Genomic DNA, 57,671 nt, shown 5'->3' with positions numbered 1-57,671 from the left:
TTTCCTTAAAGACATTCAGGTGAAATCGGACAACACCTGGGAGGCCAGCGTGACATTGGTGGCGGGTGGACCCGTAACCCTGGAGGCAAGGACGCGGTACAAAACCTTCGCCAGTGACCCGCTCGATCGCGTCGTCATGGTGGTGCCGGCGGTACCGGTGATCGATACGCCGCGCAATGGCGAAGCGCTGGGTCGTCTGTTGAACATTTCCGGGTTCGGTTATCCGGGAGACACCGTGCATGTTCAAAGAACGGGCAATGCTTACAACTTCGAACCCGTCACGGTGAAGCTGGATGGCACCTGGTCTGCCAGCCTCGGGCACAACATGATCGCTACCAACGGCATCAAGGCATTTGCGCGCGCGGGTGCTGGGCTGGACTCCCTCGCCTCTCCTACATTGACCTTTTCCCTGTTGGGTCTCGCCCCGCACATCACCGAACCCCTGCAGGGCGACTGGGTCGGCGTCCGCCCTCTATTCAGCGGCGTGGCCACGCCCGGGGCGGCCATCACTGTGGCCTCATGGTTCAACACCGCCGACGTGCTAGCACCGGTGACGGTGGCGGATACCTTCGGCCGATGGGCGGTTTCGGGCAACAAGGATCTGCCGGTCGGCGCGGCGCGGGTAGTGGTGCGCCAGACCGTGGAGGGCAAGGCTTCGGAATGGGCCGAGAGCGGGCGCTTCATGGTGGAGCGCAAGGCAAACCAGTTTGACGCGCCCACGGTGCAGTACCCGTTTGTTGGGCAAGAGGTCGGGCGGCGACCGATGTTCTCCGGTACGGGAGAGCCCTATGCCGAGATCTTGATTATCAAAGCCAACAATATCGCTACCGTGTTGGGCAGGACATTGGTGGATCGCAACGGACGGTGGGCGCTGCAGTCGCAGATCGATTTGCCGGTGGCGACCACCCCTTATACCTATTCGGTGCGCCAGTCCCGCGATGGTGCTAACTCGAACTGGTTGTTGCCCAACCGCAGTTTTGTGGTGATCCAGGTACCTTCCGTCCTGGAAACACCGGTCATCGAGAGTCCGGTGGATGATGCGGCGCAGACACTCGAACCCCTGCCTCTGTTTTCCGGTAGGGGCCTGCCAGGAGCAGAGGTCAAGGTGCATCCATTTGACGACTCGACACAGGTTTACGCCAAAACGGTAGTGGATGCCCAAGGCAACTGGTCTGCTCGCTGCACATTCAATCTGCTCGTGTCTGCGACGGCGTATAAAATCACGGCCCGGCAGAACATGGATGGTCAATTCTCGGCTTGGCCGGGCATGGCTGCCAACTTCAAGGTTACCGACAAACTGGACAAACCTGTCGTCACCAGTCCGCCCAATGGCTCCAGCGTATCACCTCATACGGTCATTCGCGGTACGGCGTTGCCAGGTGCCGAGGTGCGGCTTTACCGAAAAGATAACAGCTCTTTCGTGTGGGGCAGAGGAGTGGCCGATACGGAAGGACAGTGGGTCATTGTGCTCACTGGGCTGCCGGTTGGAGCATTTATCGTTGCGGGGAGAGCTTACAAGGGTGAACTGATATCACTATGGATGGTTGACCATGTTCTGAACGTGATCGATGCCCGCTGAGGTCTGCATGGCGACTCCAAATGGCCCTCTGTCGAGGGCCATTTTTTTTCATTCAACACACTCTCCGACCGGCGGTAATGAAACCTGTCAGATCTGACAGTAGACCCTCACCCTTCAGCAAGCGCTAAATCGGCAAGACGTCAGCAACTGCCATGCCTCTGACAGGTTTGGCAATGGTTTTTGCCTGAAGGGAAAATATCGCAATGAATGCATCTGATGATCGTCCGATTCACCAATTGGTCAAGGCTGTGCTCGGAGAGCGTGTTGGCAGGGGTTCGACATTCGATGAGTTCATCGAGCAAAACCCCAGTGTATTCACACTCATAAAGCAGGGCACTGCCGGATTGCAGAAGCTCGGCTTGAGCCGCGAAGAATCCCGCACCCTGATGGCACGGGGAAACGCGCTGGCCTTGTACATGGCCCGGGCGTTCCGCGAGCAGAGTCTGTGTGCGGCGCCAGACGAAAATCAAGCGTCGGTGCCGTTGCCCACCTACCAGGATCAGTTCAACCCGGACAACGATGGCGCAGCCCCGCCGGGCAGCCCCGAACACAGTGCATCGACCACCGCATACATGGTGGCCCTGCGCGAATGGGTACGGGACAACATCGTGCCGGAGGATGAATCGCAGACCATCCCGCTGAAAGTGCGCCGGCCCGATGTAGATGAATTGCTGATAGACGAAATGGCGATCAACCGCGAGCAGTCACGGCTGGAAATCGTCAACTCGGTACTTGAAACGCAGATCCTGACCCGTCCTGAACCCAAAATTTCGAGTGTCAAAGCTTACCTGCGCACGATTCGTTTTCATAACGGCCTGCCCTACGACCACGATTGGCAAAGCATCTCCCATGTTGTCGGTTCGGCCCTGAAAAACGGGGTGGTGGGGGACATCGTCCGACGGGTCGACCTGGATTATCCGTATTTCAAACAACCGGGCGCTCGGGGAGGACCACGCGCGGATGCGGCGTTGCAACTGAGTATGGGCATAGGCCCACTAAAAATGTCGCTATTGCTCGAAGATCCGTACTTCCCCTTGAATGCCGAAATGGGCAAGGCACGCCTGCACAGGGTGGATCCTCGTACCCGGCTGGTCGACCCGACCCCGGAAAAGTCGGTGGAGTCTTTCTATGTCGACAACTTTGGCAGCCTGGCACATAGCCTCTCATCTTTGCGCCGTCTGTGGATTTTTAAAGATGCAACGCGCCTTGAACAGGTTCAGGTCGATTGTCTGTTAGGGCTTGGGGCGTTTACGCCCAAGTTGTCCGCCAACGCTCCGGCGTTGGGTGATCCTGACCTGCCAGCCACGGGGGTTATGGCCGGTGCCAGGTACATCCATGGTGGGCAAGCTCCTGCAATTCAGCTAGTGCAAGATGGTGCCGCGAGTCAGTTCCTTTTGCACCATGTGGGTGAGATTGAATCCAGTACCCTGCAACACCGTATTGACCGCATCAATCGCAAGTGTCGGCTGGATCGCATGCTGCAGTTGCCCAGCCATCAGGTCGATCAACTGCTCATGGCGGCGATGCATGCCGAGCGTCGCGGCACCTCAGAGCCGTCGATATGGATCAGGACCAACACCCTGCGCTGCCTGGGACTGTTCAAGGAACTGAATACCGCTTACGGCTGCAAGGCCGAAGAGTTCGCGGCGCTCATCGATGTGCTGTCTGTGTTCGGCCAGGATGGGCAGCTGTCTCATTTCGATCGTGTGTACAACCAGGAGAAGGGGAATCAGGATCCGTTGCTCATCGATGATGTCGAGTTTGCGATCATGCCGCGCGCACAAGCCGAGCAGAAAACGGTGCATCAGATCTGCAGTGCGCTGGAAATCAACTTCGAAACGTACCGCTATCTGGCCACGGTGATCGCCGAAGCCTATGGCCTCAAGACCCACTTGAAGCGCAGCCTGGAAATTTTTTCCAGCTTCTGGCGCCTGGTGTGGCTGGGCCGGCTGCTTGGGATGACCCCCATCGAATCGACGGCGTTGCTGCAAACCCTCAGCGATGGAGAGGGGCTGGTGGCGCAGTTGGCGGGTGAACCGGTGGTGTCCAGTTTCGGTACGACGGACGGCGCGGATGCACTCAGTGCCATACGCGGGTTGATGACGTGCACCCAGTGGTCCCGGGAATACGACTTGCCTCCACTCTGGTTGGTGCAAAACGTCAAACCCGTCTATGTGCCCACCGTCTGGACCGAGACCCAGGAACAGTTTCTGCGGCAGTTGCGCAGCCAGGTGCATTCAGTACGGGTAGAGGAAGCCACGTTACTGGAGGAGGGCGCACCGATACGTGGCAGTAACCAGCAACTCATCGAGTGGCTGCTTGAGCTGGTACCGCTGGTGGACGAAGAGGGCCTGGTGAGGGGGAGTGCCGAAGAAACCGAGGAACAGTATCTGGTGCGAGCCAGTACTGTGATCGAGGATTTGGTGAAAGGGCTCTTTGCCAAAGAACAGAATGAAGACGAGGACGAGTACGCTGCCAGGCTCAACCCTCTGGTGACCCTCATCACCCGGATTGTGTTGCGCTGCCGAGACGAACAGCGGGTGGTTGTGCAAGAAGGCATTGCGGTTTATCTGAAGCTGGATTCATTACTGGCAACGCAGGTGTTGTCTTGGGCCCAAGGGCATCCCTATGACTTTTTGAAAGAGGCCATGTCACTGCCAGCCGCTGATACTCCACGGGTGAATCGGGTGCTGGAGGCACCGGATTCGTTCCTGCAAATGCTCACGGAACTGGAGCGGCGCGGCCGGATTGCCGACAAGCTTGAGTTGAGCCCGCAAATGCTCGCCACGCTCCTGAAGGGCGAACAGTATCAATGGTTCAGTCTCGAGAACCCCTACGAGATTTCGATCCGGACGGTGTACTACCTGGCGCTTTTCCGTCGACTGATTACCCGGGCTCGGCAGCCCGAGGAAAAAATCCTCGATTACCTGAGTCAGGTCAACCAGTTGCCCGACGACATGAGTGAGGACGGCCTGCGCCTGGTTCGTGACGCCGCGGCCGACAAGCTGGCCACTTATTTCTCCTGTGGTATCAGGCATGTGCTCGAATGCGCCGAACACATCAATCGCGAAATCGAAGGCAGTGACAGTCCGTCCTGGCCCATTCTGCGCAATCTGGCACACCTTGATTTGCTTGATCGCACATTGGAGCTGGCCCGCAACGGTATGGATGCTACCGCAGCGTTTAGTCTGGGTAAGTTGCACCCGCTGGATCCGGAGCCGCTTTACGCGAACGCTGCGCAAAATGCCTTGGAAAGCCTGGCCCGATTCAATGCCAAAACAACCACGCAAGATTCGGCTGAAGTCGGCCAGAGCTTCACCTCCCGATGCGTGGTGGACAACCCGACCCTGATTGCGAACTTGCCACAGGACGTCGCTGAGTTCGAAATCACGCTCCTCGATTTTTACGGTGAACCGCTCAAGTGGGTGGATCTTCACGTCGCAACAGACTTGGGGGTAGTGCTCACACCTGTGATCCGAACGGATGACAAGGGGCGCGCCTGGGCGCAATTGCAGGCCGGGGCAAGGATGGGAACCGCCCATGTGCACTACAGTGTGCCGCTTTATGAACCGATTTACGCCCCGCCCCCCCCCCCCCCCCCCCCCCCCCTCGGTGGTGATCGATTGCGATGAGGCGACACTGAAATTCAACTCCGAGTTGAGCGGATTGCCCCCCAGGGATCCGGTGCTGGCAGGGCGTCTGTGGGAACAGGACATGTACGCCGTGTTGATCGACGATTACGGCAACAAAGGCGCTCACCGTCAGGTGGCCTGGTCCACGACCCTGGGTGAAATTCGCCCCCGCGAAACGTTCACCGACAAGGATGGCTTGACCCGCGTGTGGGTTTCCAGCTTGAGCCCGGGCGAAGCCAACATTTCAGTCGGCAATGTGGAGGGTAACCACAGCTTCACTTTCAGTCGCCCCATCGTGTTTGCCGACAAGCCACGGATACTCGCCACCCCCTCTGTCACCAAGGTGGCTATGGTCGGTCATGCCATGCCGGTGCGCTGCCAGGTCGTCGGGCTCGATGGCACGCCCAAAGAGGGTGAGAAGGTGATGTGGTGGACGAGCGCCACACCTGGGAAAGTCGAGCAAAACAGCGACTCTGACGGGTTCTCCGAGTTTTCGGTGGCCGCTCCGCAGCCTGGCGATTTGACGGTGTACGCACAGCTGGGCACCGACCCCTTTGTCGAGGTCAAGGTGTGGGTGGCCAGTGACGCCGTGATCCAGAACTATTCAGAGGTCATTCGTTTTCCGGTGGCCGGCGCTTCGCGGCCGACGTTGCTGTGGGTGGATGTGAAGGAGTCGAACGCCCCGGATGCGAAGCCGGTGAGCAATTATCCGGTGCTATGGAGGATCGGCTCGACGCCGATCGAGGAGATTTCCATTGCGACCGATGCACAAGGTCGCTCGGTGTATCCGTTCAGGTCGGCGGTTGCTGGCACATTTTCGGTGAGCGCTGGTTTGGAACTCCATCCATCACGCACCCAACAGTTCGAGCTGAAGGTCGTAGCGGCCTTTGTTTGGAAAGTTGAGCTGATAACCATTGAATCCGGCAGCGAATCGCGCATTCCAATCATCCCCGGTACCGATGAGCTCACTCTGTTCAGAGACGGCCATTACCGTCTGGAAATCTCACCGGTTGATACCGCACAACTCAAGGACAGTCACGGTGCGCTCGGGTGGAGCTCCGACTATTCCACCCAGGCTCTGGGGATGGTGTTCACGCCGCCGTTGGCCACGCGGTTTGAGTTCGATGTCGCTCCCTATGAGGTGGAGATCCGCACCGCAAACAAGCGAAACGGCCGGTTCCAGTTGAGCCTGTTCTGTGATCGTTTGAATGAGGCGCTGGTGCTTGAAGGCACCCTGGTAAAACGGCCCGTCACCCGGCGGTCATCGTCGACTTCATGAATTGATTGGTTGCCCGGCGACCTTGTCTGGCCACGCCACGTAGCGGCTGGCAGGGTCATTACCCAGCGATAGGGAGAAAAACAATGGAACAAATCAATGAACTGACCGAACGTTATACGGCGGCGATGGTGGAAGCGGTGCTGGGGCAGAAACTGTGGTCAGGTTCAGTCACCCTGAAAACGCCCGGTGAGTTAAGCGAGTATCTGATGCTCGATACCCAGGACAGCGCGCAACTGAAAGCCACCCGGATTTCCTCGACCGTGCGGTGTTTGCAGCAACATATCGAGTCGGTCTACAGCGGCATGGAAAAGGGCTATGAAAACAGCCATTTTGACGAAGATGACTTGCACTACTGGTACCAGTTTCTGAGTCACTACAGCACGTGGTCGGCCAATGTGATTCTTAAACATCATGCGCAAAACTACATTGTCCCGTCACTTCGCCTGAACAAGACAAAACTGTTTCAGGCTCTGGAAAACAGCCTTAACCAGATGCGTCTGAGTACCGAATCGGTGCAAATGGGCTTGATGGAATACACCCAGGCGTTCCAGCGCATCTGCGATCTTGATGTACTCAGCGGGTACATTGACGGAGCGAACGTTCAGGACGCGCGCTATTACCTGATCGGGCAGGAGCGGACAGCGCCGTTTGCCTACTACTTGCGCAGTGTCAACGTCGAACTGGACAAGGACAGCAAAAAAATCAACCCCGCCGCCTGGCGTGAATGGCAGAAGATCGAAATCGCCACGACTGGCAAAGTGGTGGATATCCGTTGTGTGAACTGGCTGGGGTTGCCGGTCATGGTCTGGTGTGAATGGCGCGAGCGCCAGATCGATAGCAACGGTGTGGTGCAGACACCGTGGTCGCTGGAAATCAAAGTGGCCTTCAGCACCCTGAACGGGCAGTGGTCGGCTCCTCTGTTGTTGCACCAGCGTGATTGCGAGCACGACGTTTCCAATGGCCGCTTGACGGCTGTGTCTATGGGGGACGGTGATCCCCGGGACGACCGGTTGGCGGTTTGTTACACCAACCGTCACGGCCTGGATGGGCAAGTCGCGTTCCATGAGATAGAAGTTCATGAAACCCGGGATGCATTGTTTCGCAAGGTGGCGGATGACACCGCGACCTTGCTGCAGATGACGTTTGGCCGTTTCAGGGACGCCGCCAGCTTGCAGCAAAAGGTGGTTCCGCAGGACTACTCGACAGTCGCCATTACCAGTGCCGTGGAAACAGCGGGCTCAATCAATGCGAATCTGTTTCTGGACGCCATCTGTACCCGCGAGTTGGGGGGCGACAACAACTTCTATGAAGTGCTCAGGGTCCGGGGACGCTGCGATGCGGTGAAAGAACAGGGACGAGTGCTCGAACGGCTGTCGATCAGTTGGCGAGCGGTGACGTTGATGGACATCAGAATGGTGGACGCCGGCGAGCAGCAACTCAGGATCACACTGACTACGCGGCACAAGCCGACGCAGGTTCATGTGGTGGAGCTGCCAAAAGACAATGCCAAGGAAGCTGTCCATTCATTCGCCATCAATGACTTCAAGGAAACTTCGGTAGGGGACGGTATCTGGGTCGCAGAAGCGGTGGCGACGTTGTCCGCGACCGCGCTCACGTATTTGCTTGATAGAAACCGAGATGAAATTGTGGCGGGGGCGGGGTTTTCCATCACCGGCCTGGGCGTCGCTGTTGCTAACGAACAGAATCAACTGGTGCCCCGAATCCTGCATGTCTCCGTGGCTTTGCAGCTCAAGTTTCCAGCGCGGACCCAGATTGATCCGGTTGACTGGTCTTCGACTGGTTTTCTGGATGGTCACTATGCAACCCCTTGGCTGACCTATCGCCGACAAACCCAATCGGTGGATATCACCAACTTTCCCATCGGACCGAATATCGACTTTCATTTTGGTGAGGCAGATGAGGACAGAAAAGGATACGGGCGCAACAAGTTTTCCGTCGTCCTGAAAGAGAGTGCGCGCCGGTACACGACCCCGTCGATCGACAAGCGTAGCGCCGAGGGCGCGCAATTTCTGAGTTTCAACAACGACCAACAGGCGCTCAAGTACGCACGGGTGAACTCGACGTTCGGCCCCGTGCTGACCAGCCGTGCGGCGGTCTCGGTCGATGCGCTACTGGCCTGGGAGACTCAGCACGTCGACGAGCCGCTGATGCCCGATGGAAAGATTGAGGAAAATGGTCCATTCGAGGGGTGTAACGGCTTGTATTTCTGGGAGCTGTTTTTCCATACCCCGGATCTGGTGGGTTCACGTTTGTCGGCGGAAGGTCGTCACCACGAAGCGCAAGGTTGGTTCGAGTACGTCTTCAACCCCTTGGCGCGCGAGCTCGAGCCCCCGAAGAATCCACTTCCCGATGATCCGGTGGTGATCCCCGCACCGGCGTACTGGCGCTGCCGTGCGCTGCAAAACGAGGGCATCGAATGCTCATATGAAAGCGCGGCACCGTCTGACCCAGACGCAATCGGTTATTGCGCGCCGATTCACTTCAAGATCGCGATCTTTCTGCGTTATGTGGAAAACCTGATCGAGTGGGGCGACGCCCTGTATCGCCATCTGGACTACGACAGCATGGTTCACGCGGCGCTGAATTACAGCAGGGCACTGACGCTGATTGGCGAAGAACCTGTCACGCGATCGGCCAGCACATGGCAGCCTTTGAAGCTGAAAGAGGTGTTGACGAGGATTGAACCGCGCGATCCGCTCAAAGCGTTTGAGGCCGACTTTAAACTCAGCCTGGCCGAGGTGCCTACCGCAATGCAGGCCACACCGCGTTTCGATCTACTGGGTTCCGGAATGTTTCGCTCCGGGATCAATGAACGACCCAAAGCGCTATGGGACCTGCTTAACGCACGCCTGAACAACCTGCGTAACAATCGCTCGATAGAAGGTCAGCCCTTGTCGATTCCATTGTTCAGCCAGACGATGGATCCGCGGGAACTGTTGCGTGCACAGGCCAATGCCAATTCGGGAACCGCGCGCAATCCGGGTGGCCAGGTGCAGGTGGTGCCCTACAAATGGCAGACCGTTTACAACCTGGCCTTGCAGGGCGTGGAGTTTCTGATTCAGCAGGAGGATCAGCTCAGAACCTGGCTGGAACTGAGTGACCGGGGAGAACTGGAGGAGCTGCAATACAGACACATGATTGAACTGGGCGACTATTCCCGCTCGATCCACGAAGCGAACATCGCCCAGCTCGAAGCGACGTCCGCTTCGTTGAGACAAAGTGAAAGCATGGTCAAGGCCCGGGCGCAGCACTACAGACTATTGGTTGAGGAGGGGGTTTCCAAAGTCGAATACCGCGTTCTGCAACAGAACAGATTGGCCCGGGATGTCGCCTTGGTCTCTGGTGTGCTGCGGACAACAGGATCGGCGCTGGATTTGCTTCCAAATGTTTTCGGGACGTCTTTTGGCGGTGTCCGTCTGGCGGCAATCCCGTACGCATTTGCCGACGTTGCTCAGCTGACAGCAGATTACATAATGCGTGAAACCGAGGAGCTCAGCATCATTGAGCAGCAACGGCGGCGCAAACAAGAGTGGGAGCTTTTGCGCGATCAATCCGATGCCGAGGTGCGGGTATTACGCGAGCAACTGTTGGCCCAGGAACACGCGATCGGCGCTGCCCGAGCCAGTTTGCAACAGACCGAGATGGCCAATACCCAAGCGAAGGCGGTGTACGCGTTCTACAAGAATCGCAGCACTGGCCGGGAATTGAGCAACTGGGTCGTGGGGCAAGTGAAAACCCTGATCTACCAGGTTTACGACGTGGTCGCCGGCTTGTGCCTGTGCGCCGAAACCTGTTGGCAGTATGAAATGGCCGACTACAAGACCCGGTTTATCCGCCCGGATGTCTGGATGGATACCTACCATGGGTTTACCACCGGCCAATCGTTGAAGCTGGATCTGCTGAGGATGGCGGCTGCGCGCATCAAGCGTGACGAGCGTCGATTGCAGTTGGTCAAGACGATTTCCCTCAAGACCCTGGACCCGGTCACGTGGGCCAACTTCAAAAGTTCAGGAAAACTGGAATTCGAGCTGAACGAAAGACTCTTCAATGAGGACTATCCCGGGCACTTCTGCCGTCAGGTCAAGGCGCTGTCCCTGACCTTTCCCGGCCTGTTGGGACCGTACCAGAACATTTGCGCCACGTTGGTGCAAATCAGCAGTGCCACCGTTCTTGAGCCACAAATCGAAGCGGTCAAACACTTGCACGATTCGGGGGCGACCACAGCGCCTCCTGGTTCGCTGGTGCAGAACCTGCGCCCTTATCAGCAGATAGGGTTGTCTCTGGGGCTGGACGACAACGGTATGGCCAACCGGGTGGACGATGATCGCTACCTGCCCTTCGAAGGCACAGGCGCCCATGCCAAATATGTACTGACACTCCCGAGGCATGAACAGGCTTCTCAGGGGCGTCTTCTGGAGTCGTTGACGGACGTCATTTTGACGCTGGTTTATCAAGCCCGGGACGGCGGCCACCTCTTCGCCAATGAGGTTGAAGCGTTGCTCAAGCCCGCTCCCGTAAACAGCCCACCCGACAAGGCCACGCGCACCTAACGCGCAAGGAAGACGCAGCCATGAACGAACAAAATGTATATGCCAACTACAACTTTATCGTCAACGGCGAGTTTGCCAATGATCTGAAGGACTGGATCATCAATGACGAAAGAAAGGTCGCCAAGCTGAGCGGGGCATGGGAGGGAAAACAGGTCGGCTTCATGAACGCCGTCAATGAGGGAACGGGCAGCCAGACGATTACACTGGCATCGCTGCCGAGACCCAGTCCCCAAAAGGCGGATTACCAATTGATTTTCCACTACGAGGCCGTTCAACGTGCCGTCGGAACGCTGCGGATCAATCCTGGTCGAGGCGGGGAAGTGGATCTTAGACTTGTACCTTCTCGCGAGGCCGAGCCGGAGTTGGCGCTGAATCCCGACGAACTTTTGCTGGAGCTCAACCTTGTCGAATACCGTCACCCGCTCACCCTCGAGCCTACGGAAACGACCGTTAAATTTACCCTCATCAGTCCGGATAACGGTGGGCCGGGTCGACCTGGTGCCGTGCGACTCGCCTTTGTGCGTGTGGAGCTGTTGCTGGAGCCTTTGCGACTGACGCAAGTGACGATCGATGGCGAGCCACAGTCCCCTGGTGAAAAACTGCACCTGTGCTTTGGTAACGAGCATGAGGTTGCGTTGCAACTGGTGAGTGACAGTGCCTGGGTCGAAACGCTAGCGGGATTGCTGGTGAACGACGGCGTGAATGATCCCGAGGGCATTCTCGATGCCAGCCCGCCGTGGGGGACGGAACATCCCGTCAGCGATCCGTGGACAATCAGTTGTGCCGGGATAGTGGAGGATAAGGAGATCGAGCACACCCTGGGTGTGCGCAGTCAATACACCGCCGATGTTTATCCTCTGGACACGGTCTCCGGGCATTTTCAGCTCGATGTCATCCCTTTGCTGGAGGCTACCTACTATCCGGTGATCGACCTCAATCAAACCGTGGAGTTGCGTGCGCGGGTGGCGTCTCACTTCACAAAAACGCCCCTGGCCAACCGTGAGGTGACCTGGACGCTGATTGGCCAGAGTCCAGAGGACGATATCGTTCTGTTCAGGCAATTCTCGGACGTAAACGGTGATGCCGGTTTTACCTGGACGCCGGAAACAGAAGGCGATTGGGTCATCGAGGCCTCTGTTGACAGTCACTACAAAAAAGAAGACGCCCGGTTCGCGTTCAAGGGGCGAGCGCTCAAGGAAGATCCATGGCTGAGCGCGACATTTGCGCTGGATGGGTCGTCGCGTGAATGGGGTTGGGGAACTGAAACAGGTTATCCATGCCGAGGTGCGACCCATCAAGTGGCGTTGGCGTTTGCAGCGGGTCACTTGTTGGCCGATACCGAGCTGGCATTGCATTGGGTGGGGGACGATACACCCGAAGGTTTGGAGATGGGGTTCACGCCAGCGCTTGAGAGCTTCAACCCTGTCGCAGGGCCGGGCAAGCAGTGGACGATGGTGTGCAGTAACAAAAGAGACAGCCAGTTTGGGTTCAAGGTCAGCTGTTCGAAGTTGTTGCGGGCGTCACCCATTCAGTCGTTGAAACTGGCCCATAACAGGTTGGCCGTCGGCGAGGTAAAGCTGCCGACGAGATTTCCTACAGTGGGTGGTGCCGATCTGCAGTTGGAAATTCAAATCCTCTCGCTGTTTCTCAATGAGGGGGAGAGGGGCGTCTCAGGAATTGATGTCAAGTGGCGTGTTGATGGGGGCCCTGAGCAGGTATTGCGAACGGGTGAATATGGTTGGTGTGTATACCCCTTCAGCCCTGTCACGGAAGGTCCTGTCACCATCACTGCCCGAGTAGACAGTCCTTATGATGGCCAGATTCTCAAGCGTGAGTTCAAGGTCACGGTTTTGGCCGAAGATCCATGGAGCAAGTTGGTAACCGTGACTTTGAATGGGCGTGCAGAGGAAAACATCGGACTCCTTTGTTTTCGCAACGACGATCCGGTTGAGTTACGGATCATGCCGCGTGATGGCCCTTTTTTGGACGAATTTATCTACCTGGATCTGGTCAGCGATGAGGGTGCGGGTCTGGATTTTCATTTCGAACCTGCCAAGGAGACTCCACGAAAGTTGACGGGGCAAGGGCTGAGCTGGATGGTCAGCTCAACCTCCGATATCAGTGCACCCTTCCAATTGTTTGTATGCCATGAAGAGTTGGCGCCTTATGAGTTGCAGGGGCGACTCCTGTCAAAAACGCTGGACGGAGAGGGGACGTTCAAACTTGACGAAAAGGAACTGGACCTGACGGGCACCGCGTATCCCTGCCTGGGCGGTCAGCACATTTTAAGTTTTACGCCCAGTTCCGGCAGCCTGCTGAACGGGCTTGAGGTTGCGGCAAAGTGGGCTGACGGGGCGAACCCCGCACTCAATGTAGGGTTGACTCCCGACGATGCACGAGACCTGAACAGTGAGGGCCTTGAGTGGACGCTGGATGCTAGCACCAGCATTGAAAGTGGTGCGTTGGGGGTCGCGCTGGAACTCCCTCAGGCCCTGTTCACTTTTGCGCCGCTGAATATGTCGTTAGCGCACAACCGATTAGTGATTAGTGAAGTGCGTGGGCCTACGTTTGATCCATTTGTAGGTGAAACCGTCTTGCTGGAGATCAAGGCCCAATCGTATTACACCCAGCGGTCAGTGCCAGGTGTCGACGTGAGCTTCTCGCATGGGGGCACTTCTGTACTGGTGCCGACGCGAGACGATGGCTGGGCACGCTTTCCTTTTAAAGCGACGCAACCGGGCGTCGTGACAGTGGTTGCCACGGTGCCAAGCCCCTACGACGGCACTGATGATTTCCCCTCATGTTCTTTTGACTTCACGGTTCTGGCCGCTGTCGTCAGTGAAGCGGGTTCATCCACGGTGTCGCCTTCCACAACTTTCGCGAACGAGGCAGTGCTTATGTCTGAAAAACAAGAGTCAGGGCCCATTAATATCGAGATTGGCGAGGTGCGCGAGGCCAAGATTGATCCTGTTGTGGGTGAGTATGCGCAGTTGGGGCTCAAGGTCCGCCACGCGGGCACTCGACGGGCAGCCACCGGTGTGGAGGTGACGTTCACTGTTGAGGAGAAACATACGCGGGTGGTGACGAATGGTGAGGGTTGGGCGAGTTTTGCCTATAGAGGTGAAAAAGCCGGGGATGTCGTGGTAATCGCTACGCTGGAAAGCGTCAGTGATCGCGCAGAAGCGGATTTGTCCCATACATTCAATATCAAGGTATTGACCGCGGGTGTCTGGGACGATGCCCTGATTCAGCTCAACAACGAAGCCATAAAAACGATCTGGGGGGCGCAGACTCTTTTTCCGCGAATCACGAGTCCGCATACCATCAAGTTGTCGGTCGACAATTCAAACAGCCATTTACTCGGTCGCAATATTTGCCTGGGGGTGAAGGGTTACTCCTCGCCCAGGGAGCTCGGACTAAACACAAACCCTGGGTTGGGCGTTCCCCGTCTACTCACTGAATCCGGTTTGAGTTGGCAGCTCACTGGCACGATCGGCGGTGCTTATGGCTTGCAACTGGAGGCATCCCGCTTGCTCAAGCTGTCGCCGGTTAGTGCGATGTCGCTGGGGCCTGTGCCGCCTGTCGTTTCAATCGAAGCTTAGAGGGCTGCGGCCTTCTTCCAGCTCAAGTACCGGGTCACCAATTCGGCCCCCAGCTCTGAGGACCTCGCATCCACCACCGGCACTCCATGAGCACTCAACCGCTCATGGAGTTCCGCCCGCGCATTCAAGTAATCCACCGTCCCGCAATAAGCCAACGCCTCCGGCAAGGTTTGCACGGGTGCGTGCCGCAAATTGTCGAGCAAGTCTTCGCGCAAACTCGCCACCAGCACCCGATGTTGCTTGCTCAAACGTTTGACGGCGGTCAGCAGTTCTTCGTCGTCTTCATCGCGCAGGTTGGTGACCAGCACCACCAGCGCCCGACGTTTCTGGCGGGCCAGCAACTGGGTGGCGGCGGCCTGGTAATCGGCGGGGCGTTGGGTGCTGTCGAGGTCGTAGACGCTGTTGAGCAACACGTTCAGTTGACCAGTGCCTTTGACCGGGGCGAGGTAGCGGGGATGATCGCTGGCGAATGTGCTCAGGCCCACCGCATCGCCTTGGCGCAGGGCGATGTAACTGAGCAACAGGCAGGCATTCAGCGCGTGATCGAAATGCGCGAGCTCGCCGTCCTGGCTGCGCATTCGGCGGCCACAATCGAGCATGAAAATGATCTGTTGATCGCGCTCGTCCTGATACTCACGGGCGATGGGCGTGCGCTGGCGGGCGGTGGCTTTCCAGTCGATCTGGCGCAGGCTGTCGCCTTCGCGGAATTCCCTCAATTGATGGAACTCAAGGCCCAGCCCGCGACGCTGGCGCTGCCGTACGCCGAGCTGGCTGATCCAGTTGTCCACCGCCAACAGTTCGCCGCCGTAGAGGCGAGCGAAGTCGGGGTAGACGCGGGTGTTGTCGATCACGTTCAGCAGACGCTTGTCGGACCATAAGCCCAAGGGGCTCGGCAAGCTGATTTCGCAGTGTTCGAAGCTGAAGTGGCCGCGCTTGAGCGGACGCAATCGATAGCCAATCTGGCTCTGTAGCCCGGGTTGCAGTTCGATGGACAGGGGGAGGTTTTCGAAACTCAGTCCCGGCGGCACATGGTCGAAAAGCTGCACGTTCAGCGGTTGAGCAAACGCATGTTCAATGTCCAGTCGCACTTCACTCCACCGGCCCAATGCAAGACTGCCGGGCATGTGTCGGTGCACGCGCGGCGAGGGCAGGCGTTTGAGGCGAATGGCGTCGAGCACAGCCAGCGCCAACAGGGCTAGCAGCAGCCCCCAGTTGATCGACAACAGGGTTGACGGGACGGCGAAGTCCAGTGCCCGCAATGCGCCCAGCACGATGCCGATGGCCAGCAGGATCGCGAGCCAGATCAGCAGCAGGCGCGAGGGTTTCACAGGCGCGGTGCCGGTACTTGATCGAGCAATTGCTTGAGCACTTGATCGACGTCCAGCCCCTCGATGTCGAGCTCCGGTGCGATCCGGACGCGATGACGCAGCACCGCCAGGGCGCAGCCTTTGATGTCATCCGGAATCACGAACTCACCGCCGCGCAGCAACGCACGAGCCCGTGCGCAACGCACCAGTGCGATGGACGCCCGAGGCCCGGCGCCGAGGGTCAAGCCGGGCCAGGTGCGGGTGGCACGGGCCAGGCGCACGGCGTAATCGAGCACCTGATCGTCCAGCGGCAAATCGCTGGCGATGCGCTGCAAGGCTGATACGTCCTTGGCTTGCAACAGGGTGCGCAGTGGCTGCACATCGAGCATGTCGGCGCGGGTCGAGCGGCTGACCAGGCGCACCATGTTCAGCTCTTGCTCGGCATCGGGGTAGTCCATGCGCACTTTGAGCATGAAGCGGTCGAGCTCGGCTTCGGGCAGTGGGTAAGTACCTTCCTGCTCGATAGGGTTTTGCGTGGCGAGCACCATGAACGGTTGCACGATGGGCAGGGCGCGGCCTTCGAGGGTGACCTGGCGTTCTTGCATGGCTTCGAGCAATGCGGCCTGGGTTTTCGCCGGGGCGCGGTTGATCTCGTCGGCCAGCAGCAGGTTGGTGAACAGCGGCCCTTTGCGCAGTTTGAATTGTTCGGTGGTCAGGTCGTAGACCGCGTGCCCGGTGACATCGCTGGGCATCAGGTCCGGGGTGAACTGGATGCGCGCAAATTCGCCGCCGAAGCAGCGGGCGAGGGCGCGCACCAGCAAGGTCTTGCCCAGCCCCGGCACGCCTTCGAGCAGCACATGGCCGCCAGCGATCAATGCCGTCAGCACGTCGTCGATGACCGTGTCCTGACCAATCACGGCTTTCTGCAGTTCGGTTCTCACGGCCTGAGCCAACTGACTGGCGCGTTGGCGTTGCTGGGCAGCGTGGGTCGCGCTGCCGGGCTCGATCTGTTCACTCATAAGGCGTTCCTCAAGGTTTGCAGGTGGGCGACCTGGCGGCTGAATTGCACGCTGGACAACCGCTGCTTCGGTCGCGGGCTCATGGCCTGACTGATCGCGCGCGTGGGTTGGCCGGTCAGGCGTGCGAGCACCAGCCATTGCTCGGCAATGACGAGTTGTTCAAAGCCTGGATGACGACGCCGGACACGCCGCAAGATGTCTTGCTGCAACGCTTGCAGCAGGTGATGTTGACCGTTGCGACGCAACATGAAATCGGCACTGGCGCGCAGGTGTTCCTGAAGCTGACGACGCGCTTTGGGCGCAGGTTCCAGCAACGGACCATTGCGCACACCGACGTGCCAGCAGACAAGTGCAATCAAGGCGATCAGGGCCGCCAGCGCTTGGGGGAAATAGCGCACCAGCAAGGTCAGCAGGCTGTCGTGAACGGTGTTGAACATCAGGGTCACGTTCGTGTCTGCGGTCAGGTACCAAAGCAGCCAGGCGTTGTCGTATTGATCGATGGCGGGGGTTTTCCACAGGTCGGCATCGGTGACCACGATGATTGAGCCGAGCCCGTGGCTCAGCTGCATCATGTGCGTGCCTTTGCCACTGTTGGCCCAGGATTGCGCGAGGTTTTTCGGGTCGTCGAGATGGAACGCGGTATCGAAACTGGCGTAGGCCGGTGCGTCCTCGTCTTCCAGATAGAGTTTGGTCAGCTTGGGAAAGGAGTCTTCGAAAACATTGGGTGGCGGGTCTTTCAGGTCTTTGCTCAGCGACTGGTGCAATTGCACGCGGTCGAGCAACAGGTCATTGCTCTGGCCCAGTTTTTCATCCCACAAGGATTGGGCGACAAACAGCAAGCGCCCGCCCGCCCGAGTCCAGTTCATCACCTGATCAACCTGGCGCGGGGTCATCTTCGACCGGTCCCCGAGCAGCAACAGGCTGTGTTGATGAGGATCGATACTCGGCAGGATATCGAGGCTGTTGGCATGGCTGACGTTCAGGCCCTGTTTGCCTAGAAAGTATTCGGCGGCCAGGTAAGGATTGGCTTGGGCTTCTGGCGATGGGCCGTGATCGATTTCGGTCTGATAGGGCGTGGCCTTCAGGTACAGATAAATACTCAGCGCGGCCACGAGCACCGCGACGATCAGCCCGATCGCCAGCCCGCGGTGCCGATTCAACGCGCAGCTCCCGGGCCGAACAATGTGCGCCAGCCGTCACAAAGTTCCTGTTGCAAATGCGCCGCAGGCAGGCGATGCCCGTAGGCCATGTTCTGCCAGTGCCGGGTCAGGTTTTTACTGAAGGTCAAAAGCGCCGGCTGTTGCAGTTGCTCGACGCGTTGGAGCACTTCGCCTTCGGTGTCGGCCGGTTTTAGCGCAATGTGGTGGTCGTGCAGCAAATGGCTGAGCAGGGCGCGATACAGCAAGCCCAAGGCTTCACGAGGGTTGGACTGCCAGAGATTTTCGGCGGCGGTGGCGATGTCGGCGGGCAGGCTTTCGCGCTTGAGGTCCAGGCCAAACGCCTGTTGCGGCACAGACCGTGCGATGTTGATGGTCAAGGCCGGTCGGCGGCTGACGAACGCCTGCAACCATTCGCGGTAACGCCAGATCAGTAACCCGATGCCCCCGATCACTGCGCCCCACAGCAATACTTCGATCAAGTTGGCCAGAAACCCGAAGCGTTGGTTATCGAGCAGCTTCAATAACGCCTCCAGCCATTGGGGTGTTTTGCTGTCCCCCGAGGTTGTGTCCGCCGATTTGTCCTCGCCGAATCGATAGCGGGTGACCGATTCCTTGTTCTTGAATGGCGGCTGCTCGAGAAGGGTTTTGATGCTGTCCTTCGACGCTTGACTGGTTAGCGGTTGATCCAGCAGACGCGGGCTGTCCGGTGAGATGAGCGGCTCGGCAGCCCAGACCGTTTGCACGGTGGGGATGATCAGAATGGCGGCCAGCAGCAAGGGAACGATGGTGCTGTTGAGGCGTTGGCGCAATCGGCGGAACACCAGTTCGATATCCCAAGCCTCCAACACTGTGCGCCGGTTCAGATAAAGGCTGAACCCACACGCCACATAGATTGGCTCCCAGATGACCAGCACCACTGCGTAAAAAGCGTTGGTCAGGTGTTCCAGCCAACGCCAGTCTTGCACGCCGGCCGAAATCAACGTCTGCCAGCTCCAGTCGATCTGGACCTGCGGCGGCAGGAGCAGGTAGAACAGCACCATCAAGCCAATCCACAAGGCGGTTTCCAGGTGCATGCCGATGATCGTCAGCCATTGCGCGGCGCCCGCGTTGCGTTGCAGCAGCACGTGCAAACGCTGTTGGCGTTCATGTCCACCCAGGCCTTCGAGTTGCACCACCGGCATCACAAAACTGCGGCTCAGGCTCAAGCGACGCCAGGTCAGGCTGGCCAGCAATTGTGGCTTGAGCAGGCGCGGCCATTGGCGCAGGGCCTGTTTCAATGTGGGCGTTTCACCGAACATTGATTTGGACAGGATGTACAACGGCAGGCGTTCGAACGCGGGTTTGAGCCACCAGAAAATAAACACCGCGAGGGTAGGGGAGTCCCACAGCACCACGCTCAGCAGGGCGAAGACCGGCAAGGTCACGATGGCCCAACTGGTCATCAACAGGCGGCGGTGGCGCTGACTCAGCAGCACACCAAGATCCATGGCTTCCCAAGTGGAACGGGGACGGATGACGACCGTGGCGTCACTCAGGCGCATGGCGACTCCGTCCGGCAAACAACAGATACGTTGCCACCAACAGCCAAAGCACCGCACCGACCAGGTACTTGGTAGTGGCCTGGGGCGCGGTCATCGATGACCAGTAAGCCTCGATAAATGCGGCAATCAGCAGAAACAGCATTACCCCGCAAATCAGTAGCACGCTTTTGCGCGCAGCCAATCGCAAGGCTTCGGCGCGGGGCAGGCGCCCGGGTGCGATCAGCGCCCAACCCAGTTGCAGGCCGGCGGCCCCCGCGAGCGCAATGGCACTCAACTCAAAGGCGCCGTGGCCGATCACGAATGTCCAGAACGTTTGCCCATAACCGATGTGCGTCAGATGCCCGGCCACCGCCCCGATCATCAAACCGTTGAACAGCAGGAAAAATGCACTGCCCACACCCAACAGCAAACCGCTGGCAAAGGTCTGAAAGGCGATGCCGATGTTGTGCATGATGTAGTAACCGAACATTACCCAGTCTTCACTCGCCGCGCGTTCCGCCGTGCGACCCAAGTGGCCGGCGACGGGGTCGTACATGCTCTGCATTTCGCTGACCTGCTCGGCCGGAATCAGGTTGTAGATGAGGTCTGGAAACAGATAAACCAGCAACGCGAAACCGATCAGGCTGCCAAAGAACAACAGGGCGGCGGCGAGCACAAAACGCCATTGCTCACGCACGAGTCGAGGGAAACCGGCCAGGATAAACGCCAACACACTCGCCCCCAGCCGACTGCGATGCCGATACAGCTGTTGATGGCCACGCAGGGCGAGTTGCTGCAACGAGTCAATCAGGAAGCTGCTGTAGCCGCGTTCCTGAGCCAGCGCCAAATGTTGGCAGAGCCTTCGATAATCACCAGGAAAACTGGTGAATCGTGCCGCTTCCTTGCCTCGCTCCAGCCTTTCGAGCATCAGCGAAAACTGTTCCCACTCAGCCTTGTGGCGACTTTCGAAAAGGCTTTGCTTCATGTCGGCCCCAACAAGCCGCGGGCAATGCCGTTCAGTTCGTCCACTGCCTTGGGTGCGGGTACCTGCAGCGGCTGGGCAAGGATCGCGGCGAGTTCGTTGACCCGCGCCTCGGAGAGTTCGCCCTGACGCTCGGCAAACCCGAGGATGGCGCGCTGTTCGGTCAGCGACAGGGGAAACGCCGGGCGCCGGGGTTGGGCGTCGGGGAGTTGCGGTGGGGGCAACGGTTGTTCGCGGTAGATGACCAACGTGCCGGCAGCCAGGTCGCCGAGGCGTTTGAAGGTCGGGTGTTGCAGGCAACTGACGGCGCCGAGGAAGTAGCCGAACGGCAACAGGTCGACGAATCGCAGCAGGTTACGCAGCAGCGAAGCAGACCAGCCGATAGGCGTGCCGTCATCCTGCACCACGCGCAAGCCCATCCATTGTTTGCCGGGTGAGCGCCCCTGATTGAGCACTTCGAACAGCACCATGTACCACCAGCTCACACCGAACAGCAGGATTGAACCCAGGCCGGCGCCCAGCTTTCCGAGAAACGCCAATACGATGAACAACAGACCGAGGATCAACCCGCGCAATCCGAGGTCGATGGTGAAGGCCAGCGCACGAACCATCAGCCCGGCCGGGCGCAGTGGCAAGTCGATGCCTTCGGGCGTTTCGACTTGATACCGGGTATCCAGTGGCGGGGACAGCGTCGCTTTCCTTGGCAGTGCTGTGGTCTCGAGCATGGGCAACCTTGATGTGGCCTGTTCGGGATTCGATGTCCATCCGATGCTAGCAGCCTCCGGGGGGAAACGACATAACTATGTAGTGCACGGTGAGTGGCCAGAGGTGATTGAATGGCAAGATTACTGGCCGGGGCGGGATGTGAACGCCTAGACTTCGCCGATCTTCAGTTCAGGAATAGCCCGTGACCTCCATCTTCTGGTACGACTATGAAACCACTGGCATCAATCCCCGCTGCGACCGTCCGCTGCAAGTGGCGGGGATTCGCACCGACTTCGATCTCAATGAAATAGACGAGCCGGTCAATCTTTACTGCCAGCCCAGTGACGACATCCTGCCGCATCCTGCCGCTTGCGCGATCACCGGCATTACGCCCGGCCAGTTAGCTGAACAGGGCTTGAGCGAAGCTGATTTCATGACGCGGGTGCATGCCCAGTTAGCGGCGCCGGGAACGTGCGGTGCGGGTTACAACACGCTGCGTTTCGACGACGAGATGACCCGTTACAGCCTGTATCGAAATTTTTTCGATCCGTATGCACGGGAGTGGCAGGGCGGCAACAGCCGCTGGGACCTGATCGATGTGGTGCGAGCAGCGTACGCGTTGCGTCCCGACGGGCTCGTCTGGCCCACGGACGAAGAGGGACGAGTGACGCTCAAGCTCGAGCGCCTGACCGCCGCCAACAACATCGATCATGGTAATGCCCACGAAGCGCTGTCGGACGTTCGCGCTACCATTGCGCTGGCGCGCCTGATTCGCGAGAAACAGCCCAAGTTGTATGACTGGCTGTTCAAGTTGCGCAGTAAACAAAAGGTGATGGACCAGATTCGCCTGTTGCAACCGCTGGTGCACATTTCCGGGCGCTTTTCGGCGGCTCGCAGCTATGTGGGAGTGGTGCTGCCATTGGCCTGGCACCCGCGTAACAAGAACGCCTTGATTGTCTGCGACTTGCATCTGGACCCCCAGGGGCTGCTGGACCTGGATGCCGATACTTTGCGTCAGCGGCTGTACACCCGTCGCGATGACCTGGCCGAAGGCGAACTGCCTGTGCCACTTAAACTCATTCATATCAACAAGTGCCCGGTGGTCGCGCCGATGTCGGTACTTCGGCCTGAGGATCAGCAACGCCTGGGGCTGGACATGGCGCTTTATCAGGAACGTTCGCTGCGGCTAATCGACGCACAACAAGTTTGGCGAGACAAAGTACAGGCCATTTATGCCAGCGAAGATTTCACGCCAAGCCAGGATCCGGAGCAACAGTTATACGATGGTTTTATCGGTGACCGGGACCGGCGTCTATGTGAGCAAGTCCGAACCTCGGACCCTGCCCAATTATCACAAGAGCAATGGCCTTTCGATGACGAACGTTTACCTGAATTATTGTTTCGTTATCGCGCACGCAACTTCCCCGATACGTTGAATTTCGAGGAGCAAGAGCGCTGGCGAATATTCTGTCAGCAACGTTTGACGGCACCCGAGTGGGGGGCACCCAATACGTTGGATACTTTTTCAGAAGCCGCAGCCCAATTGAACGAAACGGCTACAACGTTTCAGCGAGAGGTGTTGAATGAATGGCAGAGTTATGTTCAGGGACTACGCAAACGTTTGAATCTTTGAAAACGAACATGCCCGGAGAATGAATGGCGGGCATAAAAAAACGCCAGCAATTGCTGGCGTTATTTTTTGTCGCAGTTAATGCTTTGACAAACCCTGTGGCTTAGCCCAGCAGAGTAGCCCAGCCTTCAACCACGTCGCCGCCCCACTTGGCTTTCCACTCTTTCAGAGTTTTGTGGTTGCCACCTTTGGTTTCGATGACTTCGCCGTTGTGCGGGTTTTTGTATTGTTTAACTTTGCGAGCACGCTTGGTGCCAGTAGTTTTTACTGCGCCGCCGCGTGGTGCTTTGGTTTTGGACTCTGGATCCAACAGCGCAATGATGTCACGCAGGGACTTGGAGTATTCGCCCATCAGGGTGCGCAGTTTGCCTTCGAATTCCAGCTCGGTTTGCAGTTTGTCGTCTTGGGACAGGTTCTTCAAACGGGCTTGCAGCTCTTTGATAGCTTCTTCGGTGGCGCGGTATTCGTTGATCAAGGACATGAGGACTACCTTATGTTGGGCGCTGGATGGCAGGGGACAGTGCCGCAATAATAGTCAGGGTGTTTCATCAAGTAAACATTTAACCGGCGTTTTAATTAAATTAGTTTCGATGAAGTAGGCGCAAATTGAGGTGCCGATTAAATAGTGTGATGCAGTCATCACAGATATTCACAAATTGACTCTAGATATCATTTAAAAGATCCCCAGCGCGCGGGAGCGGGTGCTATCAGCGCGGGGGGCGCAGGCCGGTTTTCCGGGTAGTACGTCATCAATACTGCAGTTTTGCTGCGCAGTCGCTAGAATGGCGGCCTTTGCGAAGTTCTGGAGTTTCCCCCTCATGCGCACTTTTCGGCTGGTGATTGCTTGCCCGGACCGCGTCGGCATCGTTGCTAAAGTCAGTAACTTTCTGGCGTCACATAACGGCTGGATCACCGAAGCGAGCCATCACTCGGACAATCTCAGTGGCTGGTTCTTCATGCGTCACGAAATTCGTGCCGATTCGCTGCCATTCGGTATCGAAGCCTTTCGCGAAGCGTTTGCACCGATTGCCGAAGAGTTCTCGATGAACTGGCGCATCACCGATACCGCGCAGAAGAAGCGTGTGGTGTTGATGGCCAGCCGTGAGTCCCACTGCCTGGCCGACTTGTTGCACCGCTGGCACAGTGACGAACTGGATTGCGAAATCTCCTGTGTGATTTCCAACCACGATGACTTGCGCAGCATGGTCGAGTGGCACGGCATTCCATATTACCACGTCCCGGTCAATCCGCAGGATAAGCAACCAGCCTTCACTGAAGTTTCGCGGCTGGTCAAACAGCACGACGCCGAAGTGGTGGTACTTGCCCGTTACATGCAGATCCTGCCGCCCGAGTTGTGCAGCGAATATGCCCATAAAGTGATCAACATTCATCACAGCTTCCTGCCGTCGTTCGTGGGGGCCAAGCCGTATCACCAGGCCTCCATGCGCGGTGTGAAGTTGATCGGCGCGACGTGCCACTACGTGACGGAAGAGTTGGACGCCGGGCCGATCATCGAGCAGGACGTCGTGCGTGTCAGCCACAGTGACAGCATTGAAGACATGGTGCGTTTCGGCCGTGACGTCGAGAAGATGGTGTTGGCCCGTGGGCTGCGTTATCACCTGGAAGACCGGGTGTTAGTACACGGCAACAAAACCGTAGTGTTCTGACTGTCATACAACACGGTTGAAATTCGAAGGGCCTGGGCGTTCAATCGCTTCAGGCCCTTCGCCGTTTCTACACTGAGGTTTTGACCATGGCCGATCCACTCGACAAAGCCACTTCCAAGGCACCAGCGACATTAGGCGAGGGATGCTTGAGTCGCTACGATCCGGAGGACATGAGCCCCGAAGATGGTACGGAGTTTCCCGGCGCCGCCGAGTTGTGGGAACAGTTGCAGCAAGAGCCCGATGACACGCCTAAGCCTGCTTGAACTTCAGCAACTTTATCGATCCTGCAGGACATTTCGCCATTGGCCGAGGCGGAGGGGGACGCGACAGCGAGGATTGGTAGTGTCTTGAGACCGCGCTCGCGGGCAAGCCTTCTCTCCCAGGTTCACGCAAAACCCCGGGAATGGGCTTGCCCGCGAAGGGGCCGGTTCAGACACTAGATACGGAAACTGCCTACCAACTGCTTGAGTCGCGCTGCCTGCTGCTCAAGGTCGGAGCACGCCCGCAATGTCGATTGCAGGTTTTCCACACCTTCCTGATTGAGGGTGTTGATCTCGGTAATGTCGACGTTGATCGACTCCACCACCGCGGTCTGTTCTTCAGTCGCCGTCGCCACCGACTGGTTCATCCCGTCGATTTCTCCGATGCGCAAGGTCACGCTGTTCAATCGCTCGCCCGCCAGGTTGGCGATTTCCACGCTGTCCTGACTGTGGCGCTGGCTGTCGCTCATGGTACTGACGGACTCACGGGCGCCGACTTGCAGTTCCTCGATCATGGTCTGCACCTGCTGTGCCGACTCCTGAGTGCGGTGTGCGAGGTTGCGCACTTCGTCGGCCACCACCGCAAAACCACGTCCGGCTTCACCGGCACGGGCAGCTTCGATGGCCGCGTTCAGTGCCAACAAGTTGGTTTGTTGGGAGATGCTGGTGATCACTTCGAGAATTTGCCCGATGTTCACGGTTTTGCTGTTTAGCGATTCGATATTGGTGCTCGAGGCGCTGAGCATGCTCGACAGTTGATTCATCGCTTTGATGCTGCGATCCACCACTTGCTGGCCGTCTTCGGCCAGGCTGCGGGCATCACTGGCCTGGCTCGACGCTTGAGCGGCGTTACGAGCGATTTCCTGGGCGGCGGCACCGAGCTGGTTGATCGCTGCGGCCACGCTGCTGGTGCGCGAGGCTTGTTGGTCTGAGTTGAACATCGACGAGTTCGACGCCGCGACCACACGCAGGGCCACTTCGTTGACCTGGCCGGTGGCCGAGGACACTTCACGGATCGAACCGTGGATACGCTCCACGAAACGGTTGAACGCCGTGCCGAGAACGCCAAATTCGTCGTTGTTTTCAATGGTCAGGCGCTTGGTCAGGTCGCCTTCACCGTCGGCAATGTCGGCCATCGCGCGGGTCATGACGTGCAACGGCTGGATCAGGATGCGGATCAGCATGCCCAGCAACGCGATGATGATGGCCACGGCGATGACGGTCGCTACGACCGCCGAGGCGCGGAATTCGCTGAGCATTGCGTAGGCTTGGTCTTTATCCACCGACAGACCGATGTACCAGTTCACCGAGGACAGGCCTTTGATCGGGGTGAACGTGACGATGCGGGTCTTGCCGTCAACGTCGACTTCACTTAAGTCGTTGCTGATGCGCGGGGTGTTTTTCGGAAACGCCTCGCTCAGGGACTTCATCACCAGGGCTTTGTCCGGGTGAACCAGGATCTTGCCGTCGGCGCTGACCAGGAAGGCATAACCCATGCCGTTGAAGTCCAGCGCGTTGAGGCTGTCGGCGATCACTTGCAAGCTCAGGTCACCACCGACCACACCGATGTTTTGACCGTCTTTGAGCACACTGTTGACGATGGAAATGACCAATTGGCCAGACGCGAGATCGATGTACGGTTCGGTCAGTGCCGAGCCGCTGGCGCTTTGGGCGCTCTTGTACCAAGGGCGAGCGCGAGGGTCATAGCCATCCGGCATTTTGCTGTCTGGGCGGATGATGAAGGTGCCATCCTTGTTGCCCAGATAGGCGCCCATGAAGGTTGACGTCACCGCCTTCTGTTCAAGAAGCTTGGAGACGTTGCCGGTGTCAGCGTTCAATGCGACGTTTTGTGACAGGTTTTCGATCAACAGGCTACGGCCAGCCAGCCAGGTATGGATATTGTTGGCTGTCACGCTGCCCATTTCTTGCAGGTAGTTGTCGAGATTACTGCGTATTGCATTGCGCTGCAGATAGTCGTTGTACAGAGTAAACGAAGCGAAGGCTGCAATTACGACGAGGGCGGCGGCAAGCAAAATTTTATGGCTGAAGCGCAGGTTTTTGTTCATGGCTTGGGGTTCCGCTAAGGTCTTAATGTCCTGAGCGTGCTTTTATAAAGGCACGCAAAATGGGCAGTGTTGAAAACAAGCTGATATTTCCGTCCTCTCCTTAGGGAATTACCGACGCTAATTTCTGTGTGGTCTCGGTTTTTGTATCGGCCGTGCCGGCTCAAAGATTAACCATGGGTGACAAAATGCCTGACTCATTGCAACTCGTTCTCGGCGCTGACCTTGCCGGCCAGCCCATCGCCCAGGCCATGCGTCTGGCGAACCGCCACGGTCTGGTCGCAGGCGCTACCGGGACGGGTAAAACCGTCACGTTGCAGCGCATGGCCGAAGCTTTCAGCGATGCCGGGGTGGCGGTGTTTGCCGCCGACATCAAGGGCGACTTGTGCGGTCTCGGCGCCGCCGGCAACCCGCAAGGCAAGATCGCCGAACGCATTGCCGGGATGCCGTGGCTGAACCACAAGCCCCAGGCGTATCCGGTGACCCTGTGGGACATTCATGGCCAGTCCGGTCATCCATTGCGCACAACCTTGAGTGAAATGGGCCCGTTGTTGCTCGGCAGCCTGCTGGAACTGACCGACAGTCAGCAGTCGGCGCTGTATGCGGCGTTCAAGGTGGCGGATCGCGAAGGGCTATTGCTGCTCGATCTCAAAGATCTGAAGGCGCTGCTCAATCACCTGCGCGACCACCCCGAATTGCTCGGGGACGATGCAGCGTTGATGACCACGGGCTCAAGTCAGGCGCTGTTGCGGCGTCTGGCGACGCTGGAGCAACAAGGCGCCGAAGCACTGTTTGGCGAGCCGGCGCTGCAACTCGAAGACATCCTGCAGCCGACCGCTGACGGTCGCGGGCGCATTCATTTGCTGGATGCCAGTCGCCTGGTGCACGAAGCACCGAAGGTTTATGCGACCTTCCTGCTCTGGTTGTTGGCTGAATTGTTCGAACAATTGCCGGAGCGCGGCGATGCGGACAAACCGCTGCTGGCGCTGTTTTTCGACGAGGCACATTTGCTGTTCGCCGGCACGCCCAAGGCGTTGCAGGATCGGTTGGAGCAAGTGGTGCGACTGATTCGTTCGAAAGGCGTGGGGGTGTATTTCGTCACCCAGTCGCCGGGTGACTTGCCGGATGACGTGCTGGCTCAGCTGGGTTTACGCATTCAGCACGGCTTGCGCGCGTTCACGGCCAAGGAACAGAAATCCTTGCGCGCCGTGGCCGAGGGTTTTCGGCCGAACCCGGCGTTCGATGCCTTGTCGGTTTTGACCGAGTTGGGGATTGGCGAGGCGCTGGTCGGCACGCTGGCCGATAAAGGCACGCCGGAGATGGTCCAGCGTGTATTGATCGCGCCACCGCAATCGAGGATCGGGCCCTTGAGCGAGGCGGAGCGTGCGGCGCTGGTGGCCGGTTCGCCGTTGCAGGGCCGTTATGACAAACCGATCGACCGTGAGTCGGCTTATGAAGTGCTGATGGGGCGCAAGGGGTTGGCCCCCGATCCCGATGCGACGCCGGCCAAGCCTGCACCCGAAGAGCCAAGCTTCACTGACCAGGCCGGGGAATTTCTGGGTACGGCAGCCGGGCAGGCGTTGAAGTCGGCCATGCGACAGGCGGCTAACCAGTTAGGCCGACAATTGGTGCGTGGGCTGATGGGCTCGCTGCTCGGCGGCAAAAAAAAGCCGCTGAACCCTGTAGGGGCATGACGTGCCCGCGATGAACGATAACGCGGAGTATCTGTTGCACTGCGGCGCGCCCATCGCGGGCAAGCCATGCGCCTACAGAAATCGGTGATCTCAGGTTTTGGGCTTGGCGTGGGCCGCCAGGCGTTCCAGGGCGGCCCGCAGATTCGGATCGCTGATGCTCTCGGCCGTGGCCTGAATGGTCGCGCCCGCGTTGGGCGACAAACTGATGGTGTGGCCAGCAGCCCCTTGTTGCACGGTTGGCGGCTGCACCTTGAACAGAATCCGCGTCAAACTGGCGAATTCATCAAACATTTGCAGTTGGCGATGCAGGCGCTTTTGCTGATAACGCAAGCGCGTTGCCCAATGACCATCGGTAATGATCAGCAGCAAACTGCCTTCGCGCCACGACGCCACATGGCAATGTTCACGGGCGGCAGGCTGCAATTGGCTTTCGAGCAGACGTTGTAAATGACCCAGGCGTTGAGCCTGGCTGAAAATGGCTTTCAGCGGCTTGGCTTCGCGGAGCAGAACGGCGGGTGCTCTGGCCGTAAGAGGGCGAAATGCCATGATCAGACACCTGAAGTAACAGAGCCGCTATGGTAGCAGAAAGCATCACGTGCACCCGACCCATTGCTTTGCGCTCGCTTTACCCATTAAATCAACAAGTAACTTCTGCAGTGAATGGCTTGAAGTTCAGCAAAAAGCCCTTATTTTAAGTGAGCCCCGTTACAACGCAGTGCATGCATCGTGGAATAACGCCACTTTCCTCACCATCGTTTCCGGGTAGAATGCTCGTTCGCATGCGGCCATGAGGGCTGCACGGGCGACTCTCGGGGCCGCCCTCCATCCCTTTAGTGTGGAAGATCCTGCCGATATGTTTGCGCCTTTGTTAAAGAAACTTTTTGGAAGCAAGAACGAGCGTGAAGTCAAACGCATGCTCAAGACGGTGCAATTCGTCAATGCCTTCGAAGAGCAAATGGTGGCCCTTTCGGACGATCAATTGCGTGCCAAGACAGACGAGTTCAAGGCCCGCATCGCCAAAGGGGAAACCCTCGACAAGCTGTTGCCAGAAGCCTTTGCGGTCGCCCGCGAAGCCGGCAAGCGCGTCATGGGTATGCGCCACTTCGATGTCCAGCTGATCGGCGGCATGACCTTGCATGAAGGCATGATCGCGGAAATGCGTACCGGTGAAGGCAAGACCCTGGTGGCGACACTGGGTGTTTACCTCAACGCGCTGTCCGGCAAGGGCGTGCACGTTGTGACCGTGAACGACTACCTGGCCCGCCGTGACGCCAACTGGATGCGTCCGCTCTACGAATTCCTCGGCCTGACGGTCGGCGTGGTCACGCCGTTCCAGCCGCCGGAAGAGAAGCGCCTGGCTTACGCCGCCGACATCACTTACGGCACCAACAACGAATTCGGTTTCGATTACCTGCGCGACAACATGGCATTCAGCATGGAAGAAAAATTCCAGCGCGAACTCAATTTTGCCGTAATCGACGAAGTCGACTCCATCCTCATCGACGAAGCCCGTACTCCGCTGATCATTTCCGGTCAGGCCGAGGACAGCTCCAAGCTGTACATCGAGATCAACAAACTGATCCCGCGGCTGGAATTGCACATCGAAGAAGTTGAAGGCGAAGTCACCAAGGCCGGCCACTACACCGTTGACGAGAAGACCCGTCAGGTCGAACTCAACGAAGCCGGTCACCAGTTCGTTGAAGAGTCGCTGACCTCCCTCGGCCTGCTGGCTGAAGGCGAAAGCCTGTATTCGGCGCACAACCTGAGCCTGCTGACTCACGTTTACGCCGGTCTGCGTGCGCACAAACTGTTCCACCGCAACGTCGAGTACATCGTGCAGGACGGTCAGGTTGTCCTGGTCGACGAACACACCGGTCGTACCATGCCGGGCCGTCGTTTGTCCGAAGGCCTGCACCAGGCTATCGAAGCCAAGGAAAACCTGAACATTCAGGCCGAAAGCCAGACCCTGGCATCGACCACGTTCCAGAACTACTTCCGTCTGTACAACAAACTGTCCGGCATGACCGGTACGGCTGACACCGAAGCGTTCGAGTTCCATCAGATCTATGGCCTGCAGGTCATGGTCATTCCGCCGAACAAGCCGCTGGCCCGTAAAGACTACAACGACCTGGTGTTCCTGACGGCCGACGAGAAGTACGCGGCCATCGTGGCGGACATCAAGGAAAGCATGGCCGCTGGCCGTCCGGTACTGGTAGGTACGGCGACCATCGAAACCTCCGAGCACATGTCCAGCCTGCTCGTGAAGGAAGGCATCGAACACAAGGTTCTGAACGCCAAGTTCCACGAAAAAGAAGCCGAGATCATTGCCCAGGCCGGTCGCCCAGGCGCACTGACCATCGCCACCAACATGGCCGGTCGTGGTACCGACATCCTGTTGGGCGGTAACTGGGAAGTGGAAGTGGCTTCCCTTGAAGATCCAACGCCAGAGCAGATCGCCCAGATCAAGGCCGACTGGCAGAAGCGTCACCAGCAAGTGCTCGAGTCGGGTGGCTTGCAGGTTATTGCTTCCGAGCGTCACGAATCGCGCCGTATCGACAACCAGCTGCGCGGTCGTGCCGGTCGTCAGGGCGACGCCGGTTCCAGCCGTTTCTACCTGTCGCTGGAAGACAGCCTGATGCGTATCTTTGCCTCTGATCGGGTGAAGAACTTCATGAAGGCCCTGGGCATGCAGCCAGGCGAGGCGATCGAGCACCGCATGGTGACCAACGCCATTGAAAAGGCTCAACGCAAGGTTGAAGGCCGTAACTTCGACATTCGTAAGCAACTGCTCGAGTTCGACGACGTCAACAACGAACAGCGTAAAGTGATTTATCACATGCGTAACACGTTGCTGGCCGCTGACAACATTGGCGAGACCATCGCCGATTTCCGTCAGGACGTACTCAACGCCACTGTCAGCGCACACATTCCACCACAGTCGCTGCCTGAGCAGTGGGACGTGGCCGGTCTGGAAGCGGCGTTGCAGAGCGACTTCGGTGTGGCGCTGCCGATCCAGCAATGGCTCGACGAAGACGATCACCTGTACGAAGAAACCCTGCGCGAGAAGCTGATGCAAGAGCTGATCGCGGCGTACAACGAGAAAGAAGACCAGGCGGGCGCCGAAGCGCTGCGCAGTTTCGAGAAGCAAATCGTTCTGCGCGTGCTGGACGACCTGTGGAAAGACCACCTGTCGACCATGGACCACCTGCGTCACGGCATCCACTTGCGTGGCTATGCCCAGAAGAACCCGAAGCAAGAGTACAAGCGCGAGTCGTTCACGCTGTTCTCCGAGCTGCTGGATTCGATCAAGCGCGACTCTATCCGTGTGCTGTCCCACGTTCAGGTTCGCCGCGAAGACCCGATCGAAGAAGAGCAACGCCTGCGTCAGGAAGCCGAAGCGCTGGCTGCTCGCATGCAGTTCCTGCACGAGGAAGCGCCGGGCCTGGAGCAACCTGAACAGTTGGGTGAAGAGATCGATGTGGCCCTTGCCACCGCTCCGGTTCGCAACGAGCAGAAGCTGGGCCGCAACGAGCTGTGCTACTGCGGTTCGGGCAAGAAGTTCAAGCATTGCCACGGGCAGATCCAGTAAACCCCGTTTCAATCGCTGAAATACCCGCGCCGCGACCGGCTTCAGCCGTCGCGGCGTTTTGCCATTTAACACCGCCGTTCATATGACGGGGATGACTACATTTTTTAAGGAGCGCATTCATGGCTGTTGGTCTTGGTCCTTTGCCAACGTTGCACCCGGTTGCCGGTTTTGAACTCGGTATTGCCTCGGCCGGCATCAAGCGCCCGGGGCGCAAGGATGTTGTGGTCATGCGCTGTGCCGAAGGCTCCACGGTCGCGGGCGTCTTCACGCTGAACGCTTTTTGCGCAGCGCCGGTCATCCTGGCCAAGCAACGTGTGCAAGGCCCGGTGCGTTACCTGTTGACCAACACCGGCAATGCCAACGCCGGTACTGGCGAACCCGGCCTGGCCGCCGCCGAGCGTACTTGCGCCAAACTGGCTGAGTTGACCGGTGTCGACGCCAGCCTGGTGCTGCCGTATTCCACCGGCGTAATCGGCGAGCCGCTGCCGGTCGAGAAAATCGAAGGCGCGCTGCAAGCCGCTCTCGACGACCTGTCGATCCACAACTGGGAAGCGGCCGCCACCGGCATCATGACCACTGACACCCTGCCAAAGGGTGCCAGCCGCCAGTTTGAGCATGACGGTGTGACCATCACCGTGACCGGCATCAGCAAAGGCGCGGGCATGATCCGTCCGAACATGGCGACCATGCTCGGCTACATCGCCACCGACGCCAAAGTGTCCCGTGACGTGCTGCAAAACCTGCTGCTGGACGGTGCCAACAAGTCGTTCAACCGCATCACCATCGATGGCGACACCTCGACCAACGACTGCTGCATGTTGATTGCCACCGGTCAGGCGGCGCTGCCGGAAATCACCCGCGCTGAAGGCGAGTTGTTCGCCAAGTTGAAACAAGCGGTGTTCGAGGTGTGCATGGACGTGGCCCAGGCCATCGTTCGTGACGGCGAAGGCGCGACCAAGTTCGTCACCGTCGAAGTCAACGGCGGCGGCAATCATCAGGAATGCCTGGACGTGGGCTACACCGTGGCCCACTCGCCGCTGATCAAGACGGCCTTGTTCGCTTCCGATCCGAACTGGGGGCGCATCCTGGCAGCCGTTGGCCGTGCCGGCGTACCGAACCTGGACGTGAGCAAGATCGACGTGTTCCTTGGTGAAGTGTGCATTGCCAGCCGTGGCGCACGGGCCGCGACGTACACCGAAGCCCAGGGCGCTGCAGTGATGCAGCAGGAAGAGATCACCATCCGTATCGAGTTGGGTCGCGGCGACTGCAGCGAAACCATCTGGACCACCGACTTGTCCCACGAATACGTGAAAATCAACGCCGAGTACCGTACTTAAGACCGAGTCGCTCCTATCGCGGGCAAGCCCGCTCCCACAGTTTTGTGTCGTTCACAACACACCCTGTAGGAGCAAGGCTTGCCCGCGATGAAGGACGACCAGACACTGAAGATTCCGGTCTGTACCCCTCATCAAAAGGTCCCGAACATGAGCCTCCACCTGATCATCGGCGACAAACTGCTTTCCTCCTGGTCGCTGCGTGGCGCCTTGGCCCTCGACCTGACGGGCGCGGCCTACACCGAAGAACTGATCAAGCTGGGTCAACCAGACACCCGCGCGCGCCTGCTCAAGTATTCGCCCGCCGGCAAGGTCCCGCTGCTGAAAACCGAACACGGTACCATCGCCGATTCCCTGGCCATCGCCGAGTATCTGGCGGAGCAGTTTCCCGAGGCGGGCCTCTGGCCCAAAGACACCGCCGCCCGTGCTCAGGCGCGTTCGGCCTGCGCGCAAATGCACTCCGGGTTCTTTGCCATGCGTGGCAACATGCCATTCGACCTGAGTCACGATGCGCCGCTGTCGCCAACAATTCCTGACGTTGAGGCCGACATCCAGCGCATGCTCGCGCTGTGGGCTGAATGCCGCGCGGTGGCCACCGATACTGGTCCGTTCCTGTTCGGCAGCGCGACGTTGGCCGATGCGATCTTCGCGCCAATTGCTGTACGTCTGCGCACCTATCAGGTGAAGTTGCCGGCAGCGGATGAAGCCTACGTCGAAACGATCTACCAGTGGCCGGCCTTCAAAGCCTGGCAAAAGGCGGGTCTGGAGGAGATAGGGCAGTGAAACGAGTCCATGTAGCTGCCGCGGTTATTCGTGATAACAGCGGCAAGATTCTTATCGCACGCCGTGCCGACACTCAGCATCAGGGTGGCTTGTGGGAGTTTCCCGGTGGCAAGGTCGAGGGTGACGAATCCGTCGAAACCGCGCTGGCCCGTGAGCTTCACGAAGAGCTGGGCATTGTGGTCACCGCTGCGCGCCCCCTGATCAAGGTTCATCACGACTACCCGGACAAGCACGTGTTGCTGGACGTCTGGGAAGTTTCCGCGTTTACCGGCGACCCCCACGGCGCTGAAGGCCAGCCATTGTCCTGGGTGACGCCGCGGGAGCTGGTGGATTATGAGTTTCCGGCGGCCAACCAGCCAATCGTTGCTGCTGCACGGTTACCCGCCGAGTATTTGATTACCCCCGAAGACCTGGAAACCCCGGCATTGCTGCGCGGCATCCAGAAAGCCGTCGCGGGGGGATCAAGCTGATCCAGCTACGGGCTCCCAACGGCTACGATCCGAAGTACCGCGATCTGGCGGTGGATGCGGCAGGGCTGTGTGCCGGCAAGGCGCAGCTGATGATCAAGGGGCCTTTCGAATGGCTGGGAGACTTCCCGTCCGCCGGATGGCACATCACGGCGGCGCAGTTGCGCAAGTACGCAGCGGCGGGTCGACCGTTACCGGCCTCGCGCTGGTTGGCGGCGTCGTGCCACAACGCTGAAGAGCTGGCGCTGGCCGAGCAGATGGGCGTGGACTTTGTGACCCTGTCGCCGGTGCAGCCAACCCTGACACATCCCGGTGCGGAGCCATTGGGGTGGGAGCAGGCTTCGGTGTTGATCGAAGGGTTCAGTAAGCCGGTGTTCCTGTTGGGCGGTGTTGGCCCGGCAGAGCGGCAACAAGCCTGGGAAGCAGGGGCGCAGGGTGTGGCTGGGATTCGGGCGTTCTGGCCTGAGGCTTGATATTGCGGTGATGCGACTGCCGCCATCGCGAGCAAGCTCGCTCCCACAGGGGATCGCATTTCTACAGGAGGAACTCGGTCAACTGTGGGAGCGAGCTTGCTCGCGATGGCGTCTTTGAATACACCGACTAAACCTGAGGTTTCGCCGCCGCCTGCCAAAGTATCTCGGCAATGCCTTGGCGCTTGGCAATCAGCCGCGCCACCACAAACAGTAAATCCGACAACCGATTGATATACGCCAACCCAACCCCGGCCAACGGTTCAAGCGCATTCAATTGCTGGCAACGCCGCTCCGCACTGCGTGCCAGGCTTCGGCACACATGTGCTTGGGCAATCAACGCTGAACCACCCGGCAAGATGAAGTTTTCCAGCGGCCCCAACTCTTCATTCCAGCGATCAATTGCCGCTTCCAGGCGTTCGATTTCCGCGGCATCCAGTGCCTGATACACCGGCATAGCCAGTTCGCCGCCGAGGTCGAACAGCCGATGCTGGCAAGGCGCCAACACCTCGATCACCTCGATCAAACCCGGGTATTGCGCGCTTTGGGCGGCCAAACCGGCCAGCAGCACGCCGACCTGACTGTTCAACGAATCGACTTCGCCAATCGCCTCGATTCGCGGGTGGTCCTTGGGTACCCGGCGACCATCTCCGAGCCCGGTTTCGCCTTTGTCGCCAGTGCGGGTGTAAATCTTCGACAAGCGAAAGCCCATGGGTTACCTCGATAGCTGATTGAGTTCTTGAGAGACGACCGGCGTACCCGACAAGGGCAGGCGCAACGTGAAACAGGTGCCTTGGCCCGGCGTCGACTGCACTTCCATCTGGCCCTTGTGGTTGTTGGTGATGATGAAATAGGAGACCGACAGGCCCAGGCCCGTGCCCTGGCCGATTTCCTTGGTGGTGAAGAACGGCTCGAACGTACGTTTGCGCACGTTCTCGCTCATGCCGATGCCGTTGTCCTCGACCTGGATTTCGGCCCATGGCGGGTTCAGTCGGGTGCGCAGGATGATCCGCCCCGGCTCGCTGTCATCCTCGCGCTGATGAATGGCCTGGGCCGCGTTTTTCAACAGGTTGAGCAGTACTTGTTCCAGCTCGTTGGCCGTACCGGGCACCGGACCCAGCGCCGGATCGAACTGGCGAATGATCGCCTGGCCCTTGAAGTCGAAACCGATCGCCAGATCAAAGTCGTTACCGGCGATGTCCACCGCTTGATCGATCAGTGCCGGCAGGTCGCACGGGGCCATTTGCCGGGTGCTGCGGCGGCTGAAACTGAGCATGTGCGTGACAATTTTCGCCGCACGGGCACCGGCCTGCTGAATGCCATCAAGCAGTTGCGGTACTTCGCGCACTTGCAGGTATTGGTTGACCGTTTCCAGCTCGATACCGATCTGCTCGGCTTGCTCCATGTTCTTCGGCAAGTCCGGCGACAGGCGTCGGCGTATGTTCTGCACGTTGTGCAGGATCGCGCCCAACGGGTTATTGATTTCGTGGGCCATGCCGGCGGCGAGGCCGCCTACGGAAAGCATTTTTTCCGACTGCACCATCATTTCTTCCAGCGACAGACGCTGGGTAATGTCGTCGATGCGGATCACCACGCCACGCCCGGCGCCGCCCATCAGCGGGTAAAAGGTCAGGGCGTAGTGTTTGGGCTCATCATCCTTGAACCACGTTACACGCTCGATCTTGGCCACGGTGTGTTGCTCGACGGTTTGCTTGAGCTGTGGCAGAAACGGTTTCAGCGGTTCGAAGGCGAGGAAGATCGGCTGGTTCAAGGCTTCGTCCAGGCGTGTGCCGGACAAGGCGCTGGCTTCCTGATTCCACTGGGTAACGTAGAGCTGCTCGTCGAGGGCGATGAGTGCCGACGGCATGGAGTCGATGATGCTGTTGAGGTAGTTCTGGAAGCCTGTGAGTTTCTTTTCGATTTTGCTGCGCACCTGGACTTCGAGTTCCAGCTTGCGGTTGGTGTGGCGTGTTTCTTCGGCAAGGCCTTGGGCTTGATCGTATGCAGCCTGGGAGTCGTCCCGGGCACGCTTGAGCTGCTGCTCCCGGGCCTCGATCCGCGAGAGCATGGTGTTGAACGCCTCGGCGAGGCTGCCGATTTCGTCGTGGTTGCCACGGGAGGCGCGCAGCGCGTAGTTCTCTTCGCGGGTGACTTGCCGGGACAGTTCTTCAAGCTCATGGATAGGTCGGGTAATCAGGCGTTTGATCTGCCGTGCGATCACCAGCCACAACAGCACGCTGAAGATCAGAATGCCGAGGCTGGCGGTGAGGGTGCCGGTGTAGAACGCCATCGGCAATTCACTGCTGGCCACCAACAGCAAGTGGCCGGGGTCGGTGCCGGGGCGGGGCAGGGTGATCAATTGATTGCTGCGGAACTCGGTCGCTTGCCAGGCTTCAATGTGCTGGTAGCGCCCCGGCAGGCTCAGTTTGTCGCCGTGCTGCAACTGCGCCAGCCGTTCACCCTTGCCGTCATAAAGGGCTGCCGCACGCAGCGGCGAGTAACTGTCGAGCTCCTTGAGCAGGCGTTCGGCGTTTTGTGGCGACTTCAAGGCGTCGGCCACCAGGCTCGGGTTGGACACCAGTCGGCCAATGGTCTGCAGGGCTTGGGGGCCATGCTTTCCTGGGAGATGTAATACGACGCGCTGATGAAGGTCAGGTTGGCGACCAACAGGATGGTGATCAACAGCACCAGCAGGGCGGCCAGCAACTTCTGGCCGACGGGGAGGTTTTCGAGGCGCTGGCGCAATGGCATCAGGTTCGTCGCTTGAATGGAACAAGTGGCCAGCGTAGCCGCTGCTCAGTCGCTGGGCAATCCAAGGCTGTGCAGATGGGCAATCAGCCGCTGCTGCAGTTGATTAAGGTGGGGCAGGTTGACCTGGTGTCTCGCCGCAACTTTGCAGGCATAGCCCAGCAGATAGCTGATTTCGGTGCGCCGCTCACTCGCGACGTCCTGGTACATCGAGGAGTAATTGGCCGCCGTGGCATGGATCACTCGCTCGACCTCCTGCTGCAGGTCCTGGGCGGCAGCTGGCTGACCGCAGCACTCCAGCAGTTCGGTCAATTCGACGCAGAGGGTGGCGACTTCGCAGTGATGTTCCTGCAAACCGCCATTGCGACAGTTGTGCAAGACCGTCAGGGGATTGATCGCACAGTTGAGCGCCAGTTTACGCCACAGCCTTCTCAGGATGTCGGTGCTCCACTCATGAGGAATCCCGGCGGCCGTCAAATCGTCCAGCCAGATCGGCGCCACCGGATGGCCGGCATCGCCGAGCCACGTGTAACCGTGGCCGGCAAACACTACACGCCAGTCACCCTCCCGAAAGGCGCCTTCCGTACTCGATGCGCTCACGCAACGGGCTTGCGGCACCTGCGCCGCGACGGCGTCCTGACTGCCAAGGCCGTTTTGCAACAGGATCAGTTCGGCGTCCGGCGTCAGGCGCGACGCCAGTTGCGCGACGGCTTTCTCGGCGTCGTAGGCCTTGCAGGCGACCAGCAAGCGGCTGATCGGCCCCACGCTGTCCGGTGTTTCGCCGGGGATGTCATAAGTGCGGGCTTCGCCGTGTTCGACCAGGGTCAAGCCGCCAGCAGCTTGATAGGCCTGCAAACGCTGTTCACTGCGTACGATCAGCCTGACCGGCAATCCGGCCCGCGCCAGACGCGTGGCCCACAACGTGCCGAGGCTGCCGGCGCCCAATACATGCCAAGGGGTCGACATCAGCTTTTTATCCGGTTTGTGGCAGGCATGTGAGGCTCGCAGTATGGCTTGGAAAAGACCCGTTATAATGAGCCCGATTTTAACCGCAAGCCAAGCGCGCGCCATTGCAATCGAGCGCGCCTTTTTATTGGAGAGATTACATGCCGTCGTTCGACGTGGTATCCGAACTGGACAAACACGAAGTCACCAACGCGGTCGAAAACGCCGTCAAGGAACTCGATCGTCGTTATGACCTGAAGGGCAAGGGTACTTTTGAGTTCAAGGAAAAGGACCTGACCGTCAACCTGACCGCCGAGGCCGACTTCCAGCTCGAAGCGATGATCGAGATCCTCAAGCTCGCGCTGGTCAAACGCAAAATCGACGTGCAGTGCCTTGAAGTCAAAGATGCCTATGCGTCGGGCAAGCTGATGAAACAGGAAGCCGTCCTCAAGGAAGGCATCGACAAAGAACTGGCGAAGAAAATCGTCGCTCACGTCAAAGACGCCAAGCTCAAGGTCCAGGCCGCCATTCAGGGCGAGCAAGTGCGCATTACCGGCAAGAAGCGTGACGATTTGCAGGAGGCCATCGCCGCCCTTCGCGCCAAGACGTTCGACATGCCGCTGCAGTTCAACAACTTCCGCGACTGATCGACCAGGCGGGAACCTCTCGGCGTTTTCGGCGTCCGAGGCCCAAGCAACGGCAGAAATGATTGAGCCTCTGGGGTTTGGTCTTTCTGCCGCTCATTTTTTAGCGTGCCGCAAATCAGGAGAAACAAGATGGATCTGAATGCTGAAGTGGACAACCTGGTCAAGGCTTCCCAAGCCTGGATTCCAATGATCATGGAATACGGCAGCCGCGTGTTGCTGGCCGTCATCACGCTGGCCATCGGTTGGTGGCTGATCAATAAAGTGACGCAAAAACTCGGCGGCTTGCTGGCGTTGCGTAATGCAGATCTTGCGTTGCAAGGGTTTATCAGCAGCCTGGCGAACATCATTCTCAAGGTTTTGCTGATTGTCAGCGTGGCCTCGATGATCGGCGTGGAAACCACTTCGTTCGTCGCCGCAATCGGTGCCGCCGGTCTGGCCATTGGTCTGGCCTTGCAGGGCAGCCTGGCGAACTTCGCTGGCGGCGTGCTGATTCTGTTGTTCCGTCCGTTTCGTATTGGTGACTGGATTGAAGCTCAGGGGGTTGCCGGTACTGTCGACAGCATTCAGATCTTCCATACCGTACTGCGTACCGGCGATAACAAAACCATCATCGTACCTAACGGCAACTTGTCGAACGGCATCATCACCAATACCAATCGTCAACCCACGCGCAAAGTAGTGTTCGATGTGGGTGTCGATTACGAAGCGGACTTGCAGAAGGCACGTGAAGTACTGCTGGAATTGGCCAAAGATCCACGCGTATTGGCAGATCCGGCACCTCAGGCTGTTGTTTCTACCTTGGGTGACAGTTCGATCACTCTTTCGCTTCGCGTCTGGGTAAAGACTGCGGATTATTGGGACGTGATGTTTATGTTCAACGAACAGTCCCGTGATCGTTTGAAAACTGCTGGTATTGATATCCCTTTCCCACAGAGGGTTATTCGCGTGGTTCAGGAATCTGCTGCGCAGTGATTGATTTTCAAGTCAGTGCCTGACTCTTCGGTCAGGCAAGTTTTGCATGATTTTTGATCGTTTAAACGCGCAGTTGACACCAACGAAAAAGGCCCATCCGAAGATGGGCCTTTTTTTGATTACCGCAAACTAACTTTCTGCAATTACAGAATGTTGAGTGGGTAGTCGGTGATCAGGCGGAACTCAGAGATATCGCCTTCGCCTTCGTCAGCATTGGCGGAGTGCCATGCTTGACGGATGCGGAACGACAGATCTTTGGCTGGGCCGGTTTGAATGACGTACTTAACTTCCACGTTGGTTTCGTGGTGTTTGCCGTCTGCACCGTACAGACCAGCGTAAGGGCTGCCTGCTGGAGTGTTGGTACCGTCGATGTCCCAACCTTTAACGTAACGGGTCATGAAGCTCAGACCAGGTACGCCGTATTCGGCCATTTTCAGGTCGTAACGGGCTTGTACCGACTTCTCGCCTGGGGCGTTGAAGTCAGAGTACTGGATGGAGTTGGCGAGGAAGATCGAGTCGCCACCGCGGTTGTTTTTACCCACACCGATGTAGTCGAACGGGGTATCGCCGTTCACTTTCTGGAAGCCCAGGGTCAGGGTGTGTGCTTTCAGGAACGAGTAAGCAGCGGCCAGCGAGTAGGCGTTGTTGCTGATTTCGCCTGCTTTAGCGTTACCGGTGTCCTTGGTGTTGTAGTAGTTACCGTCGAAGTTAATCGAGTTGTCGCCGCCCAGTGCGAGGGTGTAGTTCGCGTTGGCGTAGTACTGGTTCCAGACGTCTTCGAGCTTGGCACCGTAGAGCGAGAAGCTCAGGTCCGGGGTAACGCCGTACTTGCCACCGAAGTAGTCGATGGAGTTGGCTTGCACGCCGGCGTAGGTAGCCCACAGGGAACCGTCACGAGCGTTCTTGTCCTGGCTGGTCGCCGAGTAGAAGTGACCGGCTTCGAGGTCGAGGTCTGTAACTTCGCTGCTCTGCAGTTGGATACCGCTGGCAGTTTGGTGAAGAATGCGGGAGCCGCCTACAGCGAACACCGGAGAGGTGCTTGGCTGCATGTCGCCGACTTTCAGCTCGGTCTTGGAGATGCGGAACTTGGCGGCAGCGCCGGCCTTGCCCTGGCTGTTGTTGACTTCGCCATCAGAGTCCACGGACATGTTGCCGGAACCAGAATACTTGTCGGAACCGTCCAGCTTAATGGCCAGTTGGCCCCAAGCTTCAACGCCAACACCGATCAGACCTTGGGTGTAGCCAGAGCTGTACATGCCCTGAATGCCCTGGGTCCAGTCTTTGTCATCGACTGCGCCGTCTTTCTTGTTACGGTTGTAGTAGTAGTTGCGAACCAGCAAGTCGAGCTTGCTGTCTTCAACAAAACCTTTGGCTTCTGCCTGGTCGCTTACGAAAGGTGCGGCTACTGCCAACTGAGTACTGGCTGCTGCTGCAACTGCCAGTGCGATCATGCTCCACTTCATCACGCGCATCGTGATTTGCTCCTTTGGTTTTAGAAGAGTACTGCCGTCCCACCTGATTTATTATCTGGGCGGCTCTTTCTTTTGTGTCGGCGCAAACTTATATCACGCCGACCATGTTGGCGATACTTGCGTATCTAACCTTTCAGCTTCTTTACGACCGTGTCGCAAACAGCTTGGTAGATGTCGCAAATTTACAGCCTCAATGCAAGCGGGCCGGCAACTTTAACGTTGTTTTCCAGGGCTTGAACATCGGTAAAAAGAGTCCTTGGTGAAACGTTTGAATCTCCATCGGGCAACCCTGCCGCTGTTTTTATTTGCCTTGAACCTTCCACTTCCAGCAGAGGCATCCAAGGCGATGTGGGTGTGAATGCAACAAGCGTGCACAAATCAGACATTTGTTGCGATTTTTTTCTGATGGCCCGCCTAACGCTGTAAAAACCTCATAAAACCGGGCGTTTCAAGCACGTTTTGTTCGGCTTGACGCCACTGATTACATCGTGCTTCAACATTTGGGTCGCCGCCGTGACAACCAAAAATGTTACCGGTTCACCCCGCTAGTGAGTAAATGGCGGATGCTGACGCAATCAGCGTAGACGAGCTGTGCGGTTTTGGTGCAAAAAATTTTAATTGCTGTACTGAATTCATACAGTGCTGTCATTTGGCCGAATCGAACGCATCGTTGTTAATCAAGTATTTCGGCGTTTTGGCTCGGGTCGTGGGTTCTGTAATGGTGCGTTTGGGCAATAAGTGACTCATGGCGGGGCGCGTGCCGGGTCGTGAAGCAAGCGCCGTTCACAGGTATGCTGCCGTCCTGTCGCTTGGCGCACCGTCCCTCGGGAGGGGCGCTAAGCTGAAATTGAGAACCCGGCGGGAGTGCGCACAGTGTTCGCTTTAGATCCACGGCTCCAACAAGACACGTTACCGATCGGGGATTTCCCGCTTTGCCGGTTACTGTTGTCTAACGATTCGAATTACCCCTGGTTCATCCTGGTGCCTCGTCGCGACGATATCAGCGAGATATTTCAGTTGGATGGCGCCGATCAGCAACAGTTGTGGCAGGAGACGACCGCATTGGCGGAAACCCTCAAGGATTCGTTCGACGCCGACAAGTTGAATGTCGCGGCTTTGGGTAATGTCGTCAGTCAGTTGCACATGCATGTGATTGTGCGCAAGCAGGACGACGCCGCCTGGCCGGCTCCGGTCTGGGGCAAGCTGCCCGCCAAACCCTACAACGCAGATCAGATCGCCGCGATTCGCGAGCGGCTGCGTTTGGTATTAACCGAAGACTTTACGTTTCTGGAGGGTTGAATCATGAGCCTGGAAGAACGCGTTACCGATCTGGAGAGCCAATTGGCCTTTCAGGATGACACCATCCAGGCATTGAGCGATGTGCTGGCGACCCAGCAGCGCGCGGTTGAGCGCCTTCAGTTGCAAATGGCAGCACTGCTCAAGCGGCAGGAAGAAATGGCTGGCCAGTTCGAAACCTTTGAAGAAGAAGCGCCACCACCGCATTACTAAAATGCGTGCAATAAAAAACCGCGAACAGCCAGCCTGGCTGTTCGCGGTTTTTTTTAGCCTTGGATCAGCGGCGCGGCAGTGCGGCGATCACATCTTCGGCTTGCAGGCCTTTGTCGCGGTTCATGACAGAGAACTCCACGCGCTGGCCTTCGACCAGAACACGGTGACCTTCACCGCGAATGGCCCGGAAATGCACGAAAATATCATCGCCGGAGTCGCGGGAAATAAAGCCGAAGCCTTTGGAGGTGTTGAACCATTTTACGGTGCCGGTATCGCGGTTGCTCATGTCATAGCTTGGCGAGGCGGCGGCCGGTGAAGATTTGTAGAAGCTGACACCCAGGTGCAGTAAAACGCCGGCCAGGGCAGCCACCAGGCTGAACAGAACGGCAGGCTGGCCGGCGATGACAGGCATCGGCGCGAGCAGCGTCAGGATTTGCAGGAAGACAGCCAGCACCAGCAGAGCGCTGACCAGGTTTTGCAGTTGGTGACGCGGGCCTTTGTTCCAGTAAGGGATGACAGGAGCAAGGGTGAGGTTCAACAGGCCGAAAAAGGCCAGGTACAGTGCATCGGGTTGTTGCAGGTAAGGTACCGCTTCAGATCGCAGGCTAGGGATGAAGGACAGCAGCAGGGCTGCTGCGCCCGTTAGCAAGTGGACGATTTTCAACATTTTGATTAACTCACGTTAAGACGGATCACAAGGAAGAGCTGATTGAGTACGGTTCGCTTCAGAACAATAAGAGGCGTTGGGCACGTTCCCGCTATCAGCCTATGCGCAGCCCCCGGAAAATAGGCGGCAGCGACACACGGTCTATTTAACAGCAAAGCCTGCAGCTACTCAAATCAGGCAGTCAGGCGGTGCTGTGGGGGGGCGATTTGTCCTGGGTCAGTGCGTCATTCGGGGCGGCGGGATGTCGGCAGGTTTGTTATGCGCGGCTTTCTTCTATTAAGGAAGAGGTCGGAGTGCTCACCGCCGATCTGCTGACCCAGCGTATGCAGGTGCATGAGAAAACCGCCTGGATGTTACGGTCCTTGCTGGATCAGTAATCTCGCCAGTACGCGAATGATGCCGTTGAGGTGTCGTTCGCGTTTTGTCCTTCTACTTCTTCAAGTCTCTTTTGTGCGGGTTAAAACTCGTCTGGGCATGTAGGAAAACGGCCGGCCTAGGACGGTCTCCATGATCCCCCTTCAACTGTTGGCTTATCCTACGTCGAGGGTCATAAAGTCATCTGGATATACCTTTGCGCCTGCGCTTTTATAAGGCAACAGAACGTGCTCTTACAGAAAGCAAGGATGGCAAAGGAGTGTCAACGATATGGATTACGAAGACAGGTTTGGCGAAGGGAGGCTCGGCCCTGCCCGGGATATAAGGGTTGATCCGTTCGTCAGCGAATTTGATATGGGGCTGGCCCGGCCGTTGTCCCGTTCGGTGCGCTTGAATGGTTTTGCGACCTGCTTGCGGCTTGAACAGGTCTATTGGGATATTTTGGGCGATATGGCCAAGGTCAATTGCTGTTCGGTCAGCGCGCTGTTGTCCCATGTGGACCGCGAAGTGCATTTGCGTCACGGCGGGGTCAGGAACTTCACCGGGCTGGTGCGGGTTGTCTGTGTCGTGCGCAGCTTGAAGGAAGGGGGCTGCATTGCGGCGCCTTAGCCGCAGCGACGTAGAGGGTTGAGTGTCAGTCTGTGCAGTCTTACGGCTGCACAGGCTGCATTTAATGGATATAATCCCGCTCTTTGCCGCAAAACCCAGCGTGTGCGGTAGCAATCTGATCGCCGAGACAACCCCCATGCCGATGTACGACTATCAATGTGCTTCCTGTGGTCATCAGTTGGAAGCCATTCAAAAGATCAGCGCAGCACCGCTGGTCGACTGCCCTGCCTGCCAGGCGCCAGAGCTTAAAAAGATGCTGTCCATGCCAGGTTTCCGCCTCAGCGGCACCGGCTGGTACGAAACCGATTTCAAGACCGGATCGAAGAAGAACCTGGCCGGCGGCGACAAAGCTGACTAGGGTCTAGGGCCTGAGTTGAACCACACGCGTGAGCTCTTGCATCATCCGCAGCCTGATGTGCAGGACTCCAACCGAATTTCGAATTACGAGAAGTGAAACCACTACCATGATGCGCAGCCATTATTGCGGCCAACTGAACGAAAGCCTGGACGGCCAGGAAATTACCCTTTGCGGATGGGTCCACCGTCGCCGTGACCACGGTGGGGGTGATTTTCCTCGATATCCGTGATCGTGATGGTCTGGCCCAGGTAGTGTTCGACCCGGACCGCGCTGGAAACCTTCGCCGTCGCCGACCGCGTGCGCAGCGAATACGTGGTCAAGGTGACCGGCAAGGTTCGCCTGCGTCCGGCCGGTGCCACCAACGCCAACATGGCGTCGGGCATGATCGAAGTCCTCGGTTACGAACTGGAAGTGCTGAACGAGTCGGAAACCCCGCCGTTCCCGCTGAACGAGTTCTCCGATGTCGGCGAAGAAACCCGCCTGCGCTATCGCTTCCTTGACCTGCGTCGCCCGGAAATGGCCGAGAAGCTGCGTCTGCGTTCGCGCATGACCACCAGCATCCGTCGCTTCCTCGACGAGAACGGCTTCCTCGACGTCGAGACGCCGATCCTGACCCGCGCGACCCCGGAAGGTGCTCGCGACTACCTGGTGCCGAGCCGTACTCACGCCGGTTCGTTCTTTGCGCTGCCGCAATCGCCACAGCTGTTCAAGCAACTGCTGATGGTGGCTGGTTTCGACCGTTACTACCAGATCGCCAAGTGCTTCCGCGACGAAGACCTGCGTGCCGACCGTCAGCCTGAGTTCACCCAGATCGACATCGAGACCAGCTTCCTCGATGAAAACGAGATCATGGGCATCACCGAAAAAATGATCCGCAACCTGTTCAAGGAAGTGCTGGACCTGGAATTCGGCGACTTCCCGCACATGACCTTCGCAGAAGCCATGCGTCGTTACGGTTCCGACAAGCCAGACCTGCGTAACCCGCTGGAACTGGTTGACGTTGAAGATCAACTGAAAGAAGTCGACTTCAAGGTGTTCAGCGGCCCGGCCAACGACCCGAAATGCCGCATTGCCGCGTTGCGCGTTCCAGGCGCTGCGAGCATGCCGCGCAAGCAGATCGACGACTACACCAAGTTCGTCGGCATCTACGGTGCCAAGGGCCTGGCGTACATCAAGGTCAACGAGCGCGCCAAAGGCGTCGAAGGCCTGCAATCGCCAATCGTGAAGAACATCCCTGAAGCCAACCTCAATGTGATCCTGGATCGCGTTGGCGCGGTTGACGGCGACATCGTGTTCTTCGGTGCTGACAAAGCCAAGATCGTCAGCGAGGCCCTGGGCGCGCTGCGGATCAAGGTAGGTAACGACCTGGAGCTGCTGACCTGCAAGTGGGCGCCAATGTGGGTCGTCGACTTCCCGATGTTCGAAGAAAACGACGACGGCAGCTTCACTGCCTTGCACCACCCGTTCACCGCGCCGAAGTGCACCCCGGAAGAACTGGAAGCCAACCCGGCGACCGCTCTGTCCCGTGCCTACGACATGGTGCTGAACGGCACTGAGCTGGGTGGCGGTTCGATCCGTATCCACCGCAAGGAAATGCAGCAGACCGTATTCCGCCTGCTGGGCATCAACGAAGCGGAACAGGAAGAGAAGTTCGGCTTCCTGCTCGACGCCCTGAAGTACGGCGCACCGCCGCACGGTGGCCTGGCCTTCGGTCTGGATCGTCTGGTGATGCTGATGACCGGCGCCCAGTCGATCCGTGAAGTGATCGCCTTCCCGAAAACCCAGAGCGCGGCAGACGTCATGACTCAGGCACCGGGTCAGGTTGATGCCAAGGCACTGCGCGAATTGCACATTCGCCTGCGCGAAACGCCAAAGGCTGAGTAAGGCTGACCGCAAAGGCGCATCCTTGCCGGATGCGCCTTTTCTTTAGGTCGAGATTTTTTTGTTGCTGGCCGACAATCTGTGGCGGGCAATGTTTCAAAGAGAATTCGGAGCGAGTTATGGCGGGTCATTCCAAGTGGGCGAACATCAAGCACCGCAAAGAACGTCAGGATGCCAAGAAGGGCAAGATTTTCACCAAGTGGATTCGTGAACTGACCGTTGCTGCCCGTCAGGGCGGTGGTGACCCGGGTTCCAACCCGCGTTTGCGTCTGGCGCTGGACAAGGCCCTTGGCGCGAACATGAGCCGCGATATCATCGATCGCGCGGTCGCACGCGGTGCCGGTGCTGCCGACACCGACGACATGGTCGAGCTGACCTACGAAGGCTACGGCCCGGGTGGCGTGGCGGTGATGGTCGAGTGCATGACCGACAACCGTAATCGCACCGCTGCCGCTGTTCGCCACGCTTTCAGTAAATGTGGTGGCAACCTCGGCACCGACGGTTCCGTGGCCTATCTGTTCGAGCGCAAAGGGCAGATTTCCTTCGCCCCAGGCGTTGACGAAGATGCCTTGATGGAAGCGGCCATGGAAGCCGATGCCGATGACGTGGTTACCCATGAAGACGGCTCCATCGATGTATTCACTTCGTTTGCCGGTTTCTATTCCGTGCGTAATGCGCTGGAAGCGGCCGGTTTCAAAGGTGAAGACGCAGAAATCGTGATGCTGCCCACTACCAGCGCCGAGCTGGACCTGGAAGGCGCCGAGAAGGTGCTCAAGCTGATCGACATGCTTGAGGACCTGGATGACGTGCAGAACGTCTACTCCAACGCGGACATTCCGGAGTCGGTGGCTGCACAGCTGGGTTAAGGGCGACTAGGATTTAATGTGGGAGCTGGCTTGCCTGCGATGGCATCACCTCGGTCTGTCTGATACACCGAGGTGATGCCATCGCAGGCAAGCCAGCTCCCACAATTGTTATTCGCTGAATTGAATATCGTGCTTTCACTGAACCCGCAGGCGTTATGACTTTAATCCTTGGTATCGACCCCGGTTCGCGCATCACCGGTTATGGCGTGGTACGCGATACCGGCCGTGGCTGCGTTTATGTGGCATCGGGTTGCATTCGAACCGGCTCTGGCGAATTGCACGAGCGTCTGCAAATCGTCTATCGGGGCGTGCGGGAAGTCATTCAGACCTATGGTCCTGTGACCATGGGTATCGAAAAGGTCTTTATGGCACGCAACGCAGACTCCGCGCTGAAGCTGGGTCAGGCCCGGGGTGCGGCGATTGTGGCGGGTGCCGAAGAAAACCTGGAAATAGCCGAGTACACCGCAACCCAGGTCAAACAAGCCGTGACCGGCACCGGTGCGGCGAATAAAGAACAAGTGCAGATGATGGTCATGCACATGCTGAAACTGACCAGCAAGCCGCAAATCGATGCGTCGGATGCCCTGGCCATCGCCATTTGCCATGCGCATACCCGGTCCAGTCTGTTACCCCATGGCCTTGGCGCGGCACGCAGTCGTGGCGGGCGCTTGCGTCTCTGATAGCATCAGCAATCATTTTTTGCGGAATGAGGTTTTTCGTGTCTGTGTCGTCGACGCGACCCCTCGCTCTGTCGGTCGCCAGGCATTGATCTGGCCAACGCTCAAGGATCTGAAACGTGATTGGACGCTTGCGCGGCACACTGGCTGAAAAACAGCCGCCGCACCTGATTCTGGATGTAAACGGTCTGGGGTATGAGTTGGAGGTGCCCATGACCACGTTGTATCGCTTGCCGTCGGTCGGTGAACCGCTGACCTTGCACACCCACTTGGTCGTACGCGAAGACGCGCAGTTACTCTATGGTTTCGCCAGCAAGCGAGAGCGAGACTTTTTTCGCGAGTTGATCCGTCTCAATGGTGTCGGGCCAAAATTGGCGCTGGCGTTGATGTCGAGTCTGGAAGTCGATGAGCTGGTCCGTTGCGTGCAGTCCCAGGACACCTCGGCGCTAACCAAGGTGCCGGGCGTGGGCAAGAAGACTGCCGAACGCTTGCTGGTGGAACTCAAGGATCGCTTCAAGGCGTGGGAAACCGTACCGGCGATGTTCGCGCTGGTGCCAAACCAACCGGGCGGGCCGGACGCGTCAGCTCCAGTGGCTACCGCCGAAAACGACGCGGTCAGCGCGCTGATTTCCCTGGGCTACAAGCCTCAGGAAGCCAGCAAGGCGATTTCTGCGATCAAGGAGAAAGGCTTGAGCAGTGAAGACATGATTCGTCGTGCCCTGAAGGGAATGATTTAAGTGATTGAAGCCGATCGTCTGATTGCCGCCACCCCCGGTCCTCGTGACCGCGAGGAAGTCCAGGACCGGGCGATTCGTCCTGTCAGCCTGGCCGAATACATCGGCCAGCCGACTGTTCGCGAGCAAATGGAGTTGTTCATCCAGGCCGCGCGTGGGCGTAACGAGTCTCTGGACCACACGCTGATTTTCGGTCCGCCCGGTTTGGGCAAGACCACGCTGGCGAACATCATCGCCCAGGAAATGGGCGTGTCGATCAAGAGCACGTCAGGGCCGGTCCTCGAGCGTCCGGGTGATCTGGCCGCGTTGTTGACCAATCTTGAACCCCATGACGTGCTGTTCATCGACGAGATCCATCGCCTGTCGCCGATTGTCGAAGAAGTGCTGTACCCGGCCATGGAGGATTTTCAGCTCGACATCATGATCGGCGAAGGCCCGGCCGCGCGTTCGATCAAGCTTGATTTGCCGCCGTTCACCCTGGTGGGCGCAACAACGCGTGCCGGTATGCTGACCAACCCGCTGCGCGATCGCTTCGGCATCGTCCAGCGCCTGGAGTTCTACAGCACCGCGGACCTGGCAACGATTGTCAGCCGTTCGGCGAACATACTGGGCTTGCCGCTGGACCCGGAGGGTGCGTTTGAAATCGCCCGGCGTGCTCGCGGTACGCCACGTATTGCCAATCGCCTGCTGCGCCGGGTGCGCGATTTCGCCGAAGTTCGCGCCAAGGGGCACATTACCAAGCCGATCGCTGATCTCGCATTGAATCTGCTGGATGTCGACGAGCGTGGCTTCGATCATCAGGACCGGCGCCTGCTGCTGACCATGATCGAGAAGTTCGACGGTGGGCCGGTCGGGGTGGATAGCCTGGCCGCCGCCATCAGCGAAGAACGCCACACCATCGAAGATGTGCTGGAGCCGTACTTGATCCAGCAGGGCTACATCATGCGCACCCCTCGGGGGCGAGTTGTCACCCGGCATGCGTATTTGCACTTCGGTTTAAATATTCCGTCACGATTGGGTGAAATGCCCGTGGTAGACGAGTTCCTGGATGCCGTTGACGATTAATATCCTTTGCGCGCTGATATATTCGGCTTTTGTGCGGTCCCAGGACCGTACTTTTGCCGCAAAGCCGCAGATCAATGAAAAACAGTTGCCTGGCCGGATTGGCAACCTGAGGAGTAAGCACTAGAGTATGCGCGCGCAAAACGGGCTTGAGCCGTTCGTACATCGTTGTCGCGTTTATTACGAGGACACCGATGCGGGCGGCATCGTGTATTACGTCAATTACCTCAAGTTTATGGAACGGGCTCGAACCGAGCGGCTCCGGGATCTGGGCTTTGCCCAATCGGCGCTGGCAGGGGAGGACCTGTTGTTTGTCGTGCATTCCAGCGAAGCGCGTTACCACGCGCCGGCGCGACTGGACGACGAGCTTCTGGTAAGCGCTGAAGTAATCGAATTGAACCGTGTCAGCCTGCGCTTCAAGCAGCAGGTCAGGCGGGCTACGGATAATGTGCTGCTCTGCGAAGGGCAGTTTTTGGTGGCCTGTGTGCGCACTGAAAGTTTGAAACCCCGGGCCATTCCCGAAGCTCTACGAGCGGCCTTTGCCGACGTGAGCGGCGCGGGTACACACTCAAAGCAGGAGATAAAGCGTGGAAGCTAACGTCGTCGACCATTCCTCCATGTGGAGCCTGGTCAGCAATGCCAGTATCGTGGTGCAACTGGTAATGCTGATCCTGGTAGCCGCATCGGTCACCTCATGGATCATGATCTTTCAGCGCAGCAATCTGCTGCGCGCCGGTCGACGTGCCCTGGAGAGCTTTGAAGAGCGCTTCTGGTCGGGTATCGACCTGTCCAAACTCTACCGCCAGGCCGGCAGCAACCCTGATCCGGATTCGGGCGTCGAGCAGATCTTCCGGGCCGGCTTCAAGGAATTCTCCCGTCTGCGCCAGCAGCCAGGTGTCGATCCGGAAGCGGTCATGGAAGGCGTGGCCCGTGCCATGCGCGTTGCCATTTCCCGCGAAGAAGAGAAGCTCGAGCAGAGCCTGCCGTTCCTCGCCACCGTAGGTTCCGTCAGCCCGTACATCGGTCTGTTTGGTACGGTCTGGGGCATCATGAACTCCTTCCGTGGTCTGGCCACTGCCCAACAAGCGACCCTGGCCACTGTGGCGCCAGGTATTGCCGAGGCACTGATTGCAACTGCCATCGGCTTGTTCGCCGCCATCCCGGCCGTTATCGCTTACAACCGTTTTGCTGCTCGCAGTGAAACCCTGCTGGGCCGTTACTACACCTTCGCCGATGAATTCCAGGCGATCCTGCACCGCAAAGTGCACACCAGCGAAGAATAAGCAGGTAATTTCCAATGGCTTTAATCGCTCGAGCTCGCAAAAGCGCAAGCCGGTTGCCGAGATGAACGTGGTGCCTTACATCGACGTGATGTTGGTGCTGCTGGTCATCTTCATGGTGACCGCGCCGATGCTCAATCAGGGCGTGAAAGTTGATCTGCCCAAGGTTTCCAGCGAAGCCTTGCCGCAGGACAACAACACCCAGGTCCTGACCATTTCGATCAAGGCTGACAAGACCTACTACTGGAACCTTGGCAGCGAAGTCGACACCGAAAAGCAGCAGGACAAGGCCATGACCTTGCCGCAGATGACTGACGCGGTGACCAAGATCATTCGTGCCGGCACTGAAGGCGGCAAGCGCACTCAGGTGTTCATCCGCGGCGACAAGACCGTCGACTACGGTTCGGTCATGGGCGCCATGGGCGGGTTGCAGAAAGCCGGGGTCGGTAATGTTGGCTTGATTACCGAGGCGCCCTGATGCAGCAACAACGAGAGCCAACAGCCTCGGAAAGCTACTTCTGGCCTAGTGTCTGGGCGATTGGCTTGCACGTGCTGGTGTTCGGCATGCTGTTTGTCAGCTTTGCCTTCACGCCTGAGTTGCCGCCGGCCAAGCCAATTGTCCAGGCGACGCTGTACCAGCTGAAATCGAAAAGTCGGGCGACCACCCAGACCAATCAGAAGATTGCGGGTGAGGCGCAGAAATCTGCTGCGCGCCAGACCGAAGTCGAACAGTTGGAACAGAAGAAGGTCGAGCAGGAAGCGGTGAAGGCTGCGGAACAAAAGAAAGAAGAGGCGGCTCAAAAGGCCGAGGAAGCCAAGAAGGCTGACGAGTCGAAGAAAGCGGATGAGGCGAAAAAGGCTGATGAAGCCAAGAAAGCCGATGAAGCGAAGAAGACCGCCGAAGCCAAAAAGGCCGAAGAGAAACAATTGGCTGATATAGCCAAGAAGAAAGCCGAAGAAGAAGCCAAGAAAGCCGCTGAAGAAGAGGCCAAGAAAGAGGCCGCTGAAGAAGCGAAGAAGAAAATCGTCGAAGACGCGAAGAAGAAAGCCGCCGAAGACGCCAAGAAGAAAGCTGAAGCTGAAGAGGCGAAGAAGAAAGTCGCCGAAGATGCGAAGAAGAAAGCTGCTGCCGATGCTGCGAAGAAGAAATCGCAGGATGCAGCACGTAAATCCGCCGAAGACAAAAAGGCTCAAGCCCTGGCAGATTTGCTTTCCGACACGCCGCAGCGCCAGCAGGCCTTGGCGGATGAACAGGGTGATGAAGTCGCCGGCAGTTTCGATGATTTGATTCGTCTTCGTGCGGCGGAAGGCTGGGCTCGTCCACCTTCGGCACGCAAAGGTATGACAGTCGTGCTGCAAATCGGCATGTTGCCGGATGGTACGGTGACTTCGGCCAGCGTGGCCAAGTCCAGTGGTGACGGTCCGTTTGATGCGTCTGCTGTAGCGGCAGTGAAGAATATTGGACGTTTGACAGAAATGCAGGGAATGAAGCCGAGCGATTTTGCTCCGTATCGTTCATTCAAGATGACATTCACGCCTGAGGATTTAGCCCCGTGAGAAACCTTCTACGAGGAATGCTTGTCGCTATCTGCTGTCTGGCAGGGATGGCGATGGCGGATGAGAAAAACATTCTGGTCACCAGCGGCAGTGATCGGGCTACCCCGATTGCAGTCGTGCCGTTCGCTTTCCAGGGCGGCGCTGTGCTGCCAGACGACATGGCCGAAATCATCGGTAACGACCTGCGCAACTCGGGTTACTACTCGCCGATTCCAAAGCAGAACATGATCAGCTTGCCGAGCCAGGCCAGCGAAATCATTTTCCGTGACTGGAAGGCGGTGGGTGCCCAATACATCATGGTCGGCAGTATCGTTCCAGCGGGCGGTCGCCTGCAGGTTCAATACGCACTGTTCAACGTTGCCACCGAGCAGCAAGTACTGACCGGCAGCGTGTCGGGCAGTACAGATCAGCTGCGCGACATGGCGCACTACATCTCCGACCAGTCGTTTGAAAAACTCACCGGTATCAAAGGTGCGTTCTCGACTCGCCTGCTGTACGTGACGGCCGAGCGTTTCTCCGAGAAGAACACTCGTTACACGCTGCAACGTTCGGACTATGACGGTGCCCGTGCCGTGACCCTGCTGCAATCGCGCGAGCCAATCCTGTCGCCGCGTTTTGCGCCGGATGGCAAGCGCATCGCCTATGTGTCGTTCGAGCAGAAGCGTCCGCGCATCTTCATGCAGAACATCGACACCGGTCGCCGCGAGCAGATCACCAACTTCGAAGGCCTGAATGGCGCGCCAGCCTGGTCGCCGGACGGCAATCGCCTGGCGTTCGTGCTGTCCAAAGACGGCAACCCGGACATCTATGTGATGAACCTGGGTTCGCGTCAGATCTCTCGTGTCACCAACGGTCCCGGCATCAACACCGAACCGTTCTGGGGTAAGGATGGCTCGACCATCTACTTCACCTCCGACCGTGGCGGCAAGCCGCAGATCTACAAAACCAGCGTCGGTGGTGGCGGTGCGGAGCGTGTGACCTTCGTGGGTAACTACAACGCCAACCCTAAACTGTCGGCTGATGAAAAGACCCTGGTGATGATCCACCGCCAGGATGGTTTCACCAATTTCAAGGTGGCGGCCCAGGATTTGCAGCGAGGTAGTGTAAAGATCCTCACTGATAGCACTCTGGACGAGTCGCCTACTGTTGCGCCCAACGGCACCATGGTAATCTACGCCACCCGCCAGCAGGGCCGGGGAGTCTTGATGCTCGTGTCCATTAATGGACGCGTAAGGCTCCCGCTTCCTACCGCTCAAGGCGAAGTCAGAGAACCTTCCTGGTCCCCTTACCTGAACTGACGCGGCGCTACACGTTGTACTTAACACATTGGGGTTCATTAGGAGTTTCACGATGGAAATGCTGAAGTTTGGTAAATTTGCTGCGCTGGCTCTGGCCATGGCTGTAGCTGTAGGTTGCTCGTCCAAAGGCGGCGACAACGCCGGTGAAGGCGCAGTAGATCCAAACGCTGGTTATGGCGCAAACACTGGTGCCGTTGACGGTTCCCTGAGCGAAGAAGCTGCTCTGCGCGCTATCACCACTTTCTACTTCGAATACGACAGCTCGGACCTGAAGCCAGAAGCCATGCGCGCTCTGGACGTTCACGCCAAAGACCTGAAAGCAAACGGCGCTCGCGTTGTTCTGGAAGGCAACACCGACGAACGTGGTACTCGTGAGTACAACATGGCACTGGGCGAGCGTCGTGCGAAAGCCGTTCAACGCTACCTGGTACTGCAAGGTGTTTCCCCAGCTCAGCTGGAACTGGTTTCCTACGGCGAAGAGCGTCCAGTTGCTACCGGCAACGACGAGCAGTCCTGGGCTCAAAACCGTCGCGTCGAACTGCGTAAGTAATTCGTCATGCGAACGTGCCGTCGTGCTGTAACTGTCTTGGCTCTCAGTCTCGCACCGCTTGCGGTGTGGGCTGCGGTTCCTGTGGTCGATAACAACTCCGGTTATAACAATAGCGGGAGCAGTTATCCGCCTGCAGGTTACGGTACGAACGGCGCCTATGCCGGGGGAGGGGGTTTCGGCCCCTGTCTCGGCACAGGGCGAGCTGTTCAACCAACTGCAACAAATGCAGCAACAGATCGAGCGCCAGCAAGGCGCGATTGAAGTTCTGCAAAATGATGTAGCGCGCATGAAGCAAGAGAACCTGGAGCGATATCAGGATCTTGATCGGCGCATTGGAACCGGTGCTGCACCTGCCGCGACTCCTGAGAATTCTTCCTCCAGTGGTGATTTGAACGCCCCTGGTGCTGCCGTCGGCGCAAGTGCTGGAGCCGCTGCCGCTCAAGCACCTGCCGCGGGTAGCGAACCGGCTGATCCGGCGAAGGAAAAGCTGTATTACGACGCAGCCTTCGACCTGATCAAAGCCAAGGATTTCGACAAGGCCAGCCAGGCTTTTGCCGCATTCCTGCGCAAATACCCGAACAGCCAATACGCGGGCAATGCCCAGTACTGGTTGGGCGAAGTGAACCTGGCCAAAGGCGATCTGCAAGGTGCAGGTCAAGCGTTTGCCAAGGTTTCACAGTTGTACCCAAAGCACGCCAAAGTGCCTGATTCGTTGTACAAGCTGGCTGATGTAGAACGCCGCCTCGGTCACACCGACAAGGTCAAAGGCATTCTGCAGCAGGTTGTGTCGCAGTATCCGGGCACTTCCGCCGCTCAACTGGCCCAGCGTGATCTGCAAAAAATGTAAGGGCTGCTTGACCCGTTTCGAAGAAACCCGCGCTTGTCGCGGGTTTTTTCGTTAGAATTCACGCCCTTTTTATGAAACACGCTTTTTGGGATCTGCGCGGTGGCGGGGTTCCTTGAAGTGCCTGACGGAGGCGGACAGCCTGTTTAGCTGTTATGCCCGTGGCGACTATGCAAGACACATTGAGAATCACCGAAGTTTTTTACTCGTTGCAGGGTGAAACGCGGACTGCCGGGCTGCCCACTGTATTTGTGCGCCTGACCGGTTGCCCATTGCGTTGCCAATACTGCGACAGCGCCTATGCCTTCACGGGTGGAACCATCCGCCCGCTCGACGATATCCTCGAGCAAGTGGCCGGTTTTCGCCCGCGTTATGTGTGTGTCACCGGTGGTGAGCCACTGGCACAACCTAACGCCATCCCATTGCTCAAGCAGTTGTGCGACGCCGGTTACGAAGTGTCACTGGAAACCAGTGGTGCACTCGACATCTCGGCAGTAGATTCTCGGGTCAGTCGCGTTGTCGACCTGAAAACCCCGGGTTCGAAGGAAGCACACCGCAACCGCTACGAGAATATCGAGCTGCTTACACCCAACGACCAAGTGAAGTTTGTCATCTGCTCGCGGGAAGACTACGACTGGGCTGTGTCCAAGCTGATCCAGTACGGTCTTGATCGGCGCGCCGGTGAAGTCCTGTTTTCGCCAAGCCACCATGACCTGAATGCTCGGGACCTGGCGGACTGGGTCGTGGCGGACAACCTGCCAGTGCGTTTGCAATTGCAGCTGCATAAATATCTTTGGAATGACGAGCCGGGGCGCTGAAATGACTGAACAATCGAACACTGCTGAAAAACGTGCGGTCATCCTGCTGTCCGGTGGCCTGGACTCGGCGACAGTCGTGGCCATGGCTCGCGCCGAAGGTTACAGCTGCTACACCATGAGCTTCGATTATGGTCAGCGGTCTCATGCGGAGTTGCATGCCGCCGCACGCGTCGCCCGAGACTTGGGTGTGGTCGAGCACAAGGTGATCGGTCTGAACCTGAACGGCATTGGCGGCTCGGCACTGACCGACAGCAGCATCGACATACCGGAAGAGCTCGGCGAAGGTATTCCGGTGACCTACGTACCGGCACGCAACACGGTGTTTCTGTCGCTGGCGTTGGGCTGGGCGGAAGTGCTGGGTGCGCGTGACATCTTTATTGGTGTCAATGCGGTGGATTACTCCGGTTACCCTGACTGCCGTCCCGAGTTCATCGAGTCGTTCGAGCGCATGGCCAATCTGGCGACCAAGGCCGGTGTAGAGGGTAATGG

At 58.2% G+C, this 57,671-nt stretch carries 43 protein-coding genes and 6 pseudogenes (2 of these 49 only partly in view); 34 read left to right on the top strand and 15 right to left on the bottom strand.

Annotation, left to right across the window (positions count from 1 at the left end; all coding sequences use genetic code 11):
- The 5 genes from AB4N76_RS07650 to AB4N76_RS07630 all read left to right on the top strand — a co-directional run.
- On the top strand, positions 1–1,579 hold the 3' end of the coding sequence (locus AB4N76_RS07650) for a hypothetical protein (protein ID WP_460164335.1). The gene continues 2,543 nt to the left of window position 1, outside the view; 1,579 of the gene's 4,122 nt are visible here — the last part of the coding sequence; its start codon lies off the left edge, out of view; its stop codon occupies positions 1,577–1,579.
- A 203-nt stretch (positions 1,580–1,782) separates the two neighbouring features.
- Positions 1,783–5,211, top strand: coding sequence for a Tc toxin subunit A (locus AB4N76_RS07645; protein ID WP_460164334.1), 3,429 nt, complete (start codon positions 1,783–1,785; stop codon positions 5,209–5,211).
- An 82-nt stretch (positions 5,212–5,293) separates the two neighbouring features.
- Positions 5,294–6,490, top strand: a complete 1,197-nt coding sequence (locus AB4N76_RS07640; RefSeq protein ID WP_460164333.1) for an Ig-like domain-containing protein — start codon at positions 5,294–5,296, stop codon at positions 6,488–6,490.
- 83 nt (positions 6,491–6,573) lie between these two features.
- Positions 6,574–11,061: a Tc toxin subunit A-related protein gene (locus tag AB4N76_RS07635; RefSeq protein ID WP_460164332.1), complete on the top strand. Its 4,488-nt coding sequence runs from the start codon at positions 6,574–6,576 to the stop codon at positions 11,059–11,061.
- Between the two features lie 20 nt (positions 11,062–11,081).
- On the top strand, positions 11,082–14,663 hold the full coding sequence (locus AB4N76_RS07630) for a hypothetical protein (protein WP_460164331.1): 3,582 nt from the start codon (positions 11,082–11,084) through the stop codon (positions 14,661–14,663).
- Here the strand turns inward: AB4N76_RS07630 and AB4N76_RS07625 are convergent.
- From AB4N76_RS07625 to AB4N76_RS07600, 6 genes are read right to left on the bottom strand one after another with little or no spacing between them, the layout of a single operon-like run.
- Positions 14,660–15,991: a DUF58 domain-containing protein gene (locus AB4N76_RS07625; protein ID WP_460164330.1), complete on the bottom strand. Its 1,332-nt coding sequence runs from the start codon at positions 15,989–15,991 to the stop codon at positions 14,660–14,662. The two genes, AB4N76_RS07630 and AB4N76_RS07625, sit on opposite strands and share 4 nt — an antisense overlap.
- Positions 15,988–16,989, bottom strand: a complete 1,002-nt coding sequence (locus AB4N76_RS07620; protein ID WP_046033266.1) for an AAA family ATPase — start codon at positions 16,987–16,989, stop codon at positions 15,988–15,990. The genes AB4N76_RS07625 and AB4N76_RS07620 overlap by 4 nt, the downstream gene beginning before the upstream one ends.
- Positions 16,986–18,149, bottom strand: coding sequence for a DUF4350 domain-containing protein (locus tag AB4N76_RS07615; RefSeq protein ID WP_077431372.1), 1,164 nt, complete (start codon positions 18,147–18,149; stop codon positions 16,986–16,988). Before AB4N76_RS07615 ends, AB4N76_RS07620 begins: the two co-directional genes overlap by 4 nt.
- Complete coding sequence (locus AB4N76_RS07610) at positions 18,146–19,690, bottom strand: DUF4129 domain-containing protein (RefSeq protein ID WP_046033268.1); 1,545 nt, start codon at positions 19,688–19,690, stop codon at positions 18,146–18,148. The genes AB4N76_RS07615 and AB4N76_RS07610 overlap by 4 nt, the downstream gene beginning before the upstream one ends.
- The gene (locus AB4N76_RS07605; protein WP_046033269.1) at positions 19,677–20,654 is read right to left on the bottom strand and encodes a stage II sporulation protein M; all 978 of its coding nucleotides are present in this window, start codon (positions 20,652–20,654) and stop codon (positions 19,677–19,679) included. Before AB4N76_RS07605 ends, AB4N76_RS07610 begins: the two co-directional genes overlap by 14 nt.
- Entirely contained in the window at positions 20,651–21,376 is a 726-nt protein-coding gene (locus AB4N76_RS07600; RefSeq protein WP_046033270.1) for an RDD family protein, read from the bottom strand. Before AB4N76_RS07600 ends, AB4N76_RS07605 begins: the two co-directional genes overlap by 4 nt.
- Before the next feature lie 182 nt (positions 21,377–21,558).
- Between AB4N76_RS07600 and sbcB the strand changes: the two genes are divergently transcribed.
- Positions 21,559–22,989 carry an exodeoxyribonuclease I gene (gene sbcB, locus AB4N76_RS07595; RefSeq protein ID WP_046033271.1) on the top strand — a complete coding sequence of 477 codons (1,431 nt, stop codon included), beginning with the start codon at positions 21,559–21,561 and terminating at the stop codon, positions 22,987–22,989.
- Between the two features lie 100 nt (positions 22,990–23,089).
- Here the strand turns inward: sbcB and mvaT are convergent, their stop codons facing one another.
- Positions 23,090–23,467 (bottom strand): histone-like nucleoid-structuring protein MvaT, encoded by a 378-nt coding sequence (gene mvaT / locus AB4N76_RS07590; RefSeq protein ID WP_007933316.1) that lies wholly within the window; start codon positions 23,465–23,467, stop codon positions 23,090–23,092.
- Positions 23,468–23,804: 337 nt separating this feature from the next.
- On the opposite strand from mvaT, the gene purU reads away from it, so the two are divergent.
- Both purU and AB4N76_RS07580 read left to right on the top strand, forming a co-directional pair.
- Positions 23,805–24,653, top strand: a complete 849-nt coding sequence (gene purU, locus AB4N76_RS07585; RefSeq protein WP_046033272.1) for a formyltetrahydrofolate deformylase — start codon at positions 23,805–23,807, stop codon at positions 24,651–24,653.
- 86 nt (positions 24,654–24,739) lie between these two features.
- Positions 24,740–24,916, top strand: a complete 177-nt coding sequence (locus AB4N76_RS07580; RefSeq protein WP_175648978.1) for a hypothetical protein — start codon at positions 24,740–24,742, stop codon at positions 24,914–24,916.
- Between the two features lie 173 nt (positions 24,917–25,089).
- Here AB4N76_RS07580 and AB4N76_RS07575 read toward each other — a convergent pair whose 3' ends face one another.
- Positions 25,090–25,854, bottom strand: a complete 765-nt coding sequence (locus tag AB4N76_RS07575; RefSeq protein WP_427701491.1) for a methyl-accepting chemotaxis protein — start codon at positions 25,852–25,854, stop codon at positions 25,090–25,092.
- Positions 25,855–25,995: 141 nt separating this feature from the next.
- Positions 25,996–26,835: pseudogene (locus tag AB4N76_RS07570) on the bottom strand (HAMP domain-containing protein); the annotation flags it as partial.
- Positions 26,836–27,164: 329 nt separating this feature from the next.
- Between AB4N76_RS07570 and AB4N76_RS07565 the strand changes: the two are divergent.
- Entirely contained in the window at positions 27,165–28,670 is a 1,506-nt protein-coding gene (locus AB4N76_RS07565; RefSeq protein WP_460164329.1) for a helicase HerA-like domain-containing protein, read from the top strand.
- A 90-nt stretch (positions 28,671–28,760) separates the two neighbouring features.
- On the opposite strand, the gene AB4N76_RS07560 is transcribed toward AB4N76_RS07565, so the two are convergent.
- Positions 28,761–29,216 (bottom strand): DUF721 domain-containing protein, encoded by a 456-nt coding sequence (locus AB4N76_RS07560; protein WP_046033274.1) that lies wholly within the window; start codon positions 29,214–29,216, stop codon positions 28,761–28,763.
- A gap of 307 nt (positions 29,217–29,523) precedes the next feature.
- Here AB4N76_RS07560 and secA point away from each other — a divergent pair, with 307 nt between their 5' ends.
- The 4 genes and pseudogenes from secA (at position 29,524) to AB4N76_RS07540 (ending at position 35,316) form a co-directional block, all read left to right on the top strand.
- On the top strand, positions 29,524–32,259 hold the full coding sequence (gene secA, locus AB4N76_RS07555) for a preprotein translocase subunit SecA (RefSeq protein WP_046033275.1): 2,736 nt from the start codon (positions 29,524–29,526) through the stop codon (positions 32,257–32,259).
- Positions 32,260–32,378: 119 nt separating this feature from the next.
- Entirely contained in the window at positions 32,379–33,596 is a 1,218-nt protein-coding gene (argJ, locus tag AB4N76_RS07550) for a bifunctional glutamate N-acetyltransferase/amino-acid acetyltransferase ArgJ (RefSeq protein ID WP_046033276.1), read from the top strand.
- A 147-nt stretch (positions 33,597–33,743) separates the two neighbouring features.
- Positions 33,744–34,376, top strand: coding sequence for a glutathione S-transferase family protein (locus AB4N76_RS07545; protein WP_046033291.1), 633 nt, complete (start codon positions 33,744–33,746; stop codon positions 34,374–34,376).
- A pseudogene (locus AB4N76_RS07540) lies at positions 34,373–35,316 on the top strand (Nudix family hydrolase). Before AB4N76_RS07545 ends, AB4N76_RS07540 begins: the two are co-directional and overlap by 4 nt.
- Positions 35,317–35,443: 127 nt before the next feature.
- Here the strand turns inward: AB4N76_RS07540 and AB4N76_RS07535 are convergent.
- The 3 genes and pseudogenes from AB4N76_RS07535 to AB4N76_RS07525 all read right to left on the bottom strand — a co-directional run bounded on the left by AB4N76_RS07535 (position 35,444) and on the right by AB4N76_RS07525 (position 39,027).
- Positions 35,444–36,025 (bottom strand): cob(I)yrinic acid a,c-diamide adenosyltransferase, encoded by a 582-nt coding sequence (locus AB4N76_RS07535; RefSeq protein ID WP_460164328.1) that lies wholly within the window; start codon positions 36,023–36,025, stop codon positions 35,444–35,446.
- 3 nt (positions 36,026–36,028) lie between these two features.
- Positions 36,029–38,064 (bottom strand): annotated as a pseudogene (locus AB4N76_RS07530) (sensor histidine kinase).
- A 45-nt stretch (positions 38,065–38,109) separates the two neighbouring features.
- Entirely contained in the window at positions 38,110–39,027 is a 918-nt protein-coding gene (locus tag AB4N76_RS07525; RefSeq protein ID WP_046033280.1) for a putative 2-dehydropantoate 2-reductase, read from the bottom strand.
- A 140-nt stretch (positions 39,028–39,167) separates the two neighbouring features.
- Between AB4N76_RS07525 and AB4N76_RS07520 the strand changes: the two genes are divergently transcribed.
- Both AB4N76_RS07520 and AB4N76_RS07515 read left to right on the top strand, forming a co-directional pair.
- Complete coding sequence (locus AB4N76_RS07520; RefSeq protein ID WP_007906601.1) at positions 39,168–39,653, top strand: YajQ family cyclic di-GMP-binding protein; 486 nt, start codon at positions 39,168–39,170, stop codon at positions 39,651–39,653.
- 129 nt (positions 39,654–39,782) lie between these two features.
- Positions 39,783–40,625: a mechanosensitive ion channel family protein gene (locus tag AB4N76_RS07515; protein ID WP_046033281.1), complete on the top strand. Its 843-nt coding sequence runs from the start codon at positions 39,783–39,785 to the stop codon at positions 40,623–40,625.
- A gap of 143 nt (positions 40,626–40,768) precedes the next feature.
- Here the strand turns inward: AB4N76_RS07515 and AB4N76_RS07510 are convergent, their stop codons facing one another.
- Positions 40,769–42,097: an OprD family porin gene (locus AB4N76_RS07510; RefSeq protein ID WP_046033282.1), complete on the bottom strand. Its 1,329-nt coding sequence runs from the start codon at positions 42,095–42,097 to the stop codon at positions 40,769–40,771.
- 873 nt (positions 42,098–42,970) lie between these two features.
- On the opposite strand from AB4N76_RS07510, the gene AB4N76_RS07505 reads away from it, so the two are divergent.
- Entirely contained in the window at positions 42,971–43,396 is a 426-nt protein-coding gene (locus tag AB4N76_RS07505) for an HIT family protein (protein WP_046033283.1), read from the top strand.
- 3 nt (positions 43,397–43,399) lie between these two features.
- Complete coding sequence (locus AB4N76_RS07500) at positions 43,400–43,606, top strand: SlyX family protein (protein WP_008029236.1); 207 nt, start codon at positions 43,400–43,402, stop codon at positions 43,604–43,606.
- Between the two features lie 64 nt (positions 43,607–43,670).
- Here the strand turns inward: AB4N76_RS07500 and AB4N76_RS07495 are convergent, their stop codons facing one another.
- Positions 43,671–44,273 carry a cold-shock protein gene (locus AB4N76_RS07495; protein ID WP_046033284.1) on the bottom strand — a complete coding sequence of 201 codons (603 nt, stop codon included), beginning with the start codon at positions 44,271–44,273 and terminating at the stop codon, positions 43,671–43,673.
- Positions 44,274–44,530: 257 nt separating this feature from the next.
- Here AB4N76_RS07495 and AB4N76_RS07490 point away from each other — a divergent pair.
- From AB4N76_RS07490 to queC, 17 genes and pseudogenes are all read left to right on the top strand, one after another.
- A pseudogene (locus AB4N76_RS07490) lies at positions 44,531–44,650 on the top strand (DNA starvation/stationary phase protection protein); the annotation flags it as partial.
- A gap of 268 nt (positions 44,651–44,918) precedes the next feature.
- Positions 44,919–45,257 (top strand): ribbon-helix-helix domain-containing protein, encoded by a 339-nt coding sequence (locus AB4N76_RS07485; RefSeq protein WP_046033285.1) that lies wholly within the window; start codon positions 44,919–44,921, stop codon positions 45,255–45,257.
- 136 nt (positions 45,258–45,393) lie between these two features.
- Positions 45,394–45,615, top strand: a complete 222-nt coding sequence (locus AB4N76_RS07480) for an FmdB family zinc ribbon protein (protein WP_010457489.1) — start codon at positions 45,394–45,396, stop codon at positions 45,613–45,615.
- A 106-nt stretch (positions 45,616–45,721) separates the two neighbouring features.
- Positions 45,722–47,499 (top strand): annotated as a pseudogene (aspS, locus tag AB4N76_RS07475) (aspartate--tRNA ligase).
- Between the two features lie 116 nt (positions 47,500–47,615).
- Complete coding sequence (locus tag AB4N76_RS07470) at positions 47,616–48,362, top strand: YebC/PmpR family DNA-binding transcriptional regulator (protein WP_046033287.1); 747 nt, start codon at positions 47,616–47,618, stop codon at positions 48,360–48,362.
- A 155-nt stretch (positions 48,363–48,517) separates the two neighbouring features.
- Positions 48,518–49,042: a crossover junction endodeoxyribonuclease RuvC gene (ruvC, locus tag AB4N76_RS07465; protein WP_046032063.1), complete on the top strand. Its 525-nt coding sequence runs from the start codon at positions 48,518–48,520 to the stop codon at positions 49,040–49,042.
- A 116-nt stretch (positions 49,043–49,158) separates the two neighbouring features.
- The gene (gene ruvA / locus AB4N76_RS07460) at positions 49,159–49,776 is read left to right on the top strand and encodes a Holliday junction branch migration protein RuvA (protein WP_046032062.1); all 618 of its coding nucleotides are present in this window, start codon (positions 49,159–49,161) and stop codon (positions 49,774–49,776) included.
- Positions 49,777–50,838: a Holliday junction branch migration DNA helicase RuvB gene (ruvB, locus tag AB4N76_RS07455; protein WP_008027785.1), complete on the top strand. Its 1,062-nt coding sequence runs from the start codon at positions 49,777–49,779 to the stop codon at positions 50,836–50,838.
- A 127-nt stretch (positions 50,839–50,965) separates the two neighbouring features.
- The gene (ybgC, locus tag AB4N76_RS07450) at positions 50,966–51,433 is read left to right on the top strand and encodes a tol-pal system-associated acyl-CoA thioesterase (RefSeq protein ID WP_007945841.1); all 468 of its coding nucleotides are present in this window, start codon (positions 50,966–50,968) and stop codon (positions 51,431–51,433) included.
- On the top strand, positions 51,423–52,118 hold the full coding sequence (gene tolQ / locus AB4N76_RS07445) for a protein TolQ (RefSeq protein WP_008147369.1): 696 nt from the start codon (positions 51,423–51,425) through the stop codon (positions 52,116–52,118). Before ybgC ends, tolQ begins: the two co-directional genes overlap by 11 nt.
- A 61-nt stretch (positions 52,119–52,179) precedes the next feature.
- Complete coding sequence (gene tolR, locus AB4N76_RS07440; protein ID WP_460164327.1) at positions 52,180–52,593, top strand: protein TolR; 414 nt, start codon at positions 52,180–52,182, stop codon at positions 52,591–52,593.
- Positions 52,593–53,672 carry a cell envelope integrity protein TolA gene (gene tolA / locus AB4N76_RS07435; protein ID WP_046032061.1) on the top strand — a complete coding sequence of 360 codons (1,080 nt, stop codon included), beginning with the start codon at positions 52,593–52,595 and terminating at the stop codon, positions 53,670–53,672. Before tolR ends, tolA begins: the two co-directional genes overlap by 1 nt.
- A gap of 17 nt (positions 53,673–53,689) precedes the next feature.
- Positions 53,690–54,970, top strand: a complete 1,281-nt coding sequence (gene tolB / locus AB4N76_RS07430; protein WP_263295831.1) for a Tol-Pal system beta propeller repeat protein TolB — start codon at positions 53,690–53,692, stop codon at positions 54,968–54,970.
- A gap of 52 nt (positions 54,971–55,022) precedes the next feature.
- Positions 55,023–55,520 (top strand): peptidoglycan-associated lipoprotein Pal, encoded by a 498-nt coding sequence (pal, locus tag AB4N76_RS07425; protein WP_003178634.1) that lies wholly within the window; start codon positions 55,023–55,025, stop codon positions 55,518–55,520.
- A gap of 6 nt (positions 55,521–55,526) precedes the next feature.
- Positions 55,527–56,367 (top strand): annotated as a pseudogene (ybgF, locus tag AB4N76_RS07420) (tol-pal system protein YbgF).
- 167 nt (positions 56,368–56,534) lie between these two features.
- Positions 56,535–57,182, top strand: a complete 648-nt coding sequence (gene queE / locus AB4N76_RS07415; RefSeq protein WP_046032066.1) for a 7-carboxy-7-deazaguanine synthase QueE — start codon at positions 56,535–56,537, stop codon at positions 57,180–57,182.
- Position 57,183: 1 nt separating this feature from the next.
- Positions 57,184–57,671, top strand: the 5' portion of a protein-coding gene (gene queC / locus AB4N76_RS07410) for a 7-cyano-7-deazaguanine synthase QueC (RefSeq protein WP_046032058.1). The gene runs 205 nt beyond the window's last position; 488 of the gene's 693 nt are visible here — the first part of the coding sequence; the start codon lies at positions 57,184–57,186; the stop codon falls past the right edge of the window.

The sequence above is a fragment of the Pseudomonas sp. S2_F03 genome, assembly GCF_054668335.1.
The sequence above is the reverse complement of the archived record's forward strand: the minus strand, read 5'-3'. Positions and strand labels throughout refer to the sequence as shown.

Coding starts and splice junctions, on each gene's coding strand:
- AB4N76_RS07645 (WP_460164334.1), top strand. CDS start 1,783: ATGAATGCATCTGATGATCGTCCGATTCACCAATTGGTCAAGGCTGTG.
- AB4N76_RS07640 (WP_460164333.1), top strand. CDS start 5,294: ATGTACGCCGTGTTGATCGACGATTACGGCAACAAAGGCGCTCACCGT.
- AB4N76_RS07635 (WP_460164332.1), top strand. CDS start 6,574: ATGGAACAAATCAATGAACTGACCGAACGTTATACGGCGGCGATGGTG.
- AB4N76_RS07630 (WP_460164331.1), top strand. CDS start 11,082: ATGAACGAACAAAATGTATATGCCAACTACAACTTTATCGTCAACGGC.
- AB4N76_RS07620 (WP_046033266.1), bottom strand. CDS start 16,989: ATGAGTGAACAGATCGAGCCCGGCAGCGCGACCCACGCTGCCCAGCAA.
- AB4N76_RS07610 (WP_046033268.1), bottom strand. CDS start 19,690: ATGCGCCTGAGTGACGCCACGGTCGTCATCCGTCCCCGTTCCACTTGG.
- AB4N76_RS07605 (WP_046033269.1), bottom strand. CDS start 20,654: ATGAAGCAAAGCCTTTTCGAAAGTCGCCACAAGGCTGAGTGGGAACAG.
- AB4N76_RS07600 (WP_046033270.1), bottom strand. CDS start 21,376: ATGCTCGAGACCACAGCACTGCCAAGGAAAGCGACGCTGTCCCCGCCA.
- mvaT (WP_007933316.1), bottom strand. CDS start 23,467: ATGTCCTTGATCAACGAATACCGCGCCACCGAAGAAGCTATCAAAGAG.
- purU (WP_046033272.1), top strand. CDS start 23,805: ATGCGCACTTTTCGGCTGGTGATTGCTTGCCCGGACCGCGTCGGCATC.
- AB4N76_RS07580 (WP_175648978.1), top strand. CDS start 24,740: ATGGCCGATCCACTCGACAAAGCCACTTCCAAGGCACCAGCGACATTA.
- AB4N76_RS07575 (WP_427701491.1), bottom strand. CDS start 25,854: ATGTTCAACTCAGACCAACAAGCCTCGCGCACCAGCAGCGTGGCCGCA.
- AB4N76_RS07565 (WP_460164329.1), top strand. CDS start 27,165: ATGCCTGACTCATTGCAACTCGTTCTCGGCGCTGACCTTGCCGGCCAG.
- AB4N76_RS07560 (WP_046033274.1), bottom strand. CDS start 29,216: ATGGCATTTCGCCCTCTTACGGCCAGAGCACCCGCCGTTCTGCTCCGC.
- secA (WP_046033275.1), top strand. CDS start 29,524: ATGTTTGCGCCTTTGTTAAAGAAACTTTTTGGAAGCAAGAACGAGCGT.
- argJ (WP_046033276.1), top strand. CDS start 32,379: ATGGCTGTTGGTCTTGGTCCTTTGCCAACGTTGCACCCGGTTGCCGGT.
- AB4N76_RS07545 (WP_046033291.1), top strand. CDS start 33,744: ATGAGCCTCCACCTGATCATCGGCGACAAACTGCTTTCCTCCTGGTCG.
- AB4N76_RS07535 (WP_460164328.1), bottom strand. CDS start 36,025: ATGGGCTTTCGCTTGTCGAAGATTTACACCCGCACTGGCGACAAAGGC.
- AB4N76_RS07525 (WP_046033280.1), bottom strand. CDS start 39,027: ATGTCGACCCCTTGGCATGTATTGGGCGCCGGCAGCCTCGGCACGTTG.
- AB4N76_RS07520 (WP_007906601.1), top strand. CDS start 39,168: ATGCCGTCGTTCGACGTGGTATCCGAACTGGACAAACACGAAGTCACC.
- AB4N76_RS07515 (WP_046033281.1), top strand. CDS start 39,783: ATGGATCTGAATGCTGAAGTGGACAACCTGGTCAAGGCTTCCCAAGCC.
- AB4N76_RS07510 (WP_046033282.1), bottom strand. CDS start 42,097: ATGCGCGTGATGAAGTGGAGCATGATCGCACTGGCAGTTGCAGCAGCA.
- AB4N76_RS07500 (WP_008029236.1), top strand. CDS start 43,400: ATGAGCCTGGAAGAACGCGTTACCGATCTGGAGAGCCAATTGGCCTTT.
- AB4N76_RS07495 (WP_046033284.1), bottom strand. CDS start 44,273: ATGTTGAAAATCGTCCACTTGCTAACGGGCGCAGCAGCCCTGCTGCTG.
- AB4N76_RS07485 (WP_046033285.1), top strand. CDS start 44,919: ATGGATTACGAAGACAGGTTTGGCGAAGGGAGGCTCGGCCCTGCCCGG.
- AB4N76_RS07480 (WP_010457489.1), top strand. CDS start 45,394: ATGCCGATGTACGACTATCAATGTGCTTCCTGTGGTCATCAGTTGGAA.
- AB4N76_RS07470 (WP_046033287.1), top strand. CDS start 47,616: ATGGCGGGTCATTCCAAGTGGGCGAACATCAAGCACCGCAAAGAACGT.
- ruvC (WP_046032063.1), top strand. CDS start 48,518: ATGACTTTAATCCTTGGTATCGACCCCGGTTCGCGCATCACCGGTTAT.
- ybgC (WP_007945841.1), top strand. CDS start 50,966: ATGCGCGCGCAAAACGGGCTTGAGCCGTTCGTACATCGTTGTCGCGTT.
- tolR (WP_460164327.1), top strand. CDS start 52,180: ATGAACGTGGTGCCTTACATCGACGTGATGTTGGTGCTGCTGGTCATC.
- tolA (WP_046032061.1), top strand. CDS start 52,593: ATGCAGCAACAACGAGAGCCAACAGCCTCGGAAAGCTACTTCTGGCCT.
- tolB (WP_263295831.1), top strand. CDS start 53,690: ATGCTTGTCGCTATCTGCTGTCTGGCAGGGATGGCGATGGCGGATGAG.
- pal (WP_003178634.1), top strand. CDS start 55,023: ATGGAAATGCTGAAGTTTGGTAAATTTGCTGCGCTGGCTCTGGCCATG.
- queE (WP_046032066.1), top strand. CDS start 56,535: ATGCAAGACACATTGAGAATCACCGAAGTTTTTTACTCGTTGCAGGGT.